This window comes from Microbacterium sp. NPDC003461 (assembly GCF_053588335.1).
In genome coordinates this window covers 1-57,671 of record NZ_JBSFPT010000016.1, presented here as the reverse complement: position 1 = coordinate 57,671, position 57,671 = coordinate 1, and the positions used below count along the sequence as shown (strand labels likewise).

The following is a 57,671-nucleotide window of genomic DNA, read 5'->3' as shown; positions in this document are numbered from 1 at the left end:
GGCGGACTCCGGCGAGGTCGTCTACAAGGGGGAGCCGCTCACGGCGACGAAACCTCAAGACGTGCGGGCGGCGGGCATCTCCATCGTCTACCAGGAGTTCAACCTGCTCCCGGACCTGTCGGTCGCCCAGAACGTCCTCATCGGGCGCGAGCCGGCGTCGCGGATCCCGGGATTCATCTCCGAGCGGACCCTTCGCGGCGAGGTGGAGGAGCTGTTCGAGAGGATCGGCGTGACCGTCGACCCGTCCCGGCGTGTGGGCGAGCTGAGCGTCGCGGAGCAGCAGATGGTGGAGATCGCCAAGGCGCTGTCCACGAGCTGCGAGCTGCTCATCCTCGACGAGCCGACGGCGGCCCTCACCGACTCGGAGATCGACGCGCTGTTCCGCGTCATCCGAGACCTGCGTGCCCAGGGCGTGGCGATCGTCTACATCTCCCACCGGATGAGCGAGCTCGTGCGGATCGTGGACCGGGTCACGGTTATGCGCGACGGCGCCTTCGTGGCCGAGCACCTCCTCGCCGACCTCGGGATGGATCAGCTGATCCGCGAGATGGTCGGACGCGAGATCTCGAACCAGTACCCGCCGCGTCCGCCGACGGACGTCGGGGAAGCGACGCTCGAAGTACGCGGCCTGTCCACCGCCGGGCTTCTGAAGGACATCTCCTTCACCGCCCGCCGCGGCGAGGTGCTCGGGATCGCCGGGCTCATCGGCGCCGGGCGCACCGAGCTGGCCAGAGCGGTCTTCGGCGCCGATCCCAGGACCTCGGGCGAGGTCCTGCTGGACGGGAAGGCGCTCTCGATCCGGGCTCCGCACCAGGCGATAGCCCAGGGGATCGGCTATGTGACCGAGGACAGGAAGAGCGACGGGCTGATGCTCGAGCTGGGCGTCGAGCAGAACATCCTCCTCGCCGGGTACTCGCGCTTCTCGCGCGCGGGCTTCGTGCGCAACCGGCCGGCTCGCCGCGCCGCCGAGGAGCTGGTCGAGCGGCTGAACATCAAGCTCGCCTCGCTTGGGCAGGAGGCGGGAACGCTCAGCGGAGGCAACCAGCAGAAGGTCGTGCTCGCCAAATGGCTGTGCACTCGCGCGCGCGTTCTCATTTTCGACGAGCCGACCAGAGGGATCGACGTCGGCGCCAAATACGAGATCTACGAGCTGATCTTCGAGCTCGTCCGGCAGGGGATGACCGTCCTGGTCATCTCCTCCGAGCTGCCGGAGGTGCTGGGCATAACCGATCGGATCCTGGTGATGGCCGAGGGGCGCATCACGGCCGACCTCGTCACAGCAGAGACCTCGCAGCAAGAGATCACCACGTTCGCGATGAACCACATGGGAGGCGACCAGTGACCACTGCACACGCGACCGCACGTCCGAAGCGGAGCCTCCGGAGCCTGCGCCTCCAGCGACTGGGGGCCGTCGCCGGACTCATCCTCCTGATCGCGGTGTTCGCGATCTCCTCCCCGCATTTCCTGCAGGTGAACAACCTCCTCAACATCGCCCTGCAGACCTCGGTGATCGCCATCATCGCGATCGGTCAGACCTACGTGATCATCACCGGCGGCATCGACCTCTCGGTCGGAGCGGTGGCCGCGCTCGCGGGGGTCATCACGGCCGACCTGCTGAAAGCCGGCGCGCCCACGGCCGTGGCGATCGCGGCGGGCCTCGCCGGCGGAGTGCTCTGCGGCGCGGTGAACGGATTCCTCATCGCGTACGGCAACATCCCGCCGTTCATCGCGACGCTCGGGATGCTGGGCATCGCGCGCGGAGCCGTCCTCGTCCTCACCAACGGCTCACCCGTCTCCGGCCTTCCCCGCGAGTTCGGATGGTTCGGCAACGGCTCGGTCCTCGGCCTGCCCTTCCCGGTCGTCCTCATGGGCATCATCGCGCTCCTCTTCGGCTGGATCCTCCTTCAGAGCCGCTTCGGCCGCAGCGTCTTCGCGATCGGCAGCAATGAGAAGACCGCGTTCCTCTCGGGCCTCCACGTCGCACGCACGAAGATCGGCGTCTACGTCGTGAGCGGCCTCCTCGCCGGCACGGCGGGCGTGATCCTCACCTCGCGCCTGGTGTCGGCCGCCCCCACGGCGGGAGAGGGGTACGAGCTGGACTCCATCGCGGCGACCGTGATCGGCGGTGCCAGCCTCTCGGGCGGCGTCGGCGGGACGGCGGGCACCCTCATCGGCGCCTTCGTGATGGGGGTCCTGCGCAACGGCCTGAACCTGCTGGGCGTCTCCTACTACTGGCAGCAGATCGCGATCGGCGTCGTCATCATCGCCGCCGTCTTCCTGGACGGCCTCCGCCGTCGCAGACGCTGACCCCACCGACCCACCAGATACGCACACCAGAAAGGAAGACACAGCATGAAGAAGAAGCTCATCTCGCTGCTCGCCATCGGCGCGCTCGCAGCGGCCTTCGCGGGCTGCAGCAGCGCCCCTGAGGGCGGGGAGGACACCGGCGACGCCGGCGTCATCGGCGTCATCCCCAAGTCCACGCTCTACGACTACTGGACCTCGGTCCAGATCGGGGCGGAGAACGCCGCCAAGGAGAACGGCTACACGATCGCCTTCCAGGGGACGGCGACGGACACGGACTCCGAGGGCCAGGTGAAGATCGTCGAGGACTTCATCACCCGGGGCGTCGAGGCCATCGTGATCTCCCCGGTCGACCCGGATGCGCTCGCACCCGCTCTCGAGCGCGCGGACGCCGCCGGCATCCCCGTGGTGATCATCGACGGAGAGCTCGACTCCGACGTCCCCCGGTCGACGGTGTCCACCGACAACTCCGCGGCGGGCGCGCTCGCCGCGGAGAAGATGAACGAGATCATCGGCGGACCGGGGAAGGTCGCTATCGTGAGCGAGGTCGCCGGCTCGATCCAGGGGACGGCCAGGGAGAACGGCTTCGCCGACCAGATCACATCCGACGGATACACCCTGATCAACACCTTCTTCAGTGAAGGCGATCGCAACAAGGCGCTCAACATCACGCAGGACATCCTCACCTCCTCACCCGACGTCAAGGGCCTCTTCGCCACCAACGAGGGCACGACGGTCGGAGTATCGCTGGGAGTCACCGCGGCGGGCAAGGAGGGCGACATCGCGATCGTCGGCTTCGACAGCTCCGACGACATCCTCGAGGCCATCCGTGCGGGCGTGATCAGCGGAACCATCACCCAGGACCCCGCCGGCATCGGCTACACCGGGGTCACCAACGCGATCAAGGCGATCAAGGGCGAGACCGTGGATGCGGTCGTCGACGTGCCCGCCGCGTTCGTGGACGCCTCCAACATCGACGACCCGGAGATCCAGCAGGTGCTCAAGCCAGCCAGGAAGTAGCGCCCGCACAACCGGTCAATGCAGTCAGAGCAGGGTCGAGCCTGGGTTCGACCCTGCCCCACGAAAGGAAAAGAATGTCTCAGAGGATCGTCGACCTGACCCTCACGCTCAGCGACAACATGCCCGTGCAGAGCGCCTTCCAGCGTCCCGTGTACGTCACCGTCCAGACACACGAGTCGAGTCTCGCCATGGGGTCGGGCACCCCGGAGGATCCGCACACCTCGTCGTGGAAGTACCTGGGGATGGTGGAGCACACCGGGACGCACGTCGACGCCTTCTTCCACATGAACCCGAACGGGCTCACGATCGACGAGATGCCGCTGTCCATGTTCTTCGGGAAGGCGGTCTGCTTCGACATGACCCACGTCCCCGACCTCGGCGAGATCACCGTCGCCGACCTCGAGGCGGCGCAGGCCAGCACGGGGATCACCGTCGACGGCCACATCGTCCTGCTGAACACCGGGCTGCACCGCCGGCACTACCCGGATCCGATCCTCTTCGACGTGAACCCCGGTCTCTCGGCGGAGGCCACGCACTGGCTGGCCGATCACGGCTCCGTCGTCCACGGGGTCGAGGGGCCGTCCACCGACATCATGTCGACGAACCTGTTCCCCAGCCACCGCGTGTGCCGCGACCGCGGGATCACCCATTACGAGTGGCTCGTTAACCTGGAGGAGCTCGTCGGCAAGGGCGAGTTCATCTTCTACGGCGTGCCGCTGAGGCTCGACAAGGGGACCGGCTCGCCGGTTCGGGCGTTCGCCATCATTGAGGAGTAACGATTCGCATCGCGGCGAACGCTTTTGGGAGAAGAATGAGCACCACGGACGGAACGGCCAGACCCGCGACGATCTCCGACGTCGCCGAGGCGGCCCGGGTCTCGCGCACCACGGTGTCGCGATATCTGAGCCAGCAGTACGGCTCGATGTCGCCGGCGACGAAGACGCGGATCGAGGAGGCCATCGCCGCGCTGAAGTACCGCCCGAGCCGGCTGGCGAGGGGGCTGCGGCAGGACAAGAGCTTCACGATCGGCTTCGTGGTGCCCGACATCACCAATCCCTTCGCGATCAGCGTCCTGCGCGGCGCGGAGACGATCGCGGAGAAGCGCGGATACATGGTCATGATCTGCAACAGCGACCGTGAGCCGGGCAAGGAGCGGCGCTATTTCGACGTGCTCCGCTCCTACGGGGTCGACGGCCTGCTCGTCTTCTCCACAGGGCACAACGGCGAGGGAGTGGCGGAGCTCGCCGACAGCGGCCTGCCGATCGTCCTGGTGGACCAGCCCGTCCCCGAGGCGGACCTCGATCTCATCGGCAGCGACAACGCGACCGCGATGCGCGACGCGGTCGAGCACCTGATCGGCGGCGGGTACGACGACGTCGGCTACTTCACCGACGTGATCGGATCGACCGTCTCCCGTGCCGAGCGCGTCGACTTCTTCCGCACGCAGCTGGGGGAGCATCCGCATGTGTCGTCGCGGATCTTCGAGGCCGACGTGCGCGACGACAAGGAGCTCGATGCCGTCGTGGACGCCTTCCTCGCCGAGCCCCGGGGGACGAGGAGATGCCTGTTCGCGGGGAACGGCGTGATGATGCTCAAGCTCTACGGGAGGCTCACGGCGCGGGGCACGGCCATCCCCGAGGAGGTGTCCCTCATCGGCTTCGACGACGACGAATGGGCGCGTTCGGCGGCCCCGCCGCTGACGACGATCGCCCAGTCCACGAAGGAGATCGGCGCCCGGGCCGTCGAGCTCCTGCTCGAGCGCATCGACGGCAGGGCGGAGCCGTTCACGACGACGCGCCTGCCCGCGACGCTCATCCCGCGGGCCTCCACCTCCGGATCCGGCTCCGTGGCCGCGACGGGGGGACGGTCATGAGCGGGCAGCGGGGCATACCGGTGCTGCTGCGTCCGCTGGACGTCCCGGAGTACCACAGGGCCATCGTCGACGGCGGCGGGACGCTCACCGACGGTCAGGACGCCCGCGTGCTCGTCTGGTCCGAGCACGGAGACCCGACGGGGCTGGCGCAGACTGTTCGCGAGCACCCGTCGCTCGAATGGGTGCAGCTGCCGTCGGCGGGCATCGACAACTTCGCCTCCGCCGGAGTGCTCGACGGCGAGAGGGTGTGGACCTCGGCGAAGGGGGCGTATGCGAAGCCGGTCGCCGAGCACGCCCTCGCCCTGACGCTGGCGATGCTGCGTTCGCTCCAGCACCGCGCCCGCGCGCGCACCTGGGGCTCCCCGGTCGGGAAGACGCTGTACGGGGCGAACGTGCTCATCGTCGGGGCGGGCGGCATCGCCCAGGAGTTCGCCGCGCTCCTCGCGCCGTTCGGCGTGAGGATCACGGTGTGCAGGCGCAGCGCCGCTCCGGTCGGCTTCGCCGAGAAGACGATCGCGCAGCACGAGCTGCGGGAGCACGTCGCCGACGTCGACGTGCTGGTCCTCGCAGCCCCGCTCTCCGCGGCGACGCGCGGAATCGTGGACGCGAGCGTGCTGACGCGCATGAGATCGGATGCCGTCGTGGTGAACGTCGGCCGGGGAGGGCTCATCGCGACCGACGCCCTCGTCGCGGCCCTCGCGGAGGAGCGGATCGCCGGCGCCGCGCTCGACGTCACCGATCCCGAGCCGCTGCCGGACGGCCACCCGCTCTGGCGGGAGCCGCGGGCGCTGATCACGCCGCACTCCGCCGACACCATGGCGATGATCGTTCCGCTGCTGGCGGAGCGGATCGCGGAGAACCTCGCCCGCTTCGCCGCGGGGCAGCCGCTGACCGGCATCGTCGACGTGCGGGAGGGCTACTGACATGTCGACCACCTCACCCTCCGGCGGGCGCATGCCCACCGTGGCGGAGCGCACGGCGGGGGCCCTGCGAGCGGCGCGCTCCTCAGCGGCCGAGATCAACGCCTTCGTGCAGGTCCTCGACGATCGCGCCGCGCGCGCGGCAGAGGCATCCGACCTGCGGCACGCCGCCGGCATGCCTTTGGGCCCGCTGGACGGCGTCGCCTACGCGGTGAAGGACAACATCTTCGTGGCCGACGTGCCGTGCACATGGGGGAGCCGGCGATGGGACGGCCATCGGCCGGCGAGCTCGGACCTGTGCGTCGAGCGGATGGAGGCCGCGGGGGCGGTGCTGATCGGGACCACCAACACTCCCGAGCTGGCGGTGGGACAGACGACGAGCAACGCTCTGCACGGGACGACCCGGAACCCGCATGACACGCGACTGACGCCGGGAGGCTCCTCCGGGGGCTCCGCTGCCGCGGTCGCCGCGGGCATCGTCCCGGTCGCGCTCGGCACCGACGCGGGCGGCTCCAGCCGGGCACCGGCGAGCCTGGTCGGCGTCTACGGCCTCAAGACCGCGACGGGGACCGTGCCGCGCGCCTACGGTCTTCCGCAGCTCGTGCCCGGCTTCCAGTCGATCGGCGTCCTCGCCGGATCCGTCGACGGGCTGCGTGAGACGCTCGCCGTGCTGAGCGGGCCGGATGCTCGCGACCCGTCGTCGCTGCGACGCGGACAGCAGCCCGCATCGCGGCCGATCCGGGTGGGATGGTTCTCCGCCGTGGCGGAGGTGCGATGCGATCCGCAGGTCGCCGACCGTCTCTCGGCGGCGACCGGGATCCTGCGGGACCGCGGGGCGCTGGTGAGCGCCATCGCCGCCCCGTACCGCTGGCCGCGCCTTCGAGAGGCGTGGGACACCCTCTCCGCGGTCGGGATACGGGCCGCCCTGGACGAGGCGCCGGAAGCCGACGCGCCGGTGGACGACGCCCTGGCGGCAGCGGCGGCCCGTGCGGCAGAGGTCAGCGGAGCCGACTACCGCGCCGCGGCCGACGCCGTCTCCTCCCTGCGCGCGACCGCGGAGACGGCGCTGCAGGACTTCGACCTCGTCCTGTGCCCGGTGACGCTGTCCGGCGCCTGGCCGATAGACGCGGCGCCGGCGTTCAGCGACGGGTCGCCGATCGATCCCGCTGATCTCGGCGCCTTCACGCACTGGGTGAACGCGCTCGGACTCGCCGCGCTGTCGATTCCGGCCCCCGCTCTCGACGACGGGAGGCCCGTCGGCATCCAGCTCGTCGCCGTCACCGGCGGCGAGCCTCTGCTCCTGGAGGTCGCGGAACTGCTCCTCGCCGGTGGGTTCGGGCCGTCCGGGCCGGAACGGGCGGGAACCGAGACGAGGACGATCGGGAAGGGGTGGGAGCTATGAGCATCCTGGTCACGGGGGGAACAGGAACCGTCGGACTGGCGATCGTCGAGTGCCTCGTCGCTCACGGCGAGCGGGTCACGGTCTATGCGGAATCGGCGCCCCGCGGCCTGGCCGCCGAGGCGTTGGAGTCCTTGTCGGGGGACGTCGAGGTCGTGCAGGGCGACGTGCGCGACGGCGAGCGGCTGCGTGACGTGCTCACCGAGCGCGGTGTCCGCTCCGTGGTGCACGGCGCGGCCATCACCCCGGATGCCGCGCGTGAGCGCGCCGGCGACGGCGCGCGCACCGTGATCGACGTGAACTGCATCGGGGCCGTCTCGGTGTTCCAGGCGTTCGCGGACACCTGTCCCGGTCGTTTCGTGCACCTCGGCTCGATCGCGGCGTACGGTGCGGCCACGACCGCAGAGCCCCTTCTGCGCGAGGAGGCCGGGCAGGAGCGTCCGGAGAATCTCTACGAGATCACCAAGTTCGCGGGGGAGCTGGCCGTGCTCCGCCTCGCCGAGCTGCGGGGACGGGAGGCGGTCAGCCTCCGCCTCGGCGACGTCTTCGGCTGCTGGGAGCACAGGACCGATGTGCGCGACATGACCAGCGCGCCGTTCCAGACCCTCGCACTCGCGCTGCGGGGAGGGGAGGCCGTCCTGCCGCGCGACGGCCGGAAGGCGTGGGTCTACACGGCCGACGTCGCCGAGGCGGTGCGCTGTGCGCTGGAGGCCCCCGCGCTGCCCGACCGGGTCGTCAACGTCAGCTCGCCGTTCGAGTGGTCGATCCAGCAGTGGTGCGAGCTGCTCGCCCTCGAGTTCCCGGGCTTCCGTCATCGCATCGATGCGGAGGCGGCGAACGTGAGCCTGTTCGCCGACAACGCGCCGATGTCGTTGGAACGCGCGGGGAGGCTGGGATTCACCGCGAGGTACGATCTGCGCGATGCCCTGCGTCACTACGTCGCCTGGGCCGCCGGCCACCGGGAGTTCTTCGCCGATCGGCCGGATACGGCGGACGGGGTCGCATGAGGCCGCTCTCCGCCCCGCACGGACAGGGGGCGCCATGAGCGCCCGCGCCGTCCCCCGGATCGTCGTCATGGGAGTCTCCGCGGTCGGGAAGTCGACCGTGGGCCGGCTGCTCGCCGAGTCCCTGGGAGTGCCGTTCGTCGACGGCGACGACCTCCATCCTGACTCGTCCATCCGGAAGATGGCCTCCGGGACGCCGTTGGACGACCGCGACCGGATCCCGTGGCTGCATGCGTGCGGACGCGAGCTGGGCGCCCCGCGCCAGGGTGCCGTCATCGCCTGCTCCGCGCTCACCCGGCCGTACCGCGACATCATTCGGGGGGAGACCCCGGAGGCGCTCTTCGTGCACCTGCATGCGGATGAGGCGAGCATCTCCTCGCGCGCCACCGGGCGCAGCAGTCATTTCATGCCCTCGGGGCTTCTCGCCTCGCAGCTGGCGACGCTGCGCCCGCTCGACCCGGACGAGCGGGGCATCACCGTTGATGCGGGCGCAGAGCCGGCCGAGCTCGTGGAGGCCGTCTGCGCGAAGCTGCGGGACTTCGCCATCGTGCTTCCCGGGCAGCCGTGATCGTGGCGCCCGGCGGGGCGTGTCAGCCGACCCCGACCGTCCCCTCCCGGTACAGCGCGCGCAGGCCGTCGATTCCGCTGTCCTCGAACGCGCGCTCCTGACGCTGCGCGCCAATGCCGTTGCGCATCGCCTTCTAGCAGTACTTGGTTAGGTTGGTCCGGCGCGTTGGCAGTAGGGGCAGCAGCTGAGGAGGCGGATGACCGTGGTCTGGAGTTCGCGGAGGATGCCGTAGAAGCTCAGGCTGCCCCTGTTGCTTTTGGGGTGGCGGTGAGGCGTTGCGTCGTGATGAACAGGTGCGCGGCGGTGACGAGGGTGACGTGATGGTGCCAGCCGGGCCAGGTGCGTCCTTCGAAGTGGTCCAGGCCGAGGCCGTGCTTGAGCTCGCGGTAGTCGTGCTCGTGTCCCGCGTCAAGTAGTTGGCAGGATTTCTTCTCGATCGAAGTTGGGGATGGTGGGGTCGGCGTGGCCGAGGTGGACCTCGAGAGGTCGGTTCCAGGCGATCGCCTCGTGCGGGCGGATCGTGTTGTACTCGATCCGGTAGTCCTCGGCGCGCTCGACGAGAGTGAGCGCGTCGGGGATCTCGTCGAGAAACAGCCGTTCATACTTCAGCGTCCCGAATCCGCGTTCGCGTGACCCGTTCTGCCCCGGCGACTTCACTCGGGTGCGAACGTGCTTGAGCTCGGGGTGGCGGGTGATGAACAGCTCGAAGTTCAGTGACCGGAACGGGCCTCCGTTGTCGGTCACGATCGTCACCGCGGGGAGTACCTCGCCGGTGTCGGGGTCGACCTCGCAGGCATCGATGAGCGGGTGCCCGAACATCGCCTCGTAGTCTTCGAGAGCGAGCTCGACGGCGGCGATCGCGTCGTACTGGTTCGCCGTCGGCGACGTGTGGAATCGGTGCTCGTATTTCGAGTACCAGTCCCGGCATCCGGCGATCCGCCAGGTCCCGCCGCTGGTGGTCTCGAACTCGCTGAAGTCCAGCTGCCACACCTGGTTCGGGCCCGTCGGGGTCCTCGCGAACGCGTCCTTGCGTGCCCGGGCGAGGTCGCGGCGCTGCTTCTGGTACTCCGACGGGAGGATCAGCCCGTCGTCGCGGAGGATCCGCAGCACGGTTGCCTGCGAGACCCGGTGCCCGTCGTGACGGGTCATCGCCCAGATCTTCCGGTGACCCCACTCGGGCTTGGCCAGCGCATGCTTCGTCACCAGCGACCGGGCCGCGTCTCTCGCCGGCTGCGGCCACGGGCCCTTCGGCGGGCGGTCCTGCCGCGCTTTGGCCTGCCAGCGCCGCCAGGTCCGCTCGGGCACGCCGAACTTCTCGCACCACCTCGAAGTCGGCATGCCCGCCTCCATCCGGATCACCTCGAGGTCCTCGAAGGGCCCACCCGGCCCTCCGCGCTCTTCTTCCAGACCCGCACCTCGAGATGCGCTTCGCCGAGTGCCTGGGTCAGCTCCGCCACCTCGGCTTCGAGCTGCTGCTCCCGCGTCGACGGGCCGGATCTGCCCGCGGCCAGGCCCGTCTTCCCTGCCTCGAGGAAGTCGGACTTCCAGCGGCCGATCGACTGCTCGGACACTTTCTCACGCCTCGCGGCCTCGGCGATCGTGACCTCACCGGCGAGGACGCTGAGCACGATCCTCGTCTTCTGCTCCACCGGGATCACAGGCGGTCTTCCCATGACAGATCCTCCGTTCAGGACTCAACTAACAGCCCTGCCACAAAGTCTGACGCGCGACATACTGCGCCGCCGTCCTCGACGCCTACAGCCGCCGCATCATCGGCTGGTCGATCGACTCCAAGCAAGACACCACGCTCGTCATCAACGCGCTCGACATGGCCATCCGGAACCGTCGCCCCAAGCCAGGCGGCATCGTTCATGCGGACCACGGCACGCAATTCACCTCCTGGCTCTTCGGGGAGAAGATCCGCTCCGCCGGGCTCCTGCCCTCGTTCGGATCCGTCGGCGACGGGCTGGACAACGCGATGATGGAAAGCTTCTGGTCATCCATGCAGATCGAACTGCTGAACCGGAAGAAGTGGAAAACCAGAGTCGAGCTCGCCAACGCGATCTTCGAGTACATCGAGATCTTCCACAACCGTCAGCGCCGACACTCCGCCCTCGGCTACCGAACCCCAATCGAATACGAGACACTCGAAATCAACGACATCCCCGCCGCGAGTTAGCGGCCCTGACTGGCACCAAATCCGTGGGGCAGGTCAAACTGTCACCTGTTCCTGCATCAGACCCGAGGTCAGTCGTCAGCAAGAGTCAGGCCGCCAGGAGGTACTCGACACTCTCACAGTCGTAGCTGTCGCCGACCGTTCCGACGGACGCGACCGCGTCGGCTTCGGCGAGTCGCTCGGTGTAGCGAATCGCACGGTATTGGACTCCGGCATCGCTGTGATGGATCAGCCCGGTGATGTCCTGACCCGCTCTGCGGCGCTCCCAGAGGCCCATCTCGAGCGCGTCGAGGGCGAGATCGGTGCGCAGCGACGTGGACACCTGCCAGCCGACGACACGGCGGGAGAACACGTCCAGGACGAACGCGGCATAGGTCCACCCGGCGTGGGTGCGGATGTAGGTCAGGTCCGCAACCCAGAGCTGGTTCGGTGCCGTCGCGGTGAACGCGCGCTTCCCGAGGTCGGCGGGCCGGTCGGTCTCCGCGCCGTCCCCGAAGGTGGTCTTGCGGGTCTTGTCGCGCCGGATGCCCTGGATGCCCGCGGCGCGCATCAGCCGCTCGACGGTGCAACGGGCGACCTCGACGCCCTCCCGGCTCAGGGCAGCGTGGATCTTCCGGGCGCCGTAGACGCCAAGGTTCGCCTTGTGGACCACCCGGATGTCCTCGATCAGCTCCGCGTCCCTGACAGCCCGGGCAGACGGCGGCCGGCTCTTTGCGGCGTAGTAGGTGCTCGGGGCGATCTGGACGTCCGCGTCACGCAGGACCTGGCATATCGGCTCGACCCCGAACCGGTCACGGTGCTCGTCGATGTACTCGACGAGCACCGCTGTCGACACCTCGGCTACTTCAGCTTGCGGTCGAGCTCCGCCGCGGCGAAAAACGCCGACGCGGTCTTCAAGATCGGCGGATTCAACCGGTCAACGCAACGGGTGCTGTGAGATGAAGCAGGCGCTGATCTCGGGAGGCATTCGTTGCAGGGCAAACATGGTCATCTCAGTCGCGAGCAGAAGCAGCTCGCGCTCCGTCTCCACTCGAAGGGGTGGCGGCTCATCGATATCGCCCGCGAGATCGGCTGCACGGCGCCGATGGTCGGCCGCATGGCGAGGGAGGGCCGTCACCTCGACGGGAAGCCGTTCGGCTGGGAGCCGCGCGAGGGGCATCTGACGGTCTTCGACCGTGAGGAGATCCTGGTCGGCCTCGCCCGCGGTGACACGCTTACTGCGATCGCGCGTGCCCTGGGACGCGCGGTGTCGACGGTCAGCCGCGAGGTCAAGCGCGGCGGCGGACGGGAGGAGTACTCGTGAGTATTGGTGTCTCTGAGCACCACCGGTATTGCCGTTGAGCACCACTTGTTCGTGCGCGTGTTCTCGTCGTTGAGCGCCACCGAATATTCGGCTTCAGCACCACCTTCTTAGGCTCCTTCTGCCCCGTGGCCAATCACGCGGCAGAAGGAGTAGTTCGGATGGTACGCAGGATCAAGGCGAAGCTGGTGTTGAGGCTTCGCGCGGAGGGGTTCTCGGCGCGGCAGATCGAGGCGCAGGGGATGTCGCGGCACTCGGTCATCGCGGTGTTCGACGCCGCCGACCGTGAGGGTATCGACTATCGCGAGGTCGCCGATGTCGACGACGCGGAGGTGTATGCGCGATTGTTTCCGGGGCGGGGTGAGCACGAGAGTGTGCACGCGCAGCCGGACTGGGACCGGGTCCACAAGGAGCTCGCGAAGGTCGGGGTGACGCTGAAGCTGCTGCATGGCGAGTACGTCGACGCCTGCCGGGCGGACGGGTCGCCGGCGATGGGCTACGACAGGTTCTGTAAGACCTACCAGCAGCACGTCCTCGTGATCGGGGCGGCGTCGCGGGTCGGGCACAAGGCCGGGCAGTCGGTTGAGGTCGACTGGTCGGGCAAGACGATGCAGCTGACCGACCCTGTCACCGGGCAGCAGACGCGGGTCTGCTTGTTCGTCGCGACGTTGCCGTTCTCACGGTTCGCGTTCGTCGAGCCGACGCTGGACATGAAGCAGGACACCTGGCTGCGCGCCCACGTCGCGATGTTCGACTGGTTCGGCGGCTCCGTCCCGCGGATCATCCCGGACAACCTGAAGACCGGGGTGATCTCCCACCCGGCGGAGGGTGAGGTGGTCCTCAACGACGCGTATCGGGAGCTCGCGGCGCACTACTCGGCGGCGGTGCTGCCGGGACGGATCAAGAAGCCGAAGGACAAGGCGAGCGTCGAGAACACCGTCGGCAACATCGCCACCTGGGTGATCGCGGCGCTGCGGAACCAGACGTTCGCGACGTTGCCGGAGTTGCGGGCTGCGGTCTACGAGCGGATGACGGCGTTCAACGCGGAACCGTTCCAGAAGCGCGCCGGCTCCCGCTTGGGCGTGTTCGAGGGTGAGGAGAAGCCGCTGCTGCGGCCGCTCCCGACCGTTGCGTTCGAGATCTCCCAGTGGGTCTACGGCCGCAAGGTTCAGAAGAACGGGCATGTCGTGTTCGAGAAGAACTTCTACTCCGTCCCCTACGTGAACATCGGCCGCGCGGTCGATCTGCGAGTCACCGACAGGATGCTCGAGGTGTTCGCCGGGCAGGACAGACTGACCAGTCATCTGCTTGCCCCGGTCGGGACGGTGAACGAGTACCGCACCCACGACAGCGATCTGCCCGACGGTCCGCAGTATCGGCAGTGGGACGCCCCACGGATCCGGGAATGGGCGGCGAGGATCGGGGAGAACACCACGATCGTCGTGAACCGGATCTTCGAGTCGGTGCCCGTCGACGAGCAGGGCATCAGCGCCGCACTGGCCGTGCTCCGCATGACACGCCGGTACTCCGCCGACCGCGTCGAAGCTGCCGCCGGCGTCGCTCTCGCGTCGAGGGTGAGGTCGCCGCGCTACGCGCACCTGCGGCCCATCCTCGAGACCAGGCAAGACGACCCCGCAGGCCGTGAGGCATGGTCGACACCCGCGGCGGAGCCGGCCGGGTATGTCCGCGGCGCCGACTACTACGCCGGAGACGCCCGATGAGCCGGCTCGACTCGGAGACGAAGCGGAAGCTGCGGGAGATGGGCGTCGCGTCGCTGGTCGACGCGTTCGAGGCCCAGGACGATGCCCTCACGATCGGGGTGGTGTTTGAGGAGCGGATCAAGATCGCTGTCGACGACGCCCACGCGGCGTTCACCCACTCCAAGGTCGAGGGCCTGATCCGCCGGGCCGGGCTGCGCTACCCGAACGCGGACCTGCGACGCGTTGACATGCTCGAGCAACGCGGGCTCGACAGGGGCGTGATCGCTCAGCTCGGGACCTGCCAGTTCATCGGCAGGCAGCAGAACGTCGTTTTCCAAGGGTTCACCGGGTCCGGGAAGTCCTACCTCGGGTCCGCGTTGGCGAAGCAGGCGTGTCAGCACCGCTACCGGGCGCACTACATCCGCATGCCCGACCTCGAAGAATCCTGGGCCGCTGCACGGGACCGGCCAGCGGGGAGAGAGAAGTGGCTGCGAAAGTACGCCGCGTTCACGCTCCTCGTGATCGACGAATGGCTCCTCGACCCACCCACCGACGACGTCCGGTCCATGCTGCTCGAGCTCCTCGAACGGCGCTACGACGCCACCTCGACGGCGTTCTGCACCCAGTACGCGAAGAAGGACTGGCACCAACGCCTCGGCTCCGGCGTCCACGCCGACGCGATCATGGACCGCATCGTCCACAACACCGTCTGGATCGAAACCGGCGACGTCAACATGCGCGAACACACCGCCACGAACAGCTGAACCGGGCCGGTGGGCGCTGCTCCGCGAGGGGCGGTGCTCACCGGCAATATCGGCTGGTGCCGAACCGCAATATCCGGTGGTGCTCAATCGCAATATTCAGTGGTGCTCAACGGTCCGAATACTCACTCGGCGTGGCGGGCGCACGAGGACGCACGAGAGCAGGCCCGCCGACCGAAGCCGTTCAAGCTCGACAGTGGACGGCTGCTCGAGGTTGTCGCGACGCAGCTGGAGCAACTGTGGTCGCCGCAGGAAATCGCCGCGCGCTTACGTTTGGAGCATCCCGACAACCCGGAGATGCACGTGAGTCACGAGACGATCTACCAGTCCCTGTTCGTGCAGGGACGCGGGCAGTTGCGCCGCGAGCTTGCCCGCTGCCTGCGGTCAGGGCGTGCGGCACGGAAGTCGCGGACCGCGACGGACCGGCGAGGCCGGCTGCCAGGGATGGTGATGATCAGCGAGCGCCCCGCGGAGGTCGAAGACCGCGCCATGCCGGGGCATTGGGAAGGCGACTTGATCCTCGGTGAGAACAGTCGCAGCGCCGTGGGAACCCTCGTTGAACGCAGCACCCGCCTCACACTTCTGCTGCACCTGCCCGACGGGAAGAGCGCCGACAAGGTGGAGGCCGCAATGCGCGAGGCGATCACCGCGTTGCCGGCGTCGCTGGCGCGGACGATCACCTGGGATCAGGGCGCCGAGATGGCCAAGCATTCCGAGTTCACGACAGCGACCGGCATCCCGATCTACTTCTGCGACCCGCACTCCTCGTGGCAGCGCGGAAGCAACGAGAACACCAACGGACTGCTACGCCAGTACCTGCCGAAGAGCACCGATCTGAGCATCGTCACCCGCGCTGAGCTGACCGCGATCCAGGACTCGCTCAACGGACGACCACGCAAAACGCTCGGCTATCTGACACCATCGGAGAAGTTCACAGAACTCGTTGCGACCACCGGTTGAATCCGCCATCTCGTTCGCCCGCCGCAGCTCCCGCACCTCGGCCTCAAGCGCCTTGATCCGCTGCGCCTCCGCGGTCGTCACCCCAGGCGCCTGCCCGGCGTCGATCTCGGCCTGCTTCACCCAGCCGCGCAGCGTCTCCGGGTTGATCCCGAGCTGCTCACCGATGCGCTGAAGCGCACCAGCCTTCCGCGCCGGGTCCTGTCGTGCCTCGACCGCGAGCCGCGTCGCGCGCTCACGCAACTCATCCGGGTACTTCTTCGGTGCTGCCATGACTCTCATCCTCCGTGAGTTGAGAGCCCCCACCGAACCCGGGGCGCTTCACCTGTGAGCTCAGCAACCATGTCGAATTGCGCCCGTGCATCGGTCACGCCGAGCTGAGCGAAGAGCTCTCGAATCGCCTGGCGTTGAGTTGGCGACAACGGCATCGGCGCGCGTTCTTCGTTCCGGGGCGCGGGGTCATCGAGGTTGAAGAGTCCGTGATCCATCAGCTTTATCCTGCCCGACTAATCCAACGGCTCCAGGCGCGGATTCGGGGTCGGCGGCAATTCCCATCCGTGGCGATCGTGAATCTGCTTGGTGAGGTCTCGCGCGTGTGATTCCAGCTTGGCGAGGACTGTCGCGTCGTACCCTGTGGCGCGGAACCGTCGCACGTTCTGACTGAGCGCCTGCGTCCAGCTCATAAGCGGGTCAAGATTCCGGAGCCGCTGGTCTACCGTGTCGCCGGGCTGCGCCGCATCCATGGCTTGCCGGGCAATGCTCGCTCCCAGGGCACGCTCCGCCTCCAGCCAGGTGTCGAGGCCCTGCCAGTCGGTGAACTCGTCAGCCAGGTCAATCATCGCGATGCGCAGGTTCGCGAGCCGCTCGCCTACGGGCTCAGTGGTCGGGTCGAACGCGACGAGCCGCTGTATCGCCTCCTGTAGGGCGGACCAGAGTGCGGTCGTGACAGCCTTCCGGGATTCTCGCAGGGCTTCGTTCGATCGCTTGTTGGCTAGGAGCGTTCCGATCCCAGCGATGAGAACAGAGATGATGGAAACAACAAGCGCAACGAAATCCATGGATTGATCCTCGCAGGTGAAGCGTCGCCTGCGCCTTCCGCGATCAGGCCACGCCCTCGGCTGCCGGGGTGTCGTGCCACACGAACTCGATGCGGTCGGGGTCGAACTGATTCCCCCCCTTGCGTGTGGCCGGGCGAACAAGGACAGCGGCCAGCAGCGTTTCAACAACCGCCCGCCGCTCGTCTACACCCATCTGATCCCAGGTCGCCCGATCCACGTTCGTGAAGTCTGGCCCTGCCTCTGCCGCTTCCATCCGCCGCTTCTGGCTGCGCAGTTCGTCGCGCTGTTCTTCAAGCTGCGCCACGGCGGGGAACACTACCTCGGCCGACAGCTCGCGTGACGTGAACGAGGCCATGAGTCGCGCGATATCGCCTTCAACTTGCGCAAGGCGTGCGGCCCCATCGAACTCAGGCTTTGGTGTCTCTACGGCCACATCGGCCAGCCGCGCCAGCACCACGGTCGCTACCAGGTCATCGACCGGCGCAACGCTCGCGGCCACCACATGCCCGTTTCCTGAACACCCGTACGTCGGGTACTTCGCAGCGTTGCCGTACATGACCGCCCCGCACAGGCCACACCGCAGCGTGCCCGTCAGCAAGTAGTGACGCGCGTTCTTCCGGGGCACGCGGGAGCGGCTGTCCTCCGGGCTGAGGGCTGCGACAACGGCGTCGTGTGTGGCCTGATCCAGTACCGGTTCCCACTGGCCTCGTACCGGCTGCCCGTCCCGCCCGATAGCGATCTGGCCCTGATGGATGCGCCAGCCCGCCAGCCGGGGGGACTTCAGCATACGCGTCAGCACATGCCCTTGCCACGGTCGCCCCGTCGAGGTCGTTACCCCTGCGTCGTTCCACCGCTTGGCAATGGCGTACGTGCCGACGCCGGCGATGATGTCGGTTGCGGCCTCTCGGATCAGCGCCGCCTCCTTGACGTCAAGCTCGCGCCCTCCCGGCCGCCAGCCGAACGGTCGTGTTCCGGCTACCGGCTTGCCCTCACGCGCGCTTTCCAGGTGCTTCCGGGCCACACGCTCAGCGGTACGCTCCACCTCGGCCGCATCCACGGAGGCCTTGATTCGCGCCACCATGCGGCCGTCAGCCGTGCTGAGGTCGTCATTGCCCGACACCACGGTCACGAACCGCACCCCGTGGCGCTCGTACAGGGTGATGATCTCTTCAAGCTCCAGTGGGCGGCGCGTCAGGCGGCTATTGGAGTACGACACGATCACCCCGAACTCACCGTCCCGTGCGCGGCGCAGCATGTCGGCGTACTGGGGGCGCACCTTCTTGCGGGACCGGGTACTCGCGCCGGTGTCGTTGTCGGTGAAGACAGCCACCACGTCCAGGCCGTCGCGGGCTGCAAGGTCACGGCAGTCCTGCTGCTGGCGCGCCACGCCCAGCGCCTCACCCTCGGTGTCAAGTGATATCCGCGTGTAGATCGCTGCCTTGGTCACAGTCCAAGTTTAGTACATGGTTAGTGTATCCGCTGGTCCAGCAGCATCCCGATGAGCAGCGCCGTCGGGTTCTCGGTCAGCAGGGCGTCGGCATCGGCATCGCCGGTGATGTGCAGGTCCATGCCCCCATTCTCTCGCGCGAGACCGACGTCGATGAGGTCAGGACCGGTCGCGAATGGCGCCCCGAATCGACGAGGAGTGGCGCCGAACGTGCGCGAGAAGCTGCACGTGGATCGCGGGGTGGAGGACGACGCGATATGTCATCGGATGCGGGCGCGTGCCTGCCGCATGAACTCGTCGATGCCGACGGAATCGGCACGGCCGTCTGTGAGTTCGCTATCGCGTCGTTCGAGCTCTGCGATCTGCTCGCGGGTCAGCTCGAACTGGTCATCGACCGTCTGCTCGAGGTAATGCAGCAGGTCGCGACGCTCGTCCGGCGTGAGCCGGTCGACAGTCGCTTTGAGCCCAGGGGTGACCATGCGTCGAGTGTACGCGCGGCCCCTGACACGGTCACGGGCCGAGCAGCCGCTCGGCGTCGTCGTCGCCGGTGATCGTGAGGGCCATGGGTCCATTCTCGCGCCTGTGACAGCGCCGTGACAGCGGGCGGGCGTCCGCGACAGCGGGAACGGCAGGGGCGCCGGATCAGCCTGGTTTCAGTCAACGAAAGGCGGACACCATGACGACATCCACGACATCCCGCACCCCGGCCGTCGTGGCCGAGGGGGTCGTCAAGACCTTCGGCGAGAACCGCGGCGTCGACCTCGTGGTCGAGGCGGGCACGGTCTACGGCGTGCTCGGGCCGAATGGCGCGGGCAAGACCACGACGCTCAGCATGCTCGGCACGCTGCTGCGCCCCGACGCGGGCCCGGCCCGGATCTTCGGCTACGACGTGGTGCGCGAGCCGCACATCGTGCGCCAGCTGATCGGCCCCACGGGCCAGTTCGCGCCGGTCGACGAGGCGCTCTCGGCCACCGAGAACCTGATGATCTTCGCGCGGCTGCTGGGCCTGAGCCGCCGCCCTCGGTCGGCGCGAACCCGCCGAAGAACCTCACCCCGCACACGGCAACTCTAGGCGGCGGCCCGACCCCGCCCCGCGGATCCGCCGCGCGGGGGATGCGGGCGGGCGGCGCGGCTTCCTAGGCTGAGGCGATGCCCGTTCGACGTCTGCGCCCCGCCCGAGCCGTCCTCGCCGCCGCGTTCGCGCTCGCCGCGGCGCTCGTCGTCTCCGCCCCGGCCGCGCCGGCGCGGGCCGACGTCGACGACTTCTCGTACGCGTCGTACGACACCCGGATGCACCTGGGTCTGACGGACGACGGCCGGGCGCGGCTGGACGTGACCGAGACGTGGGTCGCCCGGTTCCCCGAGATCGACCAGAACCGCGGCATCGTGCGCGGCATCCCCACCGGCTACCGGGGCGCCTCGACCGCGATCTCGGACATCTCCGTGACGGACGAGAACGGTGACCCCGTCGTGTTCGAGACCGACGAGGAGGACATCGACGACGTCGACTACACGGTGCTGTCGATCGACGACGACGCCTACAAGCACGGCGAGACCACCTACGTCGTGTCGTACACGCTCGAGAACGTGGCCTTCGCGCCCGATCGCGCCGAGGGCACGCCCGACGAGTTCTACTGGGACCTGCTGCCCGGCGCCACGCCGCAGAGCATCGCGCGCGCCGACGCCCGCATCGAGGTCGATCCCGCCGTCGCGGATGCCCTCACGGCCGAGACCCGCTGCTTCACGGGACGGCACGGATCCACGGATCCGTGCGCGCTCGAACGGGCCGACGCGGGCGGGGGAGCCGTGTTCACGACGTCGCTGACGGATCGCGCGCCCGCGCAGGAGTGGACCGTGGCGCTGCGGTTCGAGCCCGGCACGTTCGTCCGCCCGTACATCGGCAGCGAGACCCCGTTCGCGGGCGTCGTCGGCTGGATCTCCGGTGCGATCGCGGCCGTCGGCATCGCGATCCCGGCGCTGCTGCGGCGCCGCTGGCGGCACGCGCCCGGGCGCGGGGTCGTCGTGGCGCAGTACGAGCCGGATCCGGCGGTCCCGCCCCGCACCGCCGCCGCCCTGATCGGCGGCGGCGCCGCCGGGCGCGTGTTCCCCGCCGAGGTGATCGCGCTGGCCGTCGGCGGATCGCTGCGCCTTGTCGCGGAGGACGACGGCGACGCCTTCTCGGTCGAGCGCACGGGCGAGCCGCCCGCGGGCGACGACCCGACCTCGGCGACCCTGCGCGGCGCGTTCGCGGCGCTGTTCCCGAAGGACCGCACCGTGAACGGACTCGCCGCGCACGACAGGAAGCTCGCCAAGCGCATCGAGAAGCTGGGGCGCGGGCAGCGCGCGCGCACGGCGCCGTACTTCACGAAGCCGGACGACCGGGTGCCGGCGATCGCCGGCCGCGTCTCGGCCGTGGCGGGCGGAGTGATCGGCATCGGCCTGACGATCGCGTGCGGCGTGATCGACGCCGGGCCCGTGGCCGTGCTCGTGTTCCTGCTCACGGTGGCGCACGTCGCCGTCTCGCTGCTGCTGTCGGTGCGGCCGCGGCTGCGCACGCGCGCGGGCAGCGAGGCGCGCGAGCATCTCGAGGGCCTGCGCGAGTTCATCCGGCTCGCGGAGGCCGACCGGCTGCGGGTGCTGCAGTCGGTCGAGGGCGCCGAGCGGGTCGACGCGGGCGACGACCGCGCCGTGATCCGGCTGTACGAGCGCCTGCTGCCGTGGGCCGTGCTGTTCGGGCAGGAGAAGTCGTGGGCCGAGGCGCTGGCCGTGCGCTACGACGCGGCCGGCGAGCCCGGCTGGTGGACGGGCGCGCACGGGTTCCGCACGGCCGCGTTCATCGGATCCCTGTCCCACGTGAACACGCAGCTCGCGCCCTCGCGCTTCGCGCCGGCGGGCGGCACGTCGTCCGGCTCGAGCGCGTTCTCCGGCGGCGGCTTCGCGGGCGGTGGCGGCGGTGGCGGCTTCTCGGGCGGCCGCTGATCCGCACACCGGCGCGTGAGATCACCACGCGCGAGATCACATCGCGACCGTGGGATCACGTCCTTCACCGAGGATGTCCGACATCGCCACGTAGAAGCGGGGAGTGTCCTTGCCCTCGCCGAACGCTTGGACTCCCGTCAAGAGCGCCCTCATGCGCACATCCTGGTTGAAGAAGCCCCGCCGCCACCCGCCCATGTGCACGCTGTCTCGGCGCGGCGCTGCTGTCTCGCCGAGGGAGGGGCGGGTCAGGGGCGGGATCGGAAGCGGAGGATGCGGGTGAGGGCCTCGGAGACCGCCGCGGGGCCGGCCGCCAGCGAAAGGCGGATGGAGGTGCGGCCGCCGACCGCGTCGAAGTCGGCGCCCGGCACGACCGCGACCCCCTCCTGCTCGAGCAGCGCGGCGCACCACGCGGACGAGTCGGGGATGGGGCCGAGCCGCGGGGCGATGTCGGCGTAGACGTAGAAGGCGCCGTCGGCGGGCGCGACCGTGCCCCAGCCGAGCTCCGGCAGCCGGCCGAGCAGCAGCGCGCGCGAGGCGGCGAACTCCTCGACGCGGCGCGCCGCCTCGGCGTACGAGCGCTCCTCGAAGGCGCCGAGCGCGGCCAGCTGCGCCGGCGCGGGCGGGCACAGGGCGAGGTTGCCGGCGAGCGCGTCGACCGCGCCGCGCAGGTCGTCGGGCACGAGCATCCAGCCCAGCCGGAAGCCGGTCATGCCCCAGTACTTCGAGAACGACGAGACGACGATAGACGACCGATCCAGCTCCCAGGCGCTCGTGCCGAACGCGCCGGGCTCCGACGGATCCGCCGGGTAGGCGATGCCGTGGTAGATCTCGTCGCTCACGAGCCGCGCGCCGTTGTCGCGGCACCACTGCGCGAGGGCGTCGAGCTCGGCGCGCCCGATCATCGTGCCGGTCGGGTTTGCGGGCGAGGCGACGACGAGCCCGGCGATCGGGCCGCCGTCGGCCACGGCGGCGTCGAGCAGCTCGGGCGTCGGCTGGAAGCGCGCCTCGGGACCGCAGTCGAGCTCGACCACCTCGCAGCCGAGCGAGCGCAGGATGTTCCGGTACGCCGGGTAGCCGGGTCGGGCGAGCGCCACGCGGTCGGCGTGCTCGAACGCCGACAAGAAGGCGAGCAGGAAGGCGCCGGACGATCCGGTCGTCACCGCCACGCTCGCCGGGTCCGGCTCGATCCCGTACGAGCGCGAGTAGTGGCCCGCCAGCGCCTCGCGCAGCGCGAGCGTGCCGAGCGCGGGCGTGTAGCCCAGCGGATCGCGGGCCTCGTGCACGCGGATCGCGCGCTCGTGCACGGCGGCCGGGGCGCCGCCGGAGGGCTCGCCCGCGCACAGCGACACGACATCGCGCCCCGCGGCGCGCAGCTCGGCGACGCGGTCGAGGATGCGCATCACCTCGAACGGGGGGACCTCGGATCGGCGGGAGGACGTCATCCCGTCAGTCTCGCAGGGGTCGCGATCTCCCGGTCGAGGCTCAGGCCGAGGCCTCGCCGCGGAACGGGCACGACGCGGCGTCGCGCTCGGTGGCGGCAGGCCGCGCGTCGATGCCGAAGAGCGTCTCGAGCGCGTCGAAGACGTCGTCGGCGCGGCCCTGCGCGGCCAGCTCGCGGGCGCGCGAGGTGGGGGTGTGCAGCAGGCGGCCGACCATGTGGCGCAGCGCCTGCTCGACGCGCTCGTCGTCGCCGCGGCCCTTGGCGCGGTCGATCTCGGCGTCGAGCACCTCGAAGACCCGCTCGCGCAGGGCCACGATCGCGGGCGCGGCGCTCTGCTCGCGGCCGACGAGGTGGAACTTGGCGGCGGCTTCGTGCACCATGCGGCGGGCGTCGTCGTGGGCGCGCAGCTCCTCGAGCGGCGCGTGCAGGCGGATCGTCTCGAGGTCGAGCAGCGTCATGCCCTCGAGCTCGCCCACCTCGGGCGCCACGTTGCGGGGCAGGCCCAGGTCGATCACGAAGCCGCGGTCGCGGTAGCCGCCGCGGTGCAGCAGGTCGGGCGTGACGACCGGATCCTCGTTCGAGGTGCACGTGATGACGAGGTCGGCGGAGGCGGCGGCCTCGGCGAAGCCGTCGGCCTCCACGAAGGCGATGTCGTGCTTGGCGGCGAAGCGGGCGCCGCGCCCGGAGGGGGAGTGCACCGTGATGTCGGTGACGCCGTGGTCGCGCAGCGCCGCGAGCGTGGCGGCGGCGTAGGCGCCCGTACCCACGAGCAGCGTGCGCAGGCCGCTCCAGTCGGCGATCCGGCTGTCGGCCAGCTCGAGCGCGAGGCGCACGAGCGAGCGCCCGGCGCGGCCGAGCGCGGTGGCGTTCTTGATGCCCTTCTGCGTCTCGGTGGCGCGCTGGAACAGGCGCTCGAGCTCGGGGGAGGTCGCCTCGAACGCGCGGGCGTCGTCGAGCGCGCGGCGCACCTGGCCCGCGATCTCTCCCTCGCCGACGACGACGGACTCGAGGCCGGAGGCCACCGAGAACAGGTGCTCGGCCACGCGGCCGCCCGCCTTCACCTCGTACGCGCCCTCGAGTTCGCTCGGGCCCACGCCCGTCGCGGCGTGGAGGGCGTCGAGCGCGGCCTCGACGCCGTGCGTCTCGGCACCCTCGGGCACCTCGACGTAGGCCTCGACGCGGTTGCACGTGGAGAGCACGACGGCACCCTGCACCCGCTCGCGTCCGGCGATGAGCGGCGCGACCGCCGTGGCGTGCGTCGAGAGCCGTTCGAGCAGATCGAACGGGGCGGTCTTGTGACTCGCGGTGACGCACAGCAGCACGAGAACCGATTCTACAGCCCGTCGAAGCTTTTCCTGAATGATTCATGATTAGGGTGCCCTTACCGCGGGCGCTCCGCAGGATCGCCGTGCACCGACACAGGGATCCCACGGCGGGCGATGGGAAGAATGGACGCATGACCTCCACGTCCGCGCTCGTGCGCGCGCTGCACGGCGACCGCCCCGCCACCGCCCCCGTCTGGTTCATGCGGCAGGCCGGTCGCTCGCTGCCGGAGTACCGCGAGCTGCGCGTGGGCACGCGCATGCTCGACGCGTGCCTCACGCCCGAGCTGGCGGCCGAGATCACGCTGCAGCCGGTGCGCCGGCACGGGGTCGACGCGGGCATCTTCTTCAGCGACATCGTCGTGCCGCTGCGGCTGGCGGGCATCGAGGTCGAGATCGAGCCCGGCCGCGGACCCGTCTTCGCCGCGCCCGTGCGCACGGCGGACGACGTGGCCCGCGTGACGTCGATCGATCCCGAGGAGGTCGCCGCGGCCGCCGATCCGATCCGCGAGGCCGTGCGCCTGACCACCGCCGAGCTCGGGCAGACGCCCCTCATCGGGTTCGCCGGCGCCCCCTTCACGCTCGCGGCCTACCTCGTCGAGGGCGGCCCCTCCAAGGAGCACCTGCGCGCGCGGGCCATGATGCACGCCGATCCCGAGGCCTGGCACCGCCTGGCCGGCTGGCTCTCGCGCGTCTCGCGCGCGTTCCTCGGCGCGCAGATCGAGGCGGGCGTCGCGGCCGTGCAGCTGTTCGACTCGTGGGCCGGATCGCTGTCGCCTGCCGCCTTCCGCGCCTTCGTCGCGCCGCACTCCAAGGCGGCGGTCGCCGACCTGCCCGTGCCGGTGATCCACTTCGGCGTGGGCACGGGCCCGTTCCTCGCCGACATGCGCCTCGACGGCGTCGCCGACGCCGTGGGCGTCGACTGGCGCCTGCCGCTCGACGAGGCCGCGGCGATCGTCGGATCCGACACGACGCTGCAGGGCAACATCGACCCGGCGCTGCTCGGCGCCCCGTGGCCCGTGCTCGAGGCGCACGTGCGCGACGTGCTGCGCCGGGGTCGCGCGGCCCGCGCGCACGTCGTCAACCTCGGCCACGGCGTGCCGCCCGAGACCGACCCCGACGTGCTGACCCGGATCGTCGAGCTCGTGCACGCCGAGGCCGCGGCGGACGGGAGCGGATCGAAGTGAGCGAGGAGCTCGAGCGCCTGCACGAGCGCGCCGTCGAGACCCGCGTCGCCGTGATCGGCGGCGGCATCGGCGGCCTCGTCGCCGCGCTCGAGTTCGCCAAGGTCGGCATGGGCGTCACGCTCTACGAGGCCGAGGACCGCCTCGGCGGCGCCGTGCGCTCGGGCGAGGTCGACGGCCTCCGGCTCGACCTGGGCGCCGAGAGCTTCGCCACGCGCGGCGGCCACGTGCGCGCGCTCGTCGACGAGCTCGGGCTGGGCGACCTCGTGGTCGAGCCCGGTACGGGCGCGGGCGGCGCCTGGGTCGCCGGTCTGCCCGGCGGTGCCGCGGCCCCCCTGCCGGCCGGCGGCATCCTGGGAATCCCGGCCAACCCGTTCGCCGACGACGTGCGCCGCGTCATCGGGTGGGGCGGCGCGTGGCGGGCATACCTCGACCGCGTGCGGCCGCTGCTCACGATCGGCCGGGACCGGAGCCTGGGCCACCTCGTGCGCACGCGGCTGGGCGAGCGGGTGCGGGATCGGCTGGTCGCGCCGGTCACGCACGGCGTGTACTCGGCGCACCCGGACGACATCGATCCGGATGCCGCGGCCCCCGGGCTGAACGGCGCGCTGACGAAGACGGGGTCGCTGCTCGGCGCGGTCGACCTGCTGCAGCGCGAGCGCCGCGCCAAGGCGGGCGCCCCCGGATCGGCGGTGCAGGGCCTGCGCGGCGGCATGGGCACGCTCGTCGACGCCCTCGCGACGCGGCTCGTCGAGCTCGGCGTGCAGATCCGCACCGGCACCCCCGTCACCGCGCTGGAGCGCGAGGACGAGCGCTGGATCGTCGTCGCGCCGGAGGACGACGCGGAGCCGGCGAGCGACGCCACCGACACCCATCGGTCGCCGGACGAGGCCGCCGACACCCACCGGTTGCTGAACGAAGCGGCCGAAGGCCGCGAAGATGAAGCGACCACCGCAACCGAATCGCCGGCCGCAGCCCCCGCCCCGAGCGCCCCGGAGCCCGCCGCGTTCGACCTCGTCATCGTCGCGACCGAGGAGCCGGCGGCGCGCCGCCTGCTCGCCCCGCACGCCGCCGCGCTCGCGGTGGAGCCGCCGCGCCCCGGCCCCGTCGTGCACGTCGCCACGCTCGTGCTCGATGCGCCCGAGCTCGACGCGGCCCCGCGCGGCACGGGCGTGCTCACGGTGCCCGGATCCTTCCGGGCCAAGGCACTCACCCACGCCACGGCGAAGTGGGGCTGGGTCGCCGAGGCGGCGGGCCCCGGCCGGCACGTGGTGCGCGTCTCGTTCGGCGCCCAGGGCGACGCGCCCGCCACGGACGGGCTCTCCGCAGACGAGGCCGCCGAGCTCGCGCGCGAGCAGGTGTCGGCGCTGCTCGGCGTGCCGCTGCCCGCCGATCGCGTGCGCGGGTTCGCGCTCGAGCGCTTCTCGCAGTCGCAGCCGGCCGCCACCATCGGGCGCCGCGACGACGCACGCGCGGCCCGCGCCGCGATCGAGGCCGTGCCGGGGCTCGGCGCGGCGGGAGCCTGGCTCTCGGGCACAGGGCTGGCGCAGGTCGTGCCCGACGCGATCGGCGAGGCCGAGCGCCTCCGTCGCGCGGCGCTGTTCGGCTGAGGCGCATGTTCTACCGCGCGCCAACGGATTCCGCAAGCGGAATGCATCCGAAACACAAGCGGGTTATCGTGGGAGCCGACGCACTCCGACGACGTGAGGAGACCCCATGAGGGGCAAGGTGGGACTCGTGATCGGGCTCGGTGTGGGCTACGTGCTCGGCACCCGCGCCGGTCGCAAGCGGTACGAGCAGATCAAGACGCAGGCCGCCAAGGTGTGGAACCTCGAGCCCGTGCAGGAGCAGGTGGGCCGGGTCAAGGACCTCGCCGCCTCGGGCGCCATGAAGGTGCCGGCTGCGGCGTGGGGCGGCCTCGTCGGCGTCGTGAAGACCATCGCCTCGAACACCGGCACGCCCGGGCAGAAGCTCGACGCCGTCATCGATGAGGCGAAGGACACGGTCGACGACGTGAAGAAGGCCGCGGACGACTGATGTCCCCGCGCACCTCGCGTCCCTCGCCCGTCCGCGATCGGGCGGATGACGGACTGCTGACGCTGATCGGCGACGTTCCGGGGCTCGTCTCCGACCTCGTGAAGGCCGAGATCCGGGCCGCCAAGGGCTACGTCGGGCAGCTCGCCAAGCACGGCGGGCTCACCGCCGTCTTCGGGATCATCGCCCTCTTCTTCCTGTTCTGGACGATCCCGGCGTTCCTGGCGTTCTTCGTGATCCTGCTGGACCTGTGGATGCCCCTGTGGGTCGCGGCGCTCATCGTCGTCGCGATCGGCATCGTCCTCGCCGCCGTCGCCGGCGCGTGGGCCTACTTCGGGCACGTCCGCGAGATCCAGAGGCTCGAGGGGCCGGGCAAGGCCGTCAAGACCGACGCGCGCATCGTGAAGGAGTTCGCCGATGAGTTCTGACGAGCTGCCCAAGACCGTCGTCCCGAGCGGCATCACCGACGAGGTCGAGCGCGCCAGGGCCGAGCTCAGGGCGGCGCTCGCCGCCATCGAGCACAAGGCCAACGTGCCGGCGCGCGCCGCGGAGGCCACCGAGCGCAAGGTCGCGGAGGCGAAGGCGTTCGCCCGCCGCAAGCCCGGTCTCGCCGCCGCGGGCGCCGTCGCCATCGCGGCGGCGGTCGGCGCGGCCGTGTGGGGCCTGGTCACGCTGCTGAGCAAGCGCGGCTGACACTCCGCGGCGGGCACGCCGCGGGCGTCCGGATCTTCCGAGTTCGTCTGGGATCGTCCGGGACTTGTGCGGAACGTCCGGCGCGGACGTGTGTGGTTTGCCGGTTCATACAAATCGCTACCCGGGTAGGGGCGGTGCGGATCGGTGTGGCGTTGCTAAGAAGTCTCTGAACGGGACCCGTCGGGGTTCCCGGCCCGAGGAGATTCTGTGCGTCATCACGACCGTCGCCGCGGCACGCGCGCGGCCACGCTGCTGTCACTGATCACTGCGTTCGCGCTCGTCTTCGGCGGAGCGGCGGTGCCCGCCCTGGCCGTGGACGATCTCGCCCCCGTCATCGAGGCCACGGCCGACACCGGAGCCGATGCGGCGTCCCCCGAGGCGAGTGCCGACGCGGCGTCGTCGGAGGTGCCCACAGCGGCCCTCGACCAGGAGCTGGGCCTGGCGGGCGACGAGTCGGACGGCTCGACGCCCGCGCCCGAGTACGGCGCACCCGAAACGAACGGAGCGGGCGCTCAGACCGTGATCGACGGTGCGGACGGCGCAACGCCGACGGACGCGGAGCACGTCGTCTCCTCCGACGCGGCGAACGCCGTGACTCCCCACGCCGCCGCCGCGGCCGAGACACCGGCCGATGCGTGGTGCAACGCGCCCGCCGGCGCGGGGCCCCACTCGATCTCCGGCACGGTGCGCGATGCGCAGGGCCGGCCGATCGCCGGGGCCTACATCCTCGGTGAGCGGCAGCAGCAGGACGGCGATGAATGGGCCTCGTCGCACATCGGCTGCGCCATCACCGACGAGGCCGGGCGGTACGTGCTGACCGGACTCGCGTCGGGCGCGTGGACCGTGAGCGCCGACTTCCGCGGGCGCGACAACCTCATGACGACGTTCTACGGCGGCAGCACGTCCTGGGAAACCGCCGAGCGGCTCACGCTCGATGGCGACGCCACCGGCGTCGACATCGCGGCCGTGCAGGGTGCGGGCGTGTCGGGCACGCTCGCGGAGGGCCTCCGCGAGCGTGTTCAGTGGGTCCAGCTCGTGCGCAACGACGGAACGATGCTCGCGGTCGCCGACTATGACGCGGCGACGGGCTCCTTCGCCGTTCACAGCGTCCTCCCCGGCACGATGCGGCTGAGCGTCGGGCTCAGCAACGACGCGGGCGGGACGACGACGATCCCGCTGGGCGGCCCCGTGGAGCTCCTACCCGGACAGGACTTCGTCTATCCCGAGCCGCTCGCGCTCCCGCCAGTGGCGCTGCTGACGGCCGAGACGTACTCCGACGCACACACGTTCGTGCAGGTCTTCGAGGCGGACGGTGCTGCCGAGCTCGCTTCCGGCTTCATCGACGGATCGACTCCCGCCGTCACGTTCGAGCTTCCCGCAGGCGCCGACGTGGTCGTGAGCTTCCGCGTGTGGAACGACACCGGCGAGTACCGGACGGTGTGGTGGGAGAACGCGACGTCTCGCGAGGAGGCGACCATTGTGACCCTCTCGGACGACGAGCCGCAGGCCGTGCACGTCGGCGGCGGCACCGGCTCCATCTCGGGGGTGGTGACGGATTCGTCGGGTGAGCCTCTCGCGGAGGCGCGTGTGAGCCTGTACCGCGCGAGCAACCAGGAGGTTCCCGTGCGCACGACCACCACGGGGGCGGACGGATCCTACGAGTTCCCGCGGCTGGCGCCGCAGAACTACGCCGTGGCGGTCGACCGGTCCGAGCCGTTCGGCGCGCAGACCTGGTACGGCGGCGACGGCACCCGGCCGGGCGCGTCGGCGATCGAGATCGGCGACGGCAGCGTCTTCGATGCGGCGGACATCGCGCAGAAGATCGGGGGCGCCGTTCACGGCGCGTTCACGGTGCCTGAGACGGTCGAGTCGCTCGAGATCTACCTCGATCCGATGGAGGGTGCCGTGTTCAGCGAGCGCCTCTATCTGGTGCGCGGCGACGCGTCGTGGGGCACGTGGGACATGTGGGGCGTTGCGGAGGGTCGCTACAGCCTCCGGTACGTGATCGATGGCACCCAGTCGATCTATGGCGAGGCGATCACCGTGCGGGCGGGCCAGCACACCGAGGCCCAGGCGCTCGAGCTGGTGCCCCAGATCATCGGGACGGTGACGGACGCGCGGACGGGCGAGCCGCTGCGCGGCGGAGAGGTGACGGTCCACTGGTGGGAGCCGGGCGAGTGGTCGGACGGCGGCGGCTGGTGGAACTCCCGGAACAGCTACCTCGACGACGAGGGCGGCTACGCGTTCTACGACCTCACTGCGGGCCGCGAGTACTTCGTCGAGTTCACGGGCGAGGGTGTCGCGACGCAGTGGTGGCCGGAGGCGGTCACGCGCGACGAGGCGGAGCCGGTCGTGGCGCCCGCGCTCGGCGAGGCGCCCGTGGTGCTGGATGCCGCGCTCGAGGCGGGCGTGACCGTCACGGGCACCGTGATCGACGCGCTCACCGGAGAGCCGCTGCCGTACGTGTCCGTGCGCGAGGAGGACACCTGGACCTACGCGTACACGGACGCACATGGCGCGTACACGCTCGAGCTGCCGGGCCCCGGCGCGTACCGCATCGGCCTCGCCGATGACGCCTTCGTCACGCCGGCGCCGGTCACGGTGCCCGCGGAGGGTCTCGTGGGTCACACGGTCTACCGACAGCCGGCCTATGCGATCTCGGGCACGGTGCGCGCGGACAACCTCGGCGTCGGGCTGGAGGACATCGTGGTGTCCGTGGTGCGCCGCGTCGGCGACGACTGGATGAGCAGCGGCGTCTACACGAACTCGGACGGCACGTTCACCACTCCCGCTCTGCCTCCCGGCGAGTACACGCTGGTGTTCCGCAACTACGAGGGCCTCTACGTCGAGCAGTGGTACGACGGCGCGGCGTCCGAGGAGCAGGCCCGCACCATCACGATCGTCGACCGTCCGCTCACCGGCATCGAGGCGCGCCTCGGTCTCGGCGGCGTGGCGCGCGGTGTCATCAAGGGCCCGGACGGCAAGCCGCTCGCCGGGGCGACGGTGGGCCTCGCCACCGCGCCGGAGCTCTCGCTCTTCTCCGTGCTGCGCAGCATGTTCGTCCCGGAGGACCCGGCCGACGCGATCCTCGGGATCGAGACGACGACGGACGAGAACGGACGGTTCGAGCTGCCGCCGGTCGACCCCGGCCGCTACACCCTGTACGTGTACACGGAGGAGCACGGCACGTCGTGGTATCCGAACAAGGCCACGCGCGCGGAGGCCAAGATCATCGAGATCGAGGCGGGCAAGCGCACGCCCGAGATCGAGGTGCCGCGTCCGCTGCCGCTGGAGGAGGGCGAGAAGCCGCTCCGCCCGGAGCAGACGCTCACCGAGGCCTTCGAGATCACGCGCAACCCCGTGGGCGTCGCGGTCGAGGCGGGCGGGTACGCCGAGTTCACGGCCATCGCCTCCGGCCGGCCGCAGCCCGACCTGCAGTGGCAGGAGCGCATCGACGGCGAATGGGTCGACCTCGAGGGTGCCACGGACACCACCCTCACCGTCTCGACCGACGAGGTCGGCGAGCGCGTCTTCCGCGCCGTGTTCACGCGGGACGGCGAGGAGAGGATCTCTCGCGAGGCGACCCTCACCGTCACCGCTCCGGTCGTGGCGCCGGGCATCCCGGCGGCGCCGTCGGTGGGTGAGGTGACGACGCGCGGCGCGACCGTGTCGTGGGCACTGCCCGCCGTCGACGGCGGCGCGCCCGTCACGGGCTACGTCGTCTCGGTGCGGGCCGAGGGCGCGCCCGCGCCGCGCGTGATCGAGGTCGGCGATGTGCGCTCCCTGCCGATCTCCGGGCTGAGCCCGGCCACGGCGTACGAGGTCACGGTCGCGGCGCGCAACAGCGCCGGGGTGGGTGCCGCCTCGGAGCCGGTCGCATTCACCACCGAGCGGATCGTGGTGCCGGGGGCACCGGTCATCACCTCGCTGGAGCCGGTGTCGCCGACCGGGCTGCGCGTCGCATGGGATGCGCCCGCGGACACGGGCGGCGGGACGATCGACGGGTACGTCGTCGAGGTGCTCACGGCCGGTGTGGCCGTGCCGGGCGCGACGGTGAGCGTGAGCGGCACGTCCGCGACGATCGCCGGCCTCGAGGCTGCGACGGAGTACACGGTGCGCGTCGCCGCCCGCAACGAGGCCGGAGCGGGTGAGGCGGCATCGCGCACGCAGCGGACGAACGCGGCGCCGGACCCGGAGCCGACGCCCGAGCCGACGCCCGAGCCGACGCCGGAGCCGACGCCGGAGCCGACGCCGGAGCCGACGCCCGAACCGACGCCCACGCCGACGCCGGAGCCGACCCCGGCGCCCGAACCCACACCGCAGCCGGAGCCCACGGAGACGCCGGCACCTGTGGAGACGTCGGAGCCCGAGCCGACCGTCGTTCTGCCGTCCAGCGGTGGCGGCGATCCGGCGGCCCCCGATGCGGCCACGCTGAACGGCGGCAACCGCGGTGGCGCGAGCGTGACGAGCGGCTCCGCCGTACCCGGCGGGACGTTCACGGTCGCCGGCCTCGCGCCGAGCACCGGCTACTACGTCTGGATGTTCTCCGAGCCGGTCGCGCTCGGGTGGAGGACGTCGGACGCGAACGGCGTCGTCACGCTGAGCGTTCCCGCCTCCGTCGCGCCGGGCGAGCACCGCGTCGTGTTCACGGATGCCGACGGCGCGGTCGTCGCCTGGGCGCCCGTGACGGTCGCGGGGAAGCTGCCGGACACGGGCACGGAGGTCGGCACGTCGATCGCCGTGGCGTCGATGCTGCTGATCGCGGGCAGCGTGCTGCTCCTCAGCCGTCGTCGCGCGAGGCGCAACGCCTGATCCGCTCCGCATCCGGGCCCGGGAGGCTCGACCCGAAGGAGCACTCCCGGTCCGGATGCGGCGGCCCCAGGAACGCGGATCGATCACTCACCTCGCGGTGGGAGAATGACGGCATGGCGCAGAACCAGCCCCTCGACCAGGCCGACGCCCCCGAGCGCGCCGGCGACGACTACAGCCTCTGGGCCGTGTGGCGCCGCAACCCGGCGCAGGCGGTGAGCGAGACCGATCCCACCGAGCTCGAGAACATCGTCGGATTCCTCTCCGAGCGCGGCGTCACGGTGCGCGGGTTCTACGACGTCAGCGGGCTGCGGGCCGACGCCGACCTCATGGTGTGGCTGCACGGACCCGTCGCCGAGGATCTGCAGAAGGCCGTGCGCCGCCTGCGCCGCACCGAGCTGCTGCGCCCGCTCCTGCCCACGTGGAACGCGATGGCGGTGCACCGCGACGCGGAGTTCAACAAGCGCCACGTGCCCGGCTACCTCCGCGGCATCGCTCCGAAGGAGTGGCTCACCGTCTACCCGTTCGTGCGCAGCTACGAGTGGTACCTGCTGCCCGACGAGGAGCGCCGCGCGATGCTCGCCGATCACGGCCGCAAGGGCGCCGCGTTCACGGGCGTCACGGCCAACACCATGGCGTCGTTCGCGCTCGGCGACTACGAGTGGATGCTGCCGATGGAGGCCGACGAGCTCACCGACCTCGTCGACATGATGCGCGAGCTGCGCTACACCGAGGCGCGCCGCCACGTGCGCGAGGAGGTGCCCTTCTTCACCGGCCGCCGGATCGCGCTCGACGAGATCCCGGAAGTGCTGCAGTGACGACCCCGGCAGCGGGCGCGCCGATCCGGCTCGGCACGCGCCGCAGCGCGCTGGCCATGGCGCAGTCCGGCATGGTGGCGCGCGACCTCGAGGCGGTCACGGGCCGCCCCGTGGAGCTCGTGCGGATCGTCTCGGAGGGCGACACGACGCGCGCCTCGCTCGCCAGTCTCGGCGGCACGGGCGTCTTCGCCACGCGGCTGCGCGAGGCGCTGCTCGCGGGCGAGTGCGACCTGCTCGTCCACTCCCTCAAGGACCTGCCGACCTCGCCGGCCCCCGGCCTCGTCATCGCCGCGACGCCGCGCCGCGCCGACGCGCGCGACGTCATCATCACGCGCGACGGCACGCGGCTCGAGGACCTGCCGGCCGGATCGCTCGTCGGCACGGGATCGCCGCGACGCATCGCGCAGGTGCGCGCCGCGAACCCGGGCGTCGAGATCCGGGATCTGCGCGGCAACGTCGACTCGCGCATGGCGCGCGTGCGCGACGGCGAGCTCGACGCGATCGTGCTCGCCGCGGCGGGCCTGGCGCGCCTCGGGGCCGAGATCGACCTGCACGTCGAGCCGCGCGACCTCGAGGACTGGCCCACGGCGGCCGGGCAGGGCGTGCTGGCGGTGGAGATGCGCGACGACGCCGACGCCGAGCTGCTCGCCGCGGTCGGCCGCCTCGACGATCCGGCCACCCGCTGCGCGCAGACGGTCGAGCGGACGATCCTCGCGGGCATCGAGGCCGGCTGCCACGCGCCCGTCGGCGTGCACGCGATCGTCGACGGCGAGCGCCTGCGGCTGCGCGCCGAGGTGTATGGCGCCGACCCGTCGCAGACCGTGCGCTGGGCGGAGGATCGGCTGATCGGGCCGATTTCCGCCTCCGGCGACCAGGGGTATAGTCGGGACACAGGCAGCGCCGACGACGACGCTTCCGGCGCGTACCCGCGCGCCGACGACATCGGAAACGAGGTCGCGCGTCGGCTGCTCGAGGCCGGGGCGAGCGACCTCGTATCGGGACCCCCCACTCCATGACTCCAGACACAGAAGCGAAGACCGCCAGGCCCCTCTCGGGCTGGCGCGTGCTCGTCCCCCGCGGCGGACCGTGGGGCGACGGCGTCGCCGCGACACTGCGCTCCAAGGGCGCCGTGCCGGTGATCGCGCCGCTCATCAACTTCGCGCCCACCGACGACGTGGCCACGCTCGAGGCGGCGCTCGCCGATCTGCGCGAGGGCCGGTTCGACTGGCTCACGGTCACGAGTGCCACGACGGTGGACGTGCTCTACGCGTACCAGGCGACGATCCCCGAGACGACGAAGGTCGCCGCCGTGGGCGAGACGACGGCCGCCGCCCTCGCGGCGGTCGGCTACCGCGTCGACCTCGTGCCCGAGATCGAGAACTCCGCCGCCGGGCTCGCGCACCAGATGATCGAGCTCGAGACCGAGCCGCGGCGCGTGCTCGCGCTGCGCAGCGAGATCGCCAAGCCGGTGCTCACGACCGCGCTGCGCAAGGCCGGGCACGACGTGCGCAGCGTCGTGGCGTATCGCACGATCGGCGTGCCGGTCTCGGACCGCGTCGCGCGCGACGTCGAGACGGGCCGGATCAACGCGATCCTCGTCACGAGCGGATCGGTGGCCGAGCAGGTGCGCGAGCAGTTCCCGCAGATCCCGGATCAGACCGTCATCGCCGCGATCGGCCCCCGCACGGCGCGCGACGCCGAGCGCGTGGGCCTGCCGGTGCGGGTCGTCGCGCCGACGCAGACGATCGACTCGCTGATCGACACGCTCGCGGCCATCCCCGTGCCGCCGCCGACCCCGGAGGCGCTCGCGATCGCCGACACGGGCTCGAACGCGGTGGTCGACCGACCCCAGGAGCACAGGTGAGCTTCCCCGAGCACCGGCCGCGCCGCCTGCGGCAGTCCCCCGCCGTCCGCCGCCTCGTGCGCGAGACGCACCTCGTGCCGTCGCAGCTCGTGCTGCCGATGTTCGTGCGCGAGGGGATCGACGAGCCCGTCGCGATCTCGTCCATGCCGGGCGTCGTGCAGCACACGCTCGACACGCTGCGCCGCGCCGCCGCCGAGGCGGCCGAGGCCGGCGTCGGCGGCGTCATGCTCTTCGGCGTGCCGGCCGTGCGCGACGCGACCGGATCGGGCGCCGACGATCCGCGCGGCATCCTCAACGTCGCCACGGAGGCCGTCGTCGCCGAGGTCGGCGACGCGCTCGTCGTGCAGACCGATCTGTGCCTGGACGAGTTCACCGACCACGGTCACTGCGGCGTGCTCGCCGCCGACGGATCGGTGGACAACGACGCCACGCTCGAGCGCTACGCCGCCATGGGCGTCGCGCAGGCACGCGCGGGATCGGCGCTGCTGGGCCTGAGCGGCATGATGGACGGCCAGGTCGCGGCGGTGCGCGAGGCGCTCGACGCCGCCGGCTTCGCCGACACGCTCATCATGGCGTACTCCGCGAAGTACGCCGGCGCGTTCTACGGCCCCTTCCGCGAGGCGGTCGACTCGCAGCTGAAGGGCGATCGCCGCACCTACCAGCTCGATCCGGCCAACGCCCGCGAGGGGGTCAAGGAGGCGGTGATCGACGCCGAGGAGGGCGCCGACATCGTCATGGTCAAGCCCGCCCAGCCGTACCTCGACGTGCTCGCCGACGTGCGCGCGGCCGTCGACGTCCCCGTGTGGGCCTACCAGGTCTCGGGGGAGTACGCGATGATCGAGGCCGCCGCCGCGAACGGCTGGATCGACCGCCGCGCGGCCATCCAGGACTCCCTCCTGGGCATCCGCCGCGCCGGGGCCGACGCCATCCTCACGTACTGGGCTGCGGAGGCGGCCGGCTGGCTCCGCGAGGAGCTCTGACCTCTCCGCGATCCGGCCGCACCGGGCGCGCCCAGGCGGGGCGCGGGAGAATGGGAGCATGGCCGATCGCAACGACGAACTGTTCGCCCACGCCCGCGATGTCATCCCCGGTGGGGTGAACTCGCCGGTGCGGGCGTACGGATCGGTCGGGGGCACGCCCCGCTTCCTCGCCTCCGCGCGCGGGGCGTACGTGACCGACGCCGCGGGTCGCGAGTACGTCGACCTCGTCGCGTCGTGGGGTCCGGCCCTGCTGGGCCACGCGCATCCCGAGGTCGTCGCGGCGGTGCAGGAGGCGGCCTCGCGCGGGCTGTCGTTCGGCGCGCCCACCGAGGGCGAGGTGCGGCTGGCCGAGCTCGTGACCCAGCGCGTGCGCGCCGGCGGCCTGAGCCCGGTCGAGGAGGTGCGCCTCGTGTCCACCGGCACCGAGGCGACGATGACCGCCATCCGCCTCGCGCGCGGCGTGACGGGCCGCGACCTGCTCGTGAAGTTCGACGGCAACTACCACGGCCACTCCGACGGGCTGCTCGCCTCCGCCGGATCGGGCGTCGCGACGCTCGCGCTGCCCGGCACCGCCGGCGTGCCCGCGGCCGTGGCGGCCGAGACCCTCGTGCTGCCCTACGGCGACCTCGACGCGGTGCGCGCGGCGTTCGAGACCCACGGCGACCGCATCGCGGCGGTGATCGTCGAGGCCGCGCCCGCCAACATGGGCGTCGTCGTGCCGCCGGCGGGCTTCAACAGCGGACTCGCCGACGTCGCCCACCGCCACGGTGCGCTGCTCATCCTCGACGAGGTGCTCACGGGCTTCCGCGTGCACCCCGCGGGCATGTGGGGGCTGCAGGTGGAGTCCGGCGAGGCCTACGAGCCCGACATCGTCACGTTCGGCAAGGTGATCGGCGGCGGCATGCCCCTCGCCGCCCTCGGCGGCAAGCGCACCGTGATGGAGCACCTCGCGCCGTCCGGACCCGTCTACCAGGCGGGCACGCTGTCGGGGAACCCGCTGTCGGTGGCCGCCGGCATCCGCACGCTCGAGCTGGCGACCCCCGAGGTGTACGTCGCGGTCGACGCCGCGGCCTCCGTCGTCATCGACGCGCTCTCGGCCGCGCTCGCCGCGGAGGGCGTCGCGCACGCCGTCCCGCGCGTCGGCACCCTGTTCGGGCTCGCGTTCCTCGACGAGGCGCCCGTGACGTATGAGCGGGCCAAGACGCAGGACGCCTTCCGCTACACCCCGTTCTTCCACGCCATGCTCGACGCCGGCGTGCACCTGCCGCCGAGCGTCTTCGAGGCCTGGTTCCTCACGGCCGCACACGACGCCGCCGCGCTCGAGCGGATCACCGCGGCGCTGCCCGCCGCCGCGCGCGCCGCGGCCGCCGCGTAGATCCCCGCGAGCGGCGGCGCGCCGCTATGCTCGATCCGCCGGTCAGGGGGATCGGCGTATGGGGGGGATCATGGCCGAGAACACCACCGAGAAGGCGGCCGCGGCCGACTGGAAGCCGACCGAGGCGGGCAAGAAGCAGGCGACGACGCTGCGGATCGTCTCGTGGGTGCTGTGGATCGTCGCGATCGCGCTCGAGCTCGTCGCCATCTTCTGGCTGCTGCGCCAGCGCGTGCCGGTGGGCGAGGAGGGGATCGTCCGCGACGACGAGACCGGCCTGCTCGAGGCGCACGAGGTCGGCTACGAGTTCCCGCAGTGGGCGTTCATCTCGCTCATCGTGGCCTTCGTCGTGATCGGCGCGCTGTCGATCACCGGCTCGATGCTGTGGAAGCGCGCCAACCGGCTCGACCCCGCCAGGCGCTCGGACACCGTGCGGTTCTTCGTGCAGAACCAGCTCGGGGCCATCGTCGCGGTCGTCGCGTTCGTGCCCCTCATCATCCTCGTCCTCATGAACAAGGACATGTCGAAGTCGCAGAAGGGCATCGCGGGAGCCATCGGCGGCGTCATCGCGGTCGTCGCGATCGCGCTCGGCATCGATGTCGACCCGCCGTCGGTCGAGCAGTACACGGCGGATCAGTCGACGGTCATCCAGATCCTCGGCGAGGACGAGGTCGTGTGGGTCGAGGGCGGGGGCGTCTACCACGTGTGCGCCGAGGTGCCCGATGTCGAGAACGCGAGCACGCCGCAGGCCACCGGGACGACGGCCGACGCGGTCGCGGCGGGCAAGACGCGCCTGACGCTGGAGTTCGCCTCCGAGCTGGCCGCCTGCGGGCTGCCCGTGCCCGAGAACGCGACGGAGATCGCCGACGCGATCCGCGCCATCCGCGACGGGGCGACCGACACGGTGCTGCCCGCACCCGTCTACGCCGGCGGGGTCACGCCGCCCTTCACGCCCGCGTCGTAGGGCGGGCGGCTCGGGTTACCTGCGCCCGCCGAAGAAGCCGCCCAGCACGTCGCCGATCGCGCCGAGGTCGATCCCGCCGCCGGTCGATCCGCCCGAGGATCCGCCGCCGACGAGTCCGCCGATCAGGCTGCCCAGGTCGAACCCGCCGTCCGATTCGGCCTGCTTCTGGCTCTTCCGGTTCGCCACGACGTTCATGACGATCGGCGCGAGCAGCGGCAGGAGCTTGGCGAAGTCGATCCCGCCGGTGGTCTTCTCGGAGGCCGTCAGCTTCTGCGCGACCTGGTCCTGCTGCCCGCCGAAGATGTGCCCGAGGATGCCCCTGCCGTCCTCCTCGTCGATGTCATCCGCCGACGCGACGCGCTTCTCGCCGGCGTGCTTCGCGAGCGCGCTCTCGAGCGCGGCGGCGCCCTCCTGCGTCTGCGTCTCCTTCTGCAGGCCGCCGAGGATCGTCTGGCTCCCCTCGCGCGCGGCCGAGAGCGCGGTGCCCTCGTCCACGCCGAGCTTGGCGGCGATGTCGCCGATCGGCAGGTTCTTCAGGATGTCGTCGAGGCCGGCCATGTGCCCTCCCGGGTGAGCGCGGCGCGGCCCGATCGGCCGCCGTCCCGCTGCGCTCACCGTATTGCCGCCGTCGACCGCGCGCCAGACCCTGGAGCGGCGGTGGGTTGCACCCATCGGCTGCGGAACTCCAGCGGCGGAGTCGCGGAGATGAAGCGACCACCGCAGCCGGCGTGGAGTTGCTGTGGTCGCTTCATCTTCGTTCGCTGGCGCTCACTTCGTTCAGCAACCGAGGGGTGGCACTGATCGGTTGCGGAGCACCGCGGCGCCGCGTCAGGGGAGCAGGGCCGCCGTGCGGGGGCCCAGGCCGAGGGCGCGGGCCTCATCCAGCTGGGCGGCCGTGTCGACGTCGTGCCGCAGCGTGCTCGTCTCGGCGATGTCGAGGCGGGCGGCGCCGGCGGCGAGGTGCCGCGCGAACGAGTCCGCACCGAAGCGCAGGATCGCCGGCTCGGCGTGCGCGAGCAGCGTCGTCCCCGTGCCCTCGGCATCCGGCACCGCGGCCGGTCCCTCCCCGGCGGCGGCCAGCGCCGCGTCGAGATCGTCCGGACGCAGCGCCGGCAGGTCGCCGAGCAGCGCCGCCTTCGCGCCCCCGGCGGCCGCCGCCAGGCCCGCCGCGATCGCCGCGTTCAGCCCGCCGCCCGGGTCCGCGACGGCGCGCAGCCTGCACAACGAAGGAGATTCCTCCGCCGCACCCGCCGATCGGGCCCGTTCGGCCCGATCCCCGCCCCGAACTCCTTCGTTGTGCAGGGTGGAGAGGGCCGTGCGCACGCCGTGGTCGGCGGTCACCACGATCACCTCGGCCACGCTCCCCGCGCGGGCGACGGCCGCGACGGTGTCGAGCGCGATGGCGCGGGCCAGCGCGGCGCGGTCGACGCCGGGCACCGCCAGCCGCGACTTGCCGATCGCCGCCGGCTTGACGGGGACGACGATGCTCCAGCCGCGGGCGCCGCTCACGAGCGGTGCCGCTCGCGCAGGCGCGGCAGCACCTCCTCGCCGTAGAGGCGCAGGAAGGCCTCCTGGTCGTGACCCGGGTCGTGGAACACGAGGTGGCGGAAGCCGAGGTCGAGATAGCGCTCGATCGCGGCGATGTGCTCCTCGACGTCGTCGCTCACGATGAAGCGGCTCGCGGCGCGCTCGATCGGCAGCTCCTGCGCCAGGCGCTGCATCTCCATCGGATCGTGCACGCCCGTCTTCTCCTCGGGCTTCAGAGCCAGCGGCGCCCAGAAGCGCGTGTTCTCGAGCGCCTTCGCCTTGTCGGGGCGGAACGAGACCTTGACCTCGATCATCGTGTCGACGTCGTCGCGGCGGCGCCCGCCCTTCTCGAGCCCCTCCTCGAAGGCCGGGATGAGCTTGTCGGTGTAGAGCTCGTCGCCCTTGCCGCTCGTCGTGATCCAGCCGTCCGCCATCCGCCCCGCCAGGCGCGTCGCCGCGGGCCCCGAGGCGCCGATGTACACCGGCACGGGCTGCTCGGGTCGGTCGTAGATCGTCGCGTTGCTCACGGAGTAGTAGGTGCCCTCGAAGGTGACCCGCTCGCCCTCCCAGAGCCGGCGGATGAGGGTGATCGCCTCCTTCATGCGCTGGAACCGCTCGGGCGGCTCCGGCCACTCGAGGCCGAGGGTCACCTCGTTGAGCGCCTCACCCGTGCCCACGCCCAGGATCATGCGGCCCGGGTACATCGCCCCGAGCGTGCCGAACGCCTGCGCGACGACGCCGGGGTGGTAGCGGAAGGTCGGCGTGAGCACCGAGGTGCCCAGCAGCACGCGCGAGGTGCGCTCGCCGACGGATCCGAGCCACGGCAGCGCGGCGGGGGCGTGGCCGCCCTCGTGCATCCACGGCTGCAGGTGGTCGCTGAGGAAGACGGAGTCGAAGCCGACCTCCTCGGCCAGCACGGCGTAGTCGAGCAGCTCGCGCGGGCCGAACTGCTCGGAGGAGGCCTTGTAGCCGAATCGGATGGGAACGGTCATGGTGCTCCTACGGTCGTGGCGGATGGGATGGTGCGGATCACACGGTCGCGCACGCGGTCGAGGCGCGCGCGGAACGCGTCGACGGTGCCCGGCCACAGCAGGGTGAGTCGGCCGCTGCGCTCGTCGACGTACCAGCTGCGGCAGCCCCCGGTGAGCCAGGGGGTGCCGGCGGCGAGGGCGTCGATCTCGCTCGAGGCCTCGGCTTCTTCCTCGGCCGTGACCCGCACGGGGGCGCCGACGGCGACGAGCTCCGCGGCGAACGCGGCCTGCGCCTCGAGCACGAGCACGGCCGAGTTGTGCCCGAGCGCGGCGTTGGGCCCGCCGAGCACGAAGAGGTTCGGGAAGCCGTGCACGAGCGTCGAGCCGACGGCGGTGTATCCGCCCGACCAGTGCTCGTCGAGCGTGCGGCCGTGCGCGCCGGTCACGAGGTGCGCGTACGGCTGGCGCGCGGCCTGGAAGCCGGTGGCGAGGACGAGCGCGTCGGCCTCGTGCCGGGTGCCGTCGGCGGCGATGAGCGCGGATCCGTCGGCGGCGGCCAGCGCGCTCGGCACGAGGGTGACGGCGCCCGAGGCGATCGCGGGGTAGAAGTCGTCGCTGAGCAGCACGCGCCGGCACCCGAACGCGTACTCGGGCGTGAGGGCGCGGCGCAGGGCCGGATCGGGCACCTGCGCCTCGAGGTGCGCGAGCGCGATCGCCCGCGCCTCCGGCGCTGCGCGCGGATCCCCCGAGCGCGACGCGAAGCGCGCCTCGCCCTCCGCGTAGAGGCGCTCGCGGACCTCCCGCAGCGCCGCGGGATCCTCGCGCCACGCGCGCCGCTCGTCCGGCGAGACGGCCCGGTCGCCGCGCGGCACGATCCACGCCGGCGTGCGCTGCATGAGCGTGACCCGCGCGCCGCGGCGCACGAGCTCCGGCACGAGCTGCACGGCGCTGGCCCCGGTGCCGGCCACCGCGATGCGCGCGCCGTGCAGCGGCACGTCGTCGCGCCAGCGCGCGGAGTGCACCACAGGGCCGGGGAACGTCTCCAGCCCGGCGATATGCGGGATGCGCGGCTCGGTGAGCCGCCCGCACGCGAGGATCAGGTGATCGGCGGTGAACTCGTCGCTGCACAACGAAGGAAGATCGTGCGGATCGGACGCCGCGGAGGCCCTTCCGGTGGGGGATGCGGCCGCATCTCCTTCGTTGTGCATCCGCGCGCCGCCCGCGGTGCGGACGATCCACCGCGCGCCGTCCCAACGGGCGCCGGCGAGCGCGGTGCCCAGGCGCAGGTGACGCTCGAGGCACTCGGTGCGGACGACGTGCTCGAGGTAGGCGCGGATCTCGTGGCCCGGCGCAAAGGTGCGCGACCACTCCGGCCACGGGTGTGACGCGAGGCCGTACAGGTGCGAGGGCACGTCGCACGCGACGCCCGGGTACGTGTTGTCGCGCCACGTGCCCCCGACGGCGTCGGCGCGCTCGAGCAGCACGAAGTCGTCGATCCCCTGCCGCCGCAGCGCGATCGCCGCGGCGATCCCGGCGAAGCCGGCGCCGACGATGACCGTGGTCATCCGGCCGTCTCCGGGGCGGCGGGCGTGCCGGCGGCGCCGGCCTCGGCCGCCGCCTTGCGCTCGGCCGTCGGCTCGGCATACGTCGTCGTGCGCAGCCGGAAGGGGCGGAACAGGCGCAGCGCGATGCGGCGCGCCTCGGCCAGTGGCAGCTCCTGCCCGGCCTCGATGCCGGCCCGCGGCAGCACGCGCCCGTCGAGCAGCGTGCCGCCCAGGTCGTCGGCGCCGCTGCGCAGCAGCTCGGCCGTGGCGTCGCGGTCGTGGCGCGTCCACGGCACCTGCAGGTGCCGGATGGACTCACCGAGCATGAGGCGCGCGACGGCCATCATCGCCCGGTGCTCGTCGAGCCCGGCGCGCCCCGCGACGAGGGGCACGCCGCCGTCCGGCCCGGGCAGCGGGATCGGCACGAACTCCGTGAAGCCGCCCGTGCGGGCCTGGATCGCCAGCAGGGTGCGCAGGTGCGCGATCCGCTCGGCGGCGGTCTCGACGTGGCCGTAGAACATCACGGACGTCGATGAGAACCCGGCCTCGTGCGCGGCCGTGATCGTCTCGATCCAGCGCTCGATCTCCAGGTCGCCCGGCGCGACGAGGGCGCGCACACGCTCGCTGGCGAGCTTGATGCCGGTCCCGGGCACGGAGTCGACCCCCGCCTCGCGCAGGGCGCGGAGGGCGCCTGCCAGGCCCAGGCCGGATCGGTCGGCGAGGTCGACGACGTCCTGCGGGCGGTACGCGTGCAGGTGCATGCCGGGTGCGGCATGCTTCACGGTGCGCGCGATCGCGAGGTAGCTCTCGGCCGGCTCGGCGGGGTCGATCAGACCCTGGACGCACACCTCGCCGAGCCCGAGATCCCACGCGTCCCGCGTGGCCTCCGCGAGCGTGTCGAGGTCGAAGGCCTCGCCCTCCTGCTGCACGCCGGCCGCGCGGACGGTCGCCGGGCCGCGTCCCGTCGACCGATACCCGGACGAGGCGATGTTGCGGTTCGCGACGATGCTCACCGCCTCGCCCACCGTGTAGCGCCGCACGTCGTCGGCCGTGCGCACGAGGGCCTCGAGGTCGTCGCCCGTGGCGAGCAGCAGGCGCTCCCACTCGTCGTCCTCGAGCGAGGCGGGATCCTGCGCGGCCCGGTCGATGACGGCGGCGATGAGGCCGGTGGAGCCGGACGAGATGACCCTGCCGGGTTGCCGTGCGGCTGCGCCGTTCCGTTCGGTTACCGGGGAGGGGGAACCCATCGGTTGCTGAACGGAGGCGCGCAGCGCCGGAGATGAAGCGACCACAGAAAGCGCCCCGGTCGGCCGCAGCCCCTCGACCGCCAGCCCGGCCTCGTCGGCGAGCGCGAGCACGGCGGGACGCAGGGCCGGATTGATCCATTCCGCGTCGCGCACGTACCGCGGGTGCGCGGTCAGCCGCTCGCGCAGCGTGAAGCCCAGCTCCGACGTCGCCGCCGCGAGGTCGTCGAGGTGCGGCCACGGGCGCTCCGGGTTCACGTGGTCGGCGGTGAGCGGCGAGACGCCGCCCCAGTCGTCGATGCCGGCGCGCACGAGCAGGCCGAACTCCGCAGGGTCCGAGAGGTTCGGCGGCACCTGCACCCGCATGCCGGGCCCCATGACGATCCGCGTCACCGCCACGGCCGCGGCGTACTCGCGCAGCGACGCGTCCGGCGCCCCGGCGGCGGCCGTGCGCGGCTTGGCCCGGAAGTTCTGGACGATGACCTCCTGGATGTGCCCGTGGCGGTCGTGCGCGTCGCGCAGCGCCACGATCGACTCGGCGCGGTCGCGCAGCTCCTCGCCGATGCTCACGAGGATGCCCGTCGTGAACGGGATCCGCGCGCGGCCGGCGTCGTCGATGAGGTTCAGGCGCACGGCCGGATCCTTGTCGGGCGAGCCGTAGTGCACCTGACCGGGCTCCTCGAACACGCGGCGCGACGTGGTCTCGAGCATGACGCCCATCGACGGCGCGGTCGGCCGCAGCATCTCGAGCTCGTCGGGGCGCATGACGCCCGGGTTCAGATGGGCGAGCATGCCCGTCTCGGCCGTGATGAGGCGCGCCATGGCCCCGACGTACTCGAGCGTGGAGGAGTAGCCGTGCTCGTCGAGCCACGCGCGGGCCTCGGGCCAGCGGTCCTCGGGCCGGTCGCCGAGGGTGAGCAGCGCCTCCTTGCAGCCCATGGCGGCGCCGCGGCGGGCGACGGCGAGCACCTGCTCCTCGGACATGTACGCGGGCTTGTGCTTCTTGAGCAGCTGGCCGGGGGTGTCGACGAAGACGCAGTAGTGGCAGCGGTCGCGGCACAGCGTGGTGAGCGGGATGAACACCTTGCGCGAGTAGGTGATGATGCCCGCGCGTCCGGCGGCCTCGAGGCCCTCGTCGCGCATCCGGGCGGCGAGCCCGAGCACCTGCTCGAACTCGCCGCCCTCGGCGCGCAGCAGCGCGAGGGCGTCATCGGCGCCCAGCCGGGCGCCGCGCGCCGCGCGGGCGAGCGCGTCGGCCGTGGTGGGGGCCGGGTCGATCAGCGTCACCGCTTCAGTCTCTCACCGCGGGAGCGGGGTGGCTCGACGGTGCGGAACGCCGTCGCCGCGCCGGATCGCCGAGTGTGGGAAGCGGCCAAGGGGCGCCGTGCGCGTTCGTCGCGGACCGACGGCTCGGCGCGGGCCGCCGCATGCCAGGATGGGTCCATGGTGACGCTGCTCCTCGATCAGACGCGGCTCGAGATCGTGCTGTCGCCGACCGAGCGCGCTCTCGCCTTCCGCAGGGAATCGCTCAAGATCGAGCGCCAGGCGATCCGTCGCGTGCAGCTCACGGACGAGCCCTGGACGTGGCTGCGCGGGATCCGCGCGGCCGGCACGCACCTGCCCGGCGCGCTGGCCATGGGCACCTGGCGCGCGTCGAAGGGCACGGACTTCGTGGTGCTCAACGGCCGCAAGCGTCACGGCGTGGTCATCGAGCTGCAGGGTACCGAGCTGCACGGCACCGAGCCGAACGGTGGCGAGGCGTTCTCGCGCGTCATCCTCTCGACGCGGCACGGCGTGGCGCTCGTGCAGGCGCTGCGGCTCGACGAGGTTCCCGAGGCGGCCGACGTCGCGCAGCTGGCCGGCACGGCGGCCCCGAGGAAGCCGGCGACCAAGAAGGAACCGAGCGGCGAGCCCGCCCCCGCGAAGAAGCCCGCGCCCAAGCGCGCACCCGCCGCACGGCCCGCGCCCGCGAGCTGAGCCCGCCGGGGCGTCGACGCGAGCGGTGCGCTCAGTCGCGCCGCTCGGTGTCCTCGCCGTGCGGCGCGTCGCCGTCCGCCTCGCCCTGCTCGTGACCCCGATCCGCGTCGCGCTGCTCCTCAGCGCCGCGCGGGTCGTCGATCAGCTCCGCCTCGACGACCTCCGCGACCGCCTCCGGATCGCCATCCGGGACCACGTCCATCGCCTGCGTCTCGAGCAGGTGGCTCGGGAGGAACTCCGCATCGAAGGGCGCATCGCCCGCCGGCGCGTCCGCCGCGCCGCCGAGGCGATCGGCGAAGCTCGGGCCCACGGCCCAGGGGCTGTCGGCGGCATCCTCGGATCCCGCCTCGGCGGGGGCCTCCGCAGGCGTCCCCTCCGCGCCCTCGGTCGTCTCCTCCCGCGGGCCGTCGAACTCGGCCGACTCCCGCTCCACGGCGGCCAGCACGTCGGCGAAGCTCGGCGCGGCGTCCGCCGGGGTCGCGGGCGCCGCATCCTCCGTGCCGGGTTCGGCCGACGCCTCCGCGTCGTCCGTGTGCGCGTCGGCGGGTTCCGCGAACGTCGACGCGGCCTCCACCGCCGGCTCCGCACTGCCGTGGTCCGCGTCGCCGGCGGACTCGCCGTCCTGGTCGCCGTCGCCGTCGCCGGCGGCCTCGTCCGGCCGCTCCTCGTCCGTCTCGTCCGCGTCGTCCGCCACGTCTTCCAGCTCGGCGGCGGTGCGCGCGCCCGGCAGCGGCTCGGGGTCGCTCGTGGCATCCGCGGCGAACGCCGTGGCCGCCGCGCCCGCGAGGCCCGTCACGCCCGCCGCGCCGCCCAGCCCGGCGATCGCGGCGAGGTCGACCTCGGCGTCCGGGTCGCCAGCGGGCTCCGCGGTCCCGGCCGCGTCGCGCGCCGGCACGTCGGCGACCGCGGGCCCCTCGTCCGCCGCCGGCGCGATGATCCGCTCCTCGACCGCCGGCGCCGCGGCGGGCGTCGCGGGCGAGGCCGTCGGCGCGCCCAGCGCGGCGGTCTGCTGCGAGCGGCGGCCGCTCACGAGGTCGAGGAACACGTCCTCCAGGCTCGGCGTGCGCTGGTGCAGCGTCGACAGCGGGATGCCGGCCGAGGCGGCGAGCATGCCGATCTCCTCGGCGGTCGCGCCGCGCACGTTCACGCCCGAGCGCAGCACCTCGCAGTCGAAGCCTCGTTCGCGCAGCAGCGCCGAGAGCGCGGCGCGGTCGGGCGAGTCCACCGCGACGACGGGCGCCTCGACCTCGGCGAGCTGCTCGATGCCGCCGTTGAACACGAGGTTGCCGTTCGACATGATCAGGATGCGATCGGCGATCTGCTGCACCTCGCTGAGCAGGTGCGACGACATCAGCACCGTGCGGCCCTCGTCGGCCAGGCTGCGCATGAGCAGGCGCATCCAGCGGATGCCCTCGGGGTCGAGACCGTTCGCGGGCTCGTCGAACACGAGCACTCCGGGATCGCCGAGCAGGGCCTGCGCCACGCTGAGCCGCTGGCGCATGCCGAGCGAGTAGCCGCCGATCCGCATCTCGGCCACGTCGGCGAGGCCGACGAGGTCGAGCACCTCGCGCACGCGATCCGTGGGGATGCCGGCGGACTTCGCGATCGACGTGAGGTGGCGCACGGCGGTGCGGCGGGGGCGGAAGCCCATCTCGGACTCGCCCACCCAGCCGACCGTGCGGGCCGGAGCGGAGATGCGCGCGTAGGGCGTGCCACCGATGGTGGCCTGCCCGCTCGTGGGCTTGAGCTGCCCCAGCAGGATGCGCAGGGTGGTCGTCTTGCCGGCGCCGTTCGGCCCCAGGAAGGCGGTAACGGAACCGGGCTCGATCCGTGCGGTGAGGTCGGAGACGGCGGCGACGTCGCCGAAGACCTTCGTCACCCCGGTGAACTCGAGCACTTTCCCGTCGGCCATGCGGCCCCTCTCGTCATGAAGCGTTCACCTCTATCTTGGCGGATGGACCGGGGGAATACCGGATCGACGGGCCCGCGGCCCGCGCGCGGCGCCCCGACCATCAGCGGCGCCGGCTCGCCGTCGCCCCGGTAACGTGGCCGACGTGAGCGCCACCGACAGCCCCGACCGCGTCCTGGTCCGCACCGCAGGCGGCGTCGGCCGCCTCACGCTGAACCGCCCCGAGGCGATCAACGCCGTCGATGTCGGCATGGTGGAGACGATCCTCGCGACGCTGCGCGCCTGGCGCGACGAACCGGACGTCCAGATCGTCCTCATCGACGGCGCGGGGGATCGGGGCCTGTGCTCCGGCGGCGACGTGCGCGCGCTGCGCGAGGGCATCGCGTCCGGCGACCTCGCGTCCGTCGACGCCTTCTTCCTCGCCGAGTACCGGGCCAACGCGCTCATCGGCGCGTACCCGAAGCCGGTGGTCGCGTTCATGGACGGCGTCACGATGGGCGGCGGCATCGGGCTCTCGGCCCACGCGTCGGTGCGGGTCGTGACCGAGCGCTCGCGGCTGGCCATGCCCGAGACGCGGCTCGGCTTCACGCCGGACGTGGGCGGATCGTGGCTGCTGTCGCACGCGCCGGGCCGGCTCGGCGAGTTCCTGGCGCTCACGAGCTGGACGATGGGGCCGGGCGACGCGATCCACTGCGGCTTCGCCGACCACCTCGTGCCCTCCGCACACCTGGGCGACCTGCGCCACGCGCTCGAGACGCGCGCCGATCCCGGCACGCCGAACGAGCTCGTGCTGCTCTTCGACGAGTCGCCCGAGGCGGGCCCCGTCGAGCGCGCGCGGCCGTGGATCGACGAGGCGTTCTCGGCCGGCTCGGTGACGGAGATCATGGACCGCCTGCGCGGCATGGGCGAGGGCGAGGGCGAGATCACGCCCGCCGCGGCCCTCGCCGAGCTGGAGCGGCGCGCGCCGCTCGCGCTCGAGGTCACCCTGCGCGCCGTGCGCCGCGCGCGCGAGCTGCCCGGGCTGAGCGCCGCGATCGAGCAGGAGTACCACCTCGTGTCGTACTTCGTGCGCACGCAGCCCGACATGCCCGAGGGCATCAGGGCGCAGGTGGTGGACAAGGACCGCGACCCGCGCTGGAACCCGGCCACGCTGGCCGAGGTGACGCGGCGGCACGTGGACGAGGCGTTCGCGCATCGCGCGCCGCAGCCACTGTGGGATCGCGTGCCCGGCGAGTAGGGCGGACCGCACGTCAGGACAGACCGCAAGCCAGGAGGAGGACGAGCATGACGAGCAAGCAGGACCTCGGGACCTACGGCGTGTGGCGGTGGGAGTCGGGCGTCGACGCCGACTTCGCCGCGGGCGTGGAGCGGCTCGGCTACGGCACGCTCTGGATCGGCGGCAGTCCGGCGGCCGACCTGGAGGTCGTGGAGCGCGCGCTCGACGCGACCGAGCGGATCGTCGTCGCGACGGGCATCGTCAACATCTGGAAGGACGAGGCGCGGCCGGTCGCGGCGTCCTTCCGCCGCATCGAGGAGCGCCACCCCGGCCGCTTCGTGCTGGGCATCGGATCGGGCCACCGCGAGGTGACGCCGGAGCGCGTGCGCCCGCTGACCGCGCTGCGGGAGTACCTCGACGTGCTCGAGGGCGTGCCGCGCGACCAGCTGCTGCTCGCCGCGCTGGGCGATCGCACCCTCGCGCTCGCCGGCGAGCGCACGCTCGGCGCGCACCCGTACCTCACCGTGCCCGCCCACACGGCGCACGCGCGCGAGGTGCTGGGCGCGGAGCCGCTGCTCGCGCCCGAGCTGAAGGCCGTCGTCGGCGTCGACCAGGAGCGGGGCCGGTACATCGCCCGTCGCTACCTGCGCCGCTACTTCGGGCTCGAGAACTACGTCAACGCGCTCATCCGCTTCGGGGTGGATCGGGCGGACTTCGCGGATCTCGGCACCGACCGGCTCATCGACCTCGTCGCGCCCACGACGGCCGACGCGGTGGTCGCGGGCCTGCGCGCCCACCTCGACGCGGGCGCCGACCACGTGAGCGTGCAGATGCTCGGCGACGAGCCGCTCGCGGGCCTCGAGACGGTGGCGCGCGAGCTCGGCCTCGTCTGAGGGGTTCCGCCTCGAGCGGACGCGGGGGTTCCCCGGGTACCGGATGTCGGTGGTCCGTGGCACGATCGGACGGTGCTCCGTTCGGGCACGCCTCTCTTCTGTGATCCGGAGAACCCGTGCTCGGAAAGCTCCTCGTCCGCTACCTGCGGCGGTACCGCCTCATGCTCGTCGGCGTGCTCGTGTTCCAGCTCGCCTCGGCGCTCGCCGCCCTCTACCTGCCCACCCTGAACGCCGCGATCATCGATCAGGGCGTCGCCCAGGGCGACGTCGGCTACATCGTCCGCACGGGCCTGCTCATGCTGCTCGTCGCGCTGGGCCAGATCGTCGCGGGCATCATCGCGACGTTCTGCGCCGCGCGCGCCGCGATGGGCGTCGGCCGCGACGTGCGGCGCGACGTGTTCGAGCGCGTCAGCGCGTTCAGCGAGCGCGAGGTGTCGCACTTCGGCGCCGGATCGCTCATCACCCGCAACACGAACGACGTGCAGCAGGTGCAGATGCTGGCCATGATGGGCGCCACGATGCTCGTGATGGCGCCCATGATGGCCATCGGCGGCATCATCATGGCGCTGCGCCAGGACGTGGGGCTCAGCTGGATCCTCGGGGTGTCGATCCCCGTGCTGCTGATCCTCGCCGGCCTGATCATCTGGCGGATGGTGCCGCTGTTCCGCACCTACCAGGGCAGGCTCGACGCGGTGAACCGCGTGATGCGCGAGCAGCTCACGGGCGTGCGCGTCGTGCGGGCGTTCGTGCGCGAGGCGATCGAGGAGGAGCGCTTCCGGCTCGCGAACGTCGACATCATGGTCGTCGGGCGCAAGGTCGGCTCGCTGTTCGTGCTCATGTTCCCGCTCGTCATGCTCGTGCTGAACGTCACGGTCGTGGCCGTCGTGTGGTTCGGCGCGTTCGAGGTGAACACGGGCGACACGCAGATCGGCACGATCTTCGCCTTCATGCAGTACGTCGGCCAGATCCTCGGCGGCGTCATGATGGCGAGCTTCATGGCGATCATGATCCCGCGCGCGTCCGTCTCGGCCGACCGCATCGGCGAGGTGCTCGACAGCGAGAGCACCCTCGTGCGGCCCGCCGACCCGGTGCGCGAGATGCCCCTCCCCGGCACGGTCGAGTTCGACGACGTCGCGTTCACGTACCCGGGCGCCGATCAGCCGGTGCTGCAGGGCATCTCGTTCTCGGCGGCGCCGGGCGAGACGGTGGCGATCATCGGATCGACCGGCGCGGGCAAGACCACGCTCGTGTCGCTCATCCCGCGCCTGTTCGACGCGACGGCCGGCACGGTGCGCGTGCAGGGCGTGGACGTGCGCGAGGCCGACCTCGACGCGCTGTGGCAGGGCATCGGCCTCGTGCCGCAGCGCCCGTTCCTGTTCAGCGGCACGATCGCCTCGAACCTGCGGTTCGGGCGCGAGGACGCCACCGACGAGGAGCTCTGGCACGCGCTCGAGATCGCCCAGGCGGCGGACTTCGTGCGCGAGAAGCCCGAGCAGCTCGACAGCCCGATCTCGCAGGGCGGCACGAACGTCTCGGGCGGCCAGCGCCAGCGCCTCGCGATCGCCAGGGCCATCGTGCACCAGCCCGACATCCTCGTCTTCGACGACTCGTTCTCGGCCCTCGACCTCACGACCGACGCCCGGCTGCGGCAGGCGCTGTGGCGCGAGCTGCCGCGGGTGACGAAGATCGTCGTCGCGCAGCGCGTGTCGACGATCACGGACGCCGACCGGATCGTCGTGCTGGAGGACGGCCGCATGGTGGGGGTCGGCACCCACGAGGAGCTGCTCGAGGCGAGCCAGACCTACCGAGAGATCGTCGAGTCGCAGATGGGGGTGGCCTCGTGAGCACGACCGACGAGCGGACCGAGGAGCTCGAGGCGCAGGAGGCCATGATCGCCTCCGGCGGGTTCGAGCCCGGCGCGCTGGGCGGCAAGCCCCAGAACTTCTGGCCGAGCTTCCTGCGGTTCATCGGGCTGCTGAAGCCGTACGCGTGGGTGTTCGCCCTCGCGACCCTGCTCGGGGCCGTCGGCGTGGTGCTCGCCGTCGCCGGACCGAAGATCCTCGGCGAGGCCACCAACGTCGTGTTCGAGGGTGCCGTGGGCCTGCTCATCGGCGACCAGTTCGCCGGCATGACGCAGGAGCAGGTCGTGCAGGCGCTCGAGGCCGCCGGCCAGCAGGACTTCGCCAACATGGTCGCCGCCATGCAGAGCTTCACCCCGGGCAGCGGCATCGACTTCGAGGCGCTGCGCACCGTCGTCATGTGGGCGATCGCGGTGTACGTCGTGAGCGCGCTGCTGCAATGGGTCCAGGGCTACATCATGAACGTCGTCATGGTGCGCACCATGTTCCGCGTGCGCGAGCGCATCGAGGCCAAGATCCACCGGCTGCCGCTGCGCTACTTCGACCGCGTGCAGCGCGGCGAGCTGATCAGCCGCGTCACGAACGACGTCGACAACATGACGCAGACGCTGCAGCAGTCGCTGTCGGGCGCCATCACGTCGCTGCTGATGGTCGTCGGCGTCGTCGGCATGATGTTCTCGATCTCGTGGCAGCTGGCGCTCGTGGCGCTCGTCTCGCTCCCGCTCATCGGCGTGATCATGGGCGTCATCGGGCCGAAGTCGCAGAAGGCCTTCCAGACGCAGTGGAAGAAGGTCGGCCGGCTCAACTCGCGCGTGGAGGAGTCGTTCTCGGGCCACGCGCTCGTGAAGGTCTTCGGCCGCGAGAAGGCGGTGTCCGAGGCGTTCCAGGCCGAGAACGAGGAGCTGTACGGCGCCTCGTTCAAGGCGCAGTTCCTCTCCGGCATCATGATGCCGTCGATGCAGTTCGTCGGCTACCTCACGTACGCGGGCATCGCGGTGCTCGGCGGGATCATGGTGGCCAGCGGGCAGATCCGGATCGGCGACGTGCAGGCGTTCGTGCAGTACTCCCAGCAGTTCACGCAGCCCCTCACGGAGCTGGGCGGCATGCTGCCCGTCGTGCAGTCGGGCACGGCCTCGGCCGAGCGGGTGTTCGCCCTGCTCGACGAGGACGAGGAGGAGCCCGACGCCGAGAACGCGCCGACGGCCCCGGCCGACGGCCGCGGCGTCATCGAGTTCCGCGATGTGACGTTCTCGTACTCGTCGGACCAGCCGCTCATCCGCGACCTGTCGTTCCGGGTGGAGCCGGGGCACACCGTCGCGATCGTCGGCCCCACGGGCGCGGGCAAGACGACGCTCGTGAACCTGCTCATGCGCTTCTACGAGCTCGACGGCGGCGCGATCCTGCTCGACGGGCAGGACACGGGCGAGATGACGCGGGCCGATCTGCGCTCGCGCACGGGCATGGTGCTGCAGGACCCGTGGCTGTTCGCCGGCACGATCCGCGACAACATCCGCTACGGGAACGAGGCGGCGTCGGACGACGAGATCCAGCAGGCCGCCGAGGCGACCTACGTCGACCGGTTCGTGCACTCGCTTCCGGACGGCTACGACACGGTCCTCGAGGAGGACGCGGCGAACGTGTCGGCGGGCGAGCGTCAGCTCGTCACGATCGCGCGCGCGTTCGTGCGCCGCCCGCAGGTGCTGATCCTCGACGAGGCGACGAGCTCCGTCGACACCCGCACCGAGCTGCTGCTGCAGAAGGCCATGGCGGCGCTGCGGCAGGGGCGCACGTCGTTCGTCATCGCGCACCGCCTCTCGACCATCCGCGACGCCGATCTCATCCTCGTGATGGAGCACGGCGCGATCGTGGAGCAGGGCACCCACGACGAGCTGATCGCCCGGGAGGGCGCGTACTGGCGGCTGTACCAGAGCCAGTTCGAGCACGCCGCCGTCGACGTCGAGGAGGCGCCGGCCGCCGAGGCCTGATCGGTCGGGGCCGGCGCCGCGGCGCCGGCCCCGCCGCTCAGCGCAGGCCGATCAGCGCAGGCGGCTCAGCGGAGGCGGCTGGTCAGCGCAGGCCGCCGCTCAGCGCAGGCCGAGCAGGTCGAGCGGATGGCTCAGGCGCCAGCCCAGGCTCGGCACGCCGATGTCGTCCGACAGCTCGAGCGCGATGGTCTCGGTCGCGAACGATCCGGTCGCCGTCAGCTCCCCCACGGCGTCGCCGCTCAGCTCGCCCAGCACGTCGCCGACGGCGTGCTCGACGGGTGCGACGGCGCCGTTCCACAGCACGAGCGAGGCGTCCTCGGCCGCGACGACGTCGGCCGCGGCGCCCCACTCTGTCCGCACCGAGGCGACGACGGTGCCGGCGGGCACCACGGTGGTCGGCTGCAACGAGGCGACGGCCGCGTCGAGCAGCTGGCGGCTCGCGTTCGTGCGGGCCTCGGCATCGGGCTGGCCGAGCACTGCGGCGAGCAGCGTCACGCTCTCGCCGTCGACGTCCACGCGCTTCGCGGAGACGAGGTTCCACTCGTCGAGGGTGCCGGTCTTGATGCCGACGATGCCCTCCTCGCCGAGCAGCGGATTCGAGTTCCTCACCGGCTCCGCGTTGCCGGGCAGGGTCGTCTCCTGCTTGGCGACGATCTCGGCGACGACGGGGTTCTCCAGCGCGAGCTGGCCGAGCAGCAGCACGTCGGAGGCCGTGGCGGTGTTCGTGGGATCCATGCCGCTCGGCTCGACGATCGTCGTGTGCGCGAGCCCGTGTGCCGCGAGCCACTCGGCGGCCTCGGCGGCGAAGGCCTCGTTCGATCCCCAGATCTCCGCGACGAGGCGATTGACGTAGTTGTTCGCGGAGCCCATCAGGATGCCCTCGAGCATCTGGTACTGCGTCAGCGAGCCGTCGACGGGCACGTCCAGCGAGGACTGGCCCGCCCACAGGTAGTTGTCGAGGTAGTCGCGGTAGTCGCTCCACGTGAAGCCGTAGGAAGGGCCGTCCTCGCCGGGGGCGAGCGGCTGCTTCTCGAGGATCATGAGCACCGACACGAGCTTGGTGATGCTCGCGATCGGAAGCGAGGCGCTCGAATCGGCTGCGGCGCGGTCGAGCAGGCCCACCGGCGCGACGGCCGCGGAGCCCGCGGCGGGCCAGTCCACCGTGAGCGGTGCGGCGGGTGCGACGGCGACCTGCTGGGCCGTCACCGTCGGGGCCACGGCATCGAGGGGCCAGAGCACGCACGTGGCGACGTACCCGGCCGCGAGCACGCCGGCCGTCGCGACGGGCGCGAGCGCCGAGAGCGTGCGGCTCCGGCGCGGCGGCAGCAGGTCGGGTCCGGTCACGGCCCGGTGCGGCGCGGTCGAGAACGCCGCGGTCGACGACCGCACGGCCACGGCCTCGGGGTCGACCCACGCGAGGGAGCGGGGAGCGTGAGCGGGTGCGGGCCCGTCCCCCGGCACGGGCAGGGGCTCGCCCTCGGCGGCGTATCGCAGCCGCGGCACGTCCGGCCCCGTCGGCGCGGGGACCAGCGCGGTGAGGTCATCGGCGCGCGGCGCGGCCACGGGCTCGGGGACGGACGGCGACTCGGGGGAGGATGCCGGCTCGGGAGCGTCCGACGGATCCAGAACCGCGGTCCGCGGCTGCCCCGCCGGTGACGCGGGTTCGGCCGGGCCAGGTGCCACGCCGCCAGCCGTCGCGGCGAACGCCGCCTCGCGGGGCGGGGCGGGGGCGGGGGTGGCGGGCGGCGCGGCGGCGGCGCGCTTGCCGAACAGACCCCGCCTCGCGCCGGGAGCGGGCTCCTCGGCGGGCGGCGCGAGCACCGGCGGTGCGGCGACGGGCGGCGCGCTCTCGCGCGCGCGAAGCTCGCGCTGGCGCGCTTCGCGCATCGCCCGCCGGGACAGGTGCGACGGCCGCGAATCGAGGGGACCGGGCTCGGGGGAGAGCTCCGCGGCCGACGTCGCCCGGGGCAGATCGTCGGGGGTCACGGTCCTACGGTACCGCGGCTGCGGCGCGTCCCCTGCAACGGCGCTGAAGGTGCCGGCTGCGCCCGGGCACCCGGTCGGTCGAGCCCCGCGGCCGCTCGCACCCCTGCGGGGGATCTACACTGGTCGCACACATCACACGGGAGTCCGGCGAGCCGGGCTGAGAGGAAGCGATCCGCGCTTCGACCGTCGAACCTGATCCGGATCATGCCGGCGCAGGGAGGAGAGAGTATGAACACGTCCACGTCCGTGCCCGAGACCGCCTCGGGCGCACCGTCCCGCCGCTTCACCTGGCGGGTCGTCGACATCGTCGTCGCCAGCGTCATCGGCGTCGCCTGTTCCGTGATCTTCCTGATCTGGAACGTCGGCTACGAGTTGCCGGGCGACCTCATCGGCGCGCTGCTGCCCGGTCTGGGCGGCCTGCTGGCCGGCCCGTGGCTGATCGCCGGCGTGATCGGCGGCCTCGTCATCCGCAAGCCCGGCGCGGCGCTGTACACCGAGCTGCTCGCGGCGGTCATCTCGGCGCTCGTCGGCAACCAGTGGGGCCCGCTCACCATCGTGTCCGGCCTCGTGCAGGGCCTCGGCGCCGAGCTGATCTTCGCCGTCTTCCTCTACGCCTCGTTCCGCCTCCCCGTCGCGCTCCTCGCGGGCGCGGGTGCCGGCCTCGGAGGCGGCATCAACGACCGCATCAGCTGGTACCCCGGCGCGGACGCGCTGTTCACGACCGTCTACATCGCGTCCACGACGGTCTCGGGCCTCGTCATCGCCGGCCTCGGCGGCTGGGCGATCGTGCGGGGGCTCGCCGCGACCGGTGCGCTGAACCGCTTCGCCGCCGGCCGCGCGGCCGGGAAGCGCGTCTGAGCGCGCCGACGCCCGGCCCGATGCCCGCCTCCTCGACGGTGCCCGCCGCCGTCGAGGCGGCGGGCTGGGGCTGGCGGTACGCGACGCGGCTGCGCTGGGCCGCGCGTCGGCTCGATCTGCGCATCGCGCCGGGCGAGCGCGTGCTGCTGCTCGGGGCGAGCGGATCGGGCAAGTCCACGCTGCTGCACGCGCTCGCGGGCGTGCTGGGCGGCGACGACGAGGGCGAGCAGGACGGCTTCCTGCGCGTGGAAGGGCGCGAGCCCGCGTCCGCCCGCGGGCGGGTGGGGCTCGTGCAGCAGGATCCCGACGCGCAGGCCGTGCTCGCGCGCGTGGGCGACGACGTCGCGTTCGGCTGCGAGAACCTCGGGGTGCCGCGCGACGAGATCTGGTCGCGCGTGCGGAGCGCCCTCGAGCTCGTCGGGCTCGACGTGCCGCTGGACCGCTCGACGTCCGCCCTGTCGGGCGGGCAGAAGCAGCGGCTCGCGCTGGCCGGGGCGCTCGCGATGCGGCCGGGCCTGCTGCTGCTCGACGAGCCCACCGCCAATCTCGACCCCGCGGGCGTCGCCGAGGTGCGCGACGCCGTCGGGCGCGTGCTCGACCGCACGGGCGCGACCCTCGTCGTCGTGGAGCACCGCGTCGACGTGTGGCTGCCGGTCGTCGATGCGCCTGACCGCCGTCGACGGTACCCCCACGGGGGGCCGACGAGGTGCCGTCGCATGGATCGTGCTGGTCCTTGGGGCGGTTGCCCTGCTGCT

At 72.0% G+C, this 57,671-nt stretch carries 46 protein-coding genes, 7 pseudogenes and 1 riboswitch (1 of these 54 running past the window's edge); of the genes and pseudogenes, 35 read left to right on the top strand and 18 right to left on the bottom strand.

The window, feature by feature from the left end; genetic code table 11:
• From ACWDR7_RS08225 to ACWDR7_RS08185, 9 genes are all read left to right on the top strand, one after another.
• Nucleotides 1-1,342, top strand: the 3' portion of a protein-coding gene (locus ACWDR7_RS08225; RefSeq protein WP_449854435.1) for a sugar ABC transporter ATP-binding protein. It extends 182 nt beyond the left edge of the window; the window shows 1,342 of its 1,524 coding nt (coding positions 183-1,524); its start codon lies beyond the left edge, outside the window; the stop codon is at nt 1,340-1,342.
• Complete coding sequence (locus ACWDR7_RS08220; RefSeq protein WP_449854434.1) at nt 1,339-2,307, top strand: ABC transporter permease; 969 nt, start codon at nt 1,339-1,341, stop codon at nt 2,305-2,307. The genes ACWDR7_RS08225 and ACWDR7_RS08220 overlap by 4 nt, the downstream gene beginning before the upstream one ends.
• A 45-nt stretch (nt 2,308-2,352) precedes the next feature.
• A complete protein-coding gene (locus tag ACWDR7_RS08215) occupies nt 2,353-3,324 on the top strand; it encodes a substrate-binding domain-containing protein (protein WP_449854433.1) in 972 nt (323 codons plus the stop codon).
• Nucleotides 3,325-3,398: 74 nt separating this feature from the next.
• A complete protein-coding gene (locus ACWDR7_RS08210) occupies nt 3,399-4,100 on the top strand; it encodes a cyclase family protein (protein WP_449854432.1) in 702 nt (233 codons plus the stop codon).
• Between the two features lie 35 nt (nt 4,101-4,135).
• Nucleotides 4,136-5,197 carry a LacI family DNA-binding transcriptional regulator gene (locus ACWDR7_RS08205; RefSeq protein WP_449854431.1) on the top strand — a complete coding sequence of 354 codons (1,062 nt, stop codon included), beginning with the start codon at nt 4,136-4,138 and terminating at the stop codon, nt 5,195-5,197.
• Nucleotides 5,194-6,120 (top strand): D-isomer specific 2-hydroxyacid dehydrogenase family protein, encoded by a 927-nt coding sequence (locus tag ACWDR7_RS08200; RefSeq protein ID WP_449854430.1) that lies wholly within the window; start codon nt 5,194-5,196, stop codon nt 6,118-6,120. Before ACWDR7_RS08205 ends, ACWDR7_RS08200 begins: the two co-directional genes overlap by 4 nt.
• Nucleotide 6,121: 1 nt before the next feature.
• A complete protein-coding gene (locus tag ACWDR7_RS08195) occupies nt 6,122-7,519 on the top strand; it encodes an amidase (RefSeq protein WP_449854429.1) in 1,398 nt (465 codons plus the stop codon).
• A complete protein-coding gene (locus ACWDR7_RS08190; protein WP_449854428.1) occupies nt 7,516-8,523 on the top strand; it encodes an NAD-dependent epimerase/dehydratase family protein in 1,008 nt (335 codons plus the stop codon). The genes ACWDR7_RS08195 and ACWDR7_RS08190 overlap by 4 nt, the downstream gene beginning before the upstream one ends.
• 34 nt (nt 8,524-8,557) lie before the next feature.
• Nucleotides 8,558-9,088 carry a gluconokinase gene (locus tag ACWDR7_RS08185; RefSeq protein ID WP_449854427.1) on the top strand — a complete coding sequence of 177 codons (531 nt, stop codon included), beginning with the start codon at nt 8,558-8,560 and terminating at the stop codon, nt 9,086-9,088.
• Nucleotides 9,089-9,324: 236 nt separating this feature from the next.
• Here the strand turns inward: ACWDR7_RS08185 and ACWDR7_RS08180 are convergent.
• The 3 genes and pseudogenes from ACWDR7_RS08180 to ACWDR7_RS08170 all read right to left on the bottom strand — a co-directional run.
• A pseudogene (locus ACWDR7_RS08180) lies at nt 9,325-9,486 on the bottom strand (IS701 family transposase); the annotation flags it as partial.
• Nucleotides 9,487-9,496: 10 nt separating this feature from the next.
• The gene (locus ACWDR7_RS08175; RefSeq protein ID WP_449854426.1) at nt 9,497-10,426 is read right to left on the bottom strand and encodes a transposase; all 930 of its coding nucleotides are present in this window, start codon (nt 10,424-10,426) and stop codon (nt 9,497-9,499) included.
• A 17-nt stretch (nt 10,427-10,443) separates the two neighbouring features.
• Entirely contained in the window at nt 10,444-10,761 is a 318-nt protein-coding gene (locus ACWDR7_RS08170) for a transposase (RefSeq protein ID WP_449854441.1), read from the bottom strand.
• A 12-nt stretch (nt 10,762-10,773) separates the two neighbouring features.
• On the opposite strand from ACWDR7_RS08170, the pseudogene ACWDR7_RS08165 reads away from it, so the two are divergent.
• Nucleotides 10,774-11,267: pseudogene (locus tag ACWDR7_RS08165) on the top strand (IS3 family transposase); the annotation flags it as partial.
• An 85-nt stretch (nt 11,268-11,352) separates the two neighbouring features.
• Here the strand turns inward: ACWDR7_RS08165 and ACWDR7_RS08160 are convergent.
• A complete protein-coding gene (locus tag ACWDR7_RS08160; RefSeq protein WP_449854425.1) occupies nt 11,353-12,087 on the bottom strand; it encodes an IS3 family transposase in 735 nt (244 codons plus the stop codon).
• A gap of 147 nt (nt 12,088-12,234) precedes the next feature.
• On the opposite strand from ACWDR7_RS08160, the pseudogene ACWDR7_RS08155 reads away from it, so the two are divergent.
• From ACWDR7_RS08155 to ACWDR7_RS08140, 4 genes and pseudogenes are all read left to right on the top strand, one after another.
• Nucleotides 12,235-12,564, top strand: a pseudogene (locus ACWDR7_RS08155) (helix-turn-helix domain-containing protein); the annotation flags it as partial.
• Between the two features lie 161 nt (nt 12,565-12,725).
• The gene (istA, locus tag ACWDR7_RS08150) at nt 12,726-14,285 is read left to right on the top strand and encodes an IS21 family transposase (protein ID WP_449854424.1); all 1,560 of its coding nucleotides are present in this window, start codon (nt 12,726-12,728) and stop codon (nt 14,283-14,285) included.
• Nucleotides 14,282-15,028: an ATP-binding protein gene (locus ACWDR7_RS08145; protein ID WP_449854423.1), complete on the top strand. Its 747-nt coding sequence runs from the start codon at nt 14,282-14,284 to the stop codon at nt 15,026-15,028. The genes istA and ACWDR7_RS08145 overlap by 4 nt, the downstream gene beginning before the upstream one ends.
• 123 nt (nt 15,029-15,151) lie before the next feature.
• Nucleotides 15,152-15,985: pseudogene (locus ACWDR7_RS08140) on the top strand (IS30 family transposase); the annotation flags it as partial.
• Nucleotides 15,986-15,991: 6 nt separating this feature from the next.
• On the opposite strand, the pseudogene ACWDR7_RS08135 reads toward ACWDR7_RS08140, so the two are convergent.
• From ACWDR7_RS08135 to ACWDR7_RS08115, 5 genes and pseudogenes are all read right to left on the bottom strand, one after another.
• Nucleotides 15,992-16,255: pseudogene (locus ACWDR7_RS08135) on the bottom strand (transposase); the annotation flags it as partial.
• Nucleotides 16,256-16,488: 233 nt separating this feature from the next.
• Nucleotides 16,489-17,040 (bottom strand): hypothetical protein, encoded by a 552-nt coding sequence (locus ACWDR7_RS08130; RefSeq protein WP_449854422.1) that lies wholly within the window; start codon nt 17,038-17,040, stop codon nt 16,489-16,491.
• Nucleotides 17,041-17,083: 43 nt separating this feature from the next.
• Entirely contained in the window at nt 17,084-18,487 is a 1,404-nt protein-coding gene (locus ACWDR7_RS08125) for a recombinase family protein (RefSeq protein ID WP_449854421.1), read from the bottom strand.
• Nucleotides 18,488-18,513: 26 nt separating this feature from the next.
• Nucleotides 18,514-18,609, bottom strand: a pseudogene (locus ACWDR7_RS08120) (HhH-GPD-type base excision DNA repair protein); the annotation flags it as partial.
• Between the two features lie 138 nt (nt 18,610-18,747).
• Entirely contained in the window at nt 18,748-18,966 is a 219-nt protein-coding gene (locus ACWDR7_RS08115; protein WP_449854420.1) for an addiction module protein, read from the bottom strand.
• A gap of 197 nt (nt 18,967-19,163) precedes the next feature.
• On the opposite strand from ACWDR7_RS08115, the pseudogene ACWDR7_RS08110 reads away from it, so the two are divergent.
• Nucleotides 19,164-19,505 (top strand): annotated as a pseudogene (locus ACWDR7_RS08110) (ATP-binding cassette domain-containing protein); the annotation flags it as partial.
• Nucleotides 19,506-19,636: 131 nt separating this feature from the next.
• A complete protein-coding gene (locus tag ACWDR7_RS08105; RefSeq protein WP_449854419.1) occupies nt 19,637-21,466 on the top strand; it encodes a DUF2207 family protein in 1,830 nt (609 codons plus the stop codon).
• Between the two features lie 245 nt (nt 21,467-21,711).
• Here ACWDR7_RS08105 and ACWDR7_RS08100 read toward each other — a convergent pair whose 3' ends face one another.
• Nucleotides 21,712-22,908 carry an aminotransferase class I/II-fold pyridoxal phosphate-dependent enzyme gene (locus ACWDR7_RS08100; RefSeq protein WP_449854418.1) on the bottom strand — a complete coding sequence of 399 codons (1,197 nt, stop codon included), beginning with the start codon at nt 22,906-22,908 and terminating at the stop codon, nt 21,712-21,714.
• A 40-nt stretch (nt 22,909-22,948) separates the two neighbouring features.
• The gene (locus tag ACWDR7_RS08095) at nt 22,949-24,229 is read right to left on the bottom strand and encodes a glutamyl-tRNA reductase (protein ID WP_449854417.1); all 1,281 of its coding nucleotides are present in this window, start codon (nt 24,227-24,229) and stop codon (nt 22,949-22,951) included.
• 134 nt (nt 24,230-24,363) lie between these two features.
• Between ACWDR7_RS08095 and hemE the strand changes: the two genes are divergently transcribed.
• The 12 genes from hemE to ACWDR7_RS08035 all read left to right on the top strand — a co-directional run bounded on the left by hemE (nt 24,364) and on the right by ACWDR7_RS08035 (nt 38,947).
• Nucleotides 24,364-25,416 (top strand): uroporphyrinogen decarboxylase, encoded by a 1,053-nt coding sequence (gene hemE / locus ACWDR7_RS08090; RefSeq protein WP_449854416.1) that lies wholly within the window; start codon nt 24,364-24,366, stop codon nt 25,414-25,416.
• A complete protein-coding gene (locus ACWDR7_RS08085) occupies nt 25,413-27,023 on the top strand; it encodes a protoporphyrinogen/coproporphyrinogen oxidase (protein WP_449854415.1) in 1,611 nt (536 codons plus the stop codon). Before hemE ends, ACWDR7_RS08085 begins: the two co-directional genes overlap by 4 nt.
• 106 nt (nt 27,024-27,129) lie before the next feature.
• Complete coding sequence (locus ACWDR7_RS08080; protein WP_449854414.1) at nt 27,130-27,450, top strand: hypothetical protein; 321 nt, start codon at nt 27,130-27,132, stop codon at nt 27,448-27,450.
• Complete coding sequence (locus tag ACWDR7_RS08075) at nt 27,450-27,875, top strand: phage holin family protein (RefSeq protein ID WP_449854413.1); 426 nt, start codon at nt 27,450-27,452, stop codon at nt 27,873-27,875. Before ACWDR7_RS08080 ends, ACWDR7_RS08075 begins: the two co-directional genes overlap by 1 nt.
• A complete protein-coding gene (locus ACWDR7_RS08070) occupies nt 27,865-28,140 on the top strand; it encodes a hypothetical protein (RefSeq protein WP_449854412.1) in 276 nt (91 codons plus the stop codon). The genes ACWDR7_RS08075 and ACWDR7_RS08070 overlap by 11 nt, the downstream gene beginning before the upstream one ends.
• Nucleotides 28,141-28,347: 207 nt before the next feature.
• Nucleotides 28,348-32,952 (top strand): carboxypeptidase regulatory-like domain-containing protein, encoded by a 4,605-nt coding sequence (locus ACWDR7_RS08065; protein ID WP_449854411.1) that lies wholly within the window; start codon nt 28,348-28,350, stop codon nt 32,950-32,952.
• Between the two features lie 113 nt (nt 32,953-33,065).
• Nucleotides 33,066-33,767 carry a hydrogen peroxide-dependent heme synthase gene (gene hemQ / locus ACWDR7_RS08060; protein WP_449854410.1) on the top strand — a complete coding sequence of 234 codons (702 nt, stop codon included), beginning with the start codon at nt 33,066-33,068 and terminating at the stop codon, nt 33,765-33,767.
• Nucleotides 33,764-34,783, top strand: coding sequence for a hydroxymethylbilane synthase (gene hemC, locus ACWDR7_RS08055; RefSeq protein WP_449854409.1), 1,020 nt, complete (start codon nt 33,764-33,766; stop codon nt 34,781-34,783). The genes hemQ and hemC overlap by 4 nt, the downstream gene beginning before the upstream one ends.
• The gene (locus ACWDR7_RS08050; RefSeq protein ID WP_449854408.1) at nt 34,780-35,631 is read left to right on the top strand and encodes a uroporphyrinogen-III synthase; all 852 of its coding nucleotides are present in this window, start codon (nt 34,780-34,782) and stop codon (nt 35,629-35,631) included. Before hemC ends, ACWDR7_RS08050 begins: the two co-directional genes overlap by 4 nt.
• Complete coding sequence (gene hemB, locus ACWDR7_RS08045; protein ID WP_449854407.1) at nt 35,628-36,611, top strand: porphobilinogen synthase; 984 nt, start codon at nt 35,628-35,630, stop codon at nt 36,609-36,611. The genes ACWDR7_RS08050 and hemB overlap by 4 nt, the downstream gene beginning before the upstream one ends.
• A gap of 58 nt (nt 36,612-36,669) precedes the next feature.
• Entirely contained in the window at nt 36,670-37,986 is a 1,317-nt protein-coding gene (gene hemL, locus ACWDR7_RS08040; protein WP_449854406.1) for a glutamate-1-semialdehyde 2,1-aminomutase, read from the top strand.
• A gap of 70 nt (nt 37,987-38,056) precedes the next feature.
• Nucleotides 38,057-38,947, top strand: coding sequence for a hypothetical protein (locus ACWDR7_RS08035; RefSeq protein WP_449854405.1), 891 nt, complete (start codon nt 38,057-38,059; stop codon nt 38,945-38,947).
• A gap of 15 nt (nt 38,948-38,962) precedes the next feature.
• On the opposite strand, the gene ACWDR7_RS08030 is transcribed toward ACWDR7_RS08035, so the two are convergent.
• From ACWDR7_RS08030 to cofG, 5 genes are all read right to left on the bottom strand, one after another.
• Nucleotides 38,963-39,505, bottom strand: a complete 543-nt coding sequence (locus ACWDR7_RS08030) for a DUF937 domain-containing protein (protein ID WP_449854404.1) — start codon at nt 39,503-39,505, stop codon at nt 38,963-38,965.
• Nucleotides 39,506-39,775: 270 nt separating this feature from the next.
• Complete coding sequence (gene cofC / locus ACWDR7_RS08025) at nt 39,776-40,456, bottom strand: 2-phospho-L-lactate guanylyltransferase (protein WP_449854403.1); 681 nt, start codon at nt 40,454-40,456, stop codon at nt 39,776-39,778.
• Nucleotides 40,453-41,466, bottom strand: a complete 1,014-nt coding sequence (fgd, locus tag ACWDR7_RS08020) for a glucose-6-phosphate dehydrogenase (coenzyme-F420) (RefSeq protein WP_449854402.1) — start codon at nt 41,464-41,466, stop codon at nt 40,453-40,455. Before fgd ends, cofC begins: the two co-directional genes overlap by 4 nt.
• Nucleotides 41,463-43,010, bottom strand: a complete 1,548-nt coding sequence (locus ACWDR7_RS08015; RefSeq protein ID WP_449854401.1) for a flavin-containing monooxygenase — start codon at nt 43,008-43,010, stop codon at nt 41,463-41,465. Before ACWDR7_RS08015 ends, fgd begins: the two co-directional genes overlap by 4 nt.
• Nucleotides 43,007-45,520, bottom strand: coding sequence for a 7,8-didemethyl-8-hydroxy-5-deazariboflavin synthase CofG (gene cofG / locus ACWDR7_RS08010; protein ID WP_449854400.1), 2,514 nt, complete (start codon nt 45,518-45,520; stop codon nt 43,007-43,009). The genes ACWDR7_RS08015 and cofG overlap by 4 nt, the downstream gene beginning before the upstream one ends.
• A gap of 156 nt (nt 45,521-45,676) precedes the next feature.
• On the opposite strand from cofG, the gene ACWDR7_RS08005 reads away from it, so the two are divergent.
• The gene (locus tag ACWDR7_RS08005; protein ID WP_449854399.1) at nt 45,677-46,210 is read left to right on the top strand and encodes a hypothetical protein; all 534 of its coding nucleotides are present in this window, start codon (nt 45,677-45,679) and stop codon (nt 46,208-46,210) included.
• A gap of 31 nt (nt 46,211-46,241) precedes the next feature.
• On the opposite strand, the gene ACWDR7_RS08000 is transcribed toward ACWDR7_RS08005, so the two are convergent.
• Complete coding sequence (locus ACWDR7_RS08000; protein WP_449854398.1) at nt 46,242-48,122, bottom strand: ABC transporter ATP-binding protein; 1,881 nt, start codon at nt 48,120-48,122, stop codon at nt 46,242-46,244.
• Between the two features lie 133 nt (nt 48,123-48,255).
• On the opposite strand from ACWDR7_RS08000, the gene ACWDR7_RS07995 reads away from it, so the two are divergent.
• The 4 genes from ACWDR7_RS07995 to ACWDR7_RS07980 all read left to right on the top strand — a co-directional run bounded on the left by ACWDR7_RS07995 (nt 48,256) and on the right by ACWDR7_RS07980 (nt 54,072).
• Nucleotides 48,256-49,356 carry an enoyl-CoA hydratase/isomerase family protein gene (locus tag ACWDR7_RS07995; RefSeq protein WP_449854397.1) on the top strand — a complete coding sequence of 367 codons (1,101 nt, stop codon included), beginning with the start codon at nt 48,256-48,258 and terminating at the stop codon, nt 49,354-49,356.
• 47 nt (nt 49,357-49,403) lie between these two features.
• Entirely contained in the window at nt 49,404-50,228 is an 825-nt protein-coding gene (locus ACWDR7_RS07990; protein WP_449854396.1) for a TIGR03620 family F420-dependent LLM class oxidoreductase, read from the top strand.
• A gap of 116 nt (nt 50,229-50,344) precedes the next feature.
• Nucleotides 50,345-52,072 (top strand): ABC transporter ATP-binding protein, encoded by a 1,728-nt coding sequence (locus ACWDR7_RS07985; protein WP_449854395.1) that lies wholly within the window; start codon nt 50,345-50,347, stop codon nt 52,070-52,072.
• A 44-nt stretch (nt 52,073-52,116) separates the two neighbouring features.
• Nucleotides 52,117-54,072, top strand: a complete 1,956-nt coding sequence (locus ACWDR7_RS07980) for an ABC transporter ATP-binding protein (protein WP_449854440.1) — start codon at nt 52,117-52,119, stop codon at nt 54,070-54,072.
• A 99-nt stretch (nt 54,073-54,171) separates the two neighbouring features.
• Here ACWDR7_RS07980 and ACWDR7_RS07975 read toward each other — a convergent pair whose 3' ends face one another.
• Nucleotides 54,172-56,058, bottom strand: a complete 1,887-nt coding sequence (locus tag ACWDR7_RS07975; RefSeq protein WP_449854394.1) for a D-alanyl-D-alanine carboxypeptidase — start codon at nt 56,056-56,058, stop codon at nt 54,172-54,174.
• Nucleotides 56,059-56,184: 126 nt separating this feature from the next.
• Nucleotides 56,185-56,295, top strand: a riboswitch (TPP riboswitch).
• Here ACWDR7_RS07975 and ACWDR7_RS07970 point away from each other — a divergent pair.
• Nucleotides 56,287-56,916, top strand: coding sequence for an ECF transporter S component (locus tag ACWDR7_RS07970; RefSeq protein ID WP_449854393.1), 630 nt, complete (start codon nt 56,287-56,289; stop codon nt 56,914-56,916). Its footprint overlaps the riboswitch before it by 9 nt.
• 20 nt (nt 56,917-56,936) lie before the next feature.
• The coding region (locus ACWDR7_RS07965; protein ID WP_449854392.1) for an ABC transporter ATP-binding protein at nt 56,937-57,671 on the top strand (735 nt) is incomplete at its 3' end.

Coding starts and splice junctions, on each gene's coding strand:
- ACWDR7_RS08215 (WP_449854433.1), top strand. CDS start 2,353: ATGAAGAAGAAGCTCATCTCGCTGCTCGCCATCGGCGCGCTCGCAGCG.
- ACWDR7_RS08210 (WP_449854432.1), top strand. CDS start 3,399: ATGTCTCAGAGGATCGTCGACCTGACCCTCACGCTCAGCGACAACATG.
- ACWDR7_RS08205 (WP_449854431.1), top strand. CDS start 4,136: ATGAGCACCACGGACGGAACGGCCAGACCCGCGACGATCTCCGACGTC.
- ACWDR7_RS08200 (WP_449854430.1), top strand. CDS start 5,194: ATGAGCGGGCAGCGGGGCATACCGGTGCTGCTGCGTCCGCTGGACGTC.
- ACWDR7_RS08195 (WP_449854429.1), top strand. CDS start 6,122: ATGTCGACCACCTCACCCTCCGGCGGGCGCATGCCCACCGTGGCGGAG.
- ACWDR7_RS08190 (WP_449854428.1), top strand. CDS start 7,516: ATGAGCATCCTGGTCACGGGGGGAACAGGAACCGTCGGACTGGCGATC.
- ACWDR7_RS08185 (WP_449854427.1), top strand. CDS start 8,558: ATGAGCGCCCGCGCCGTCCCCCGGATCGTCGTCATGGGAGTCTCCGCG.
- ACWDR7_RS08175 (WP_449854426.1), bottom strand. CDS start 10,426: ATGCCGACTTCGAGGTGGTGCGAGAAGTTCGGCGTGCCCGAGCGGACC.
- ACWDR7_RS08170 (WP_449854441.1), bottom strand. CDS start 10,761: ATGGGAAGACCGCCTGTGATCCCGGTGGAGCAGAAGACGAGGATCGTG.
- istA (WP_449854424.1), top strand. CDS start 12,726: ATGGTACGCAGGATCAAGGCGAAGCTGGTGTTGAGGCTTCGCGCGGAG.
- ACWDR7_RS08145 (WP_449854423.1), top strand. CDS start 14,282: ATGAGCCGGCTCGACTCGGAGACGAAGCGGAAGCTGCGGGAGATGGGC.
- ACWDR7_RS08130 (WP_449854422.1), bottom strand. CDS start 17,040: ATGGATTTCGTTGCGCTTGTTGTTTCCATCATCTCTGTTCTCATCGCT.
- ACWDR7_RS08115 (WP_449854420.1), bottom strand. CDS start 18,966: ATGGTCACCCCTGGGCTCAAAGCGACTGTCGACCGGCTCACGCCGGAC.
- ACWDR7_RS08105 (WP_449854419.1), top strand. CDS start 19,637: ATGCCCGTTCGACGTCTGCGCCCCGCCCGAGCCGTCCTCGCCGCCGCG.
- ACWDR7_RS08100 (WP_449854418.1), bottom strand. CDS start 22,908: ATGACGTCCTCCCGCCGATCCGAGGTCCCCCCGTTCGAGGTGATGCGC.
- hemE (WP_449854416.1), top strand. CDS start 24,364: ATGACCTCCACGTCCGCGCTCGTGCGCGCGCTGCACGGCGACCGCCCC.
- ACWDR7_RS08080 (WP_449854414.1), top strand. CDS start 27,130: ATGAGGGGCAAGGTGGGACTCGTGATCGGGCTCGGTGTGGGCTACGTG.
- ACWDR7_RS08075 (WP_449854413.1), top strand. CDS start 27,450: ATGTCCCCGCGCACCTCGCGTCCCTCGCCCGTCCGCGATCGGGCGGAT.
- ACWDR7_RS08070 (WP_449854412.1), top strand. CDS start 27,865: ATGAGTTCTGACGAGCTGCCCAAGACCGTCGTCCCGAGCGGCATCACC.
- hemQ (WP_449854410.1), top strand. CDS start 33,066: ATGGCGCAGAACCAGCCCCTCGACCAGGCCGACGCCCCCGAGCGCGCC.
- ACWDR7_RS08050 (WP_449854408.1), top strand. CDS start 34,780: ATGACTCCAGACACAGAAGCGAAGACCGCCAGGCCCCTCTCGGGCTGG.
- hemL (WP_449854406.1), top strand. CDS start 36,670: ATGGCCGATCGCAACGACGAACTGTTCGCCCACGCCCGCGATGTCATC.
- ACWDR7_RS08035 (WP_449854405.1), top strand. CDS start 38,057: ATGGCCGAGAACACCACCGAGAAGGCGGCCGCGGCCGACTGGAAGCCG.
- ACWDR7_RS08030 (WP_449854404.1), bottom strand. CDS start 39,505: ATGGCCGGCCTCGACGACATCCTGAAGAACCTGCCGATCGGCGACATC.
- fgd (WP_449854402.1), bottom strand. CDS start 41,466: ATGACCGTTCCCATCCGATTCGGCTACAAGGCCTCCTCCGAGCAGTTC.
- ACWDR7_RS08015 (WP_449854401.1), bottom strand. CDS start 43,010: ATGACCACGGTCATCGTCGGCGCCGGCTTCGCCGGGATCGCCGCGGCG.
- ACWDR7_RS08005 (WP_449854399.1), top strand. CDS start 45,677: ATGGTGACGCTGCTCCTCGATCAGACGCGGCTCGAGATCGTGCTGTCG.
- ACWDR7_RS08000 (WP_449854398.1), bottom strand. CDS start 48,122: ATGGCCGACGGGAAAGTGCTCGAGTTCACCGGGGTGACGAAGGTCTTC.
- ACWDR7_RS07990 (WP_449854396.1), top strand. CDS start 49,404: ATGACGAGCAAGCAGGACCTCGGGACCTACGGCGTGTGGCGGTGGGAG.
- ACWDR7_RS07980 (WP_449854440.1), top strand. CDS start 52,117: ATGATCGCCTCCGGCGGGTTCGAGCCCGGCGCGCTGGGCGGCAAGCCC.
- ACWDR7_RS07970 (WP_449854393.1), top strand. CDS start 56,287: ATGAACACGTCCACGTCCGTGCCCGAGACCGCCTCGGGCGCACCGTCC.